Annotated in this window: 42 protein-coding genes and 1 pseudogene (1 of these 43 running past the window's edge); 32 read left to right on the top strand and 11 right to left on the bottom strand. The window is 60.9% G+C overall.

Annotated elements, in window-relative coordinates; translation table 11 throughout:
• The 9 genes in view from VJ698_RS03275 to VJ698_RS03235 are tightly spaced (at most 25 nt apart) and all read left to right on the top strand, a layout consistent with a single transcriptional unit that may run on beyond the window.
• Positions 1 to 769, top strand: partial view of a formyltransferase family protein gene (locus VJ698_RS03275; protein WP_324101244.1) — the 3' portion only. 95 nt of this gene lie to the left of the window's left edge; only the last 769 of its 864 coding nucleotides appear in the window; its start codon lies beyond the left edge, outside the window; it ends in the stop codon at positions 767 to 769.
• 5 nt (positions 770 to 774) lie between these two features.
• A complete protein-coding gene (locus VJ698_RS03270) occupies positions 775 to 1,941 on the top strand; it encodes a DegT/DnrJ/EryC1/StrS family aminotransferase (RefSeq protein ID WP_324101243.1) in 1,167 nt (388 codons plus the stop codon).
• Positions 1,942 to 1,965: 24 nt separating this feature from the next.
• Positions 1,966 to 3,120: a GNAT family N-acetyltransferase gene (locus VJ698_RS03265; protein ID WP_324101242.1), complete on the top strand. Its 1,155-nt coding sequence runs from the start codon at positions 1,966 to 1,968 to the stop codon at positions 3,118 to 3,120.
• Between the two features lie 23 nt (positions 3,121 to 3,143).
• Positions 3,144 to 3,716 (top strand): sugar transferase, encoded by a 573-nt coding sequence (locus VJ698_RS03260; RefSeq protein ID WP_324101241.1) that lies wholly within the window; start codon positions 3,144 to 3,146, stop codon positions 3,714 to 3,716.
• The gene (locus VJ698_RS03255) at positions 3,713 to 4,687 is read left to right on the top strand and encodes a methionyl-tRNA formyltransferase (RefSeq protein WP_324101239.1); all 975 of its coding nucleotides are present in this window, start codon (positions 3,713 to 3,715) and stop codon (positions 4,685 to 4,687) included. Before VJ698_RS03260 ends, VJ698_RS03255 begins: the two co-directional genes overlap by 4 nt.
• Positions 4,684 to 5,400, top strand: a complete 717-nt coding sequence (locus VJ698_RS03250) for a PIG-L deacetylase family protein (RefSeq protein WP_324101238.1) — start codon at positions 4,684 to 4,686, stop codon at positions 5,398 to 5,400. Before VJ698_RS03255 ends, VJ698_RS03250 begins: the two co-directional genes overlap by 4 nt.
• Positions 5,401 to 5,425: 25 nt before the next feature.
• Positions 5,426 to 6,124, top strand: a complete 699-nt coding sequence (locus tag VJ698_RS03245; protein ID WP_324101237.1) for an acetyltransferase — start codon at positions 5,426 to 5,428, stop codon at positions 6,122 to 6,124.
• Positions 6,081 to 7,277, top strand: coding sequence for a DegT/DnrJ/EryC1/StrS aminotransferase family protein (locus tag VJ698_RS03240; protein ID WP_324101236.1), 1,197 nt, complete (start codon positions 6,081 to 6,083; stop codon positions 7,275 to 7,277). Before VJ698_RS03245 ends, VJ698_RS03240 begins: the two co-directional genes overlap by 44 nt.
• Positions 7,278 to 7,287: 10 nt before the next feature.
• A complete protein-coding gene (locus tag VJ698_RS03235; protein ID WP_324101235.1) occupies positions 7,288 to 7,911 on the top strand; it encodes a membrane-associated phospholipid phosphatase in 624 nt (207 codons plus the stop codon).
• 70 nt (positions 7,912 to 7,981) lie between these two features.
• On the opposite strand, the gene VJ698_RS03230 is transcribed toward VJ698_RS03235, so the two are convergent.
• The 5 genes from VJ698_RS03230 to VJ698_RS03210 form a co-directional block, all read right to left on the bottom strand.
• Complete coding sequence (locus VJ698_RS03230; protein WP_324101234.1) at positions 7,982 to 9,664, bottom strand: hypothetical protein; 1,683 nt, start codon at positions 9,662 to 9,664, stop codon at positions 7,982 to 7,984.
• A gap of 234 nt (positions 9,665 to 9,898) precedes the next feature.
• The gene (locus VJ698_RS03225; protein WP_324101233.1) at positions 9,899 to 11,023 is read right to left on the bottom strand and encodes a DegT/DnrJ/EryC1/StrS family aminotransferase; all 1,125 of its coding nucleotides are present in this window, start codon (positions 11,021 to 11,023) and stop codon (positions 9,899 to 9,901) included.
• Positions 11,024 to 11,064: 41 nt separating this feature from the next.
• Positions 11,065 to 12,495, bottom strand: a complete 1,431-nt coding sequence (locus VJ698_RS03220) for a UDP-glucose/GDP-mannose dehydrogenase family protein (RefSeq protein WP_324101232.1) — start codon at positions 12,493 to 12,495, stop codon at positions 11,065 to 11,067.
• Positions 12,492 to 13,790 (bottom strand): glycosyltransferase family 4 protein, encoded by a 1,299-nt coding sequence (locus tag VJ698_RS03215; protein WP_324101230.1) that lies wholly within the window; start codon positions 13,788 to 13,790, stop codon positions 12,492 to 12,494. Before VJ698_RS03215 ends, VJ698_RS03220 begins: the two co-directional genes overlap by 4 nt.
• Positions 13,791 to 13,827: 37 nt before the next feature.
• Positions 13,828 to 15,237 (bottom strand): hypothetical protein, encoded by a 1,410-nt coding sequence (locus tag VJ698_RS03210; protein ID WP_324101229.1) that lies wholly within the window; start codon positions 15,235 to 15,237, stop codon positions 13,828 to 13,830.
• Positions 15,238 to 15,660: 423 nt separating this feature from the next.
• Between VJ698_RS03210 and VJ698_RS03205 the strand changes: the two genes are divergently transcribed.
• The 12 genes and pseudogenes from VJ698_RS03205 to VJ698_RS03150 all read left to right on the top strand — a co-directional run bounded on the left by VJ698_RS03205 (position 15,661) and on the right by VJ698_RS03150 (position 32,372).
• Positions 15,661 to 16,902 carry an O-antigen ligase family protein gene (locus VJ698_RS03205; RefSeq protein WP_324101228.1) on the top strand — a complete coding sequence of 414 codons (1,242 nt, stop codon included), beginning with the start codon at positions 15,661 to 15,663 and terminating at the stop codon, positions 16,900 to 16,902.
• Between the two features lie 294 nt (positions 16,903 to 17,196).
• Positions 17,197 to 19,179 (top strand): nucleoside-diphosphate sugar epimerase/dehydratase, encoded by a 1,983-nt coding sequence (locus tag VJ698_RS03200; RefSeq protein WP_324101227.1) that lies wholly within the window; start codon positions 17,197 to 17,199, stop codon positions 19,177 to 19,179.
• A 75-nt stretch (positions 19,180 to 19,254) separates the two neighbouring features.
• Positions 19,255 to 20,565, top strand: coding sequence for a nucleotide sugar dehydrogenase (locus VJ698_RS03195; RefSeq protein WP_324101226.1), 1,311 nt, complete (start codon positions 19,255 to 19,257; stop codon positions 20,563 to 20,565).
• Positions 20,566 to 20,582: 17 nt separating this feature from the next.
• Positions 20,583 to 21,656 carry a Gfo/Idh/MocA family oxidoreductase gene (locus VJ698_RS03190; RefSeq protein WP_324101225.1) on the top strand — a complete coding sequence of 358 codons (1,074 nt, stop codon included), beginning with the start codon at positions 20,583 to 20,585 and terminating at the stop codon, positions 21,654 to 21,656.
• Position 21,657: 1 nt separating this feature from the next.
• Positions 21,658 to 22,230: pseudogene (locus VJ698_RS03185) on the top strand (acyltransferase); the annotation flags it as partial.
• Positions 22,231 to 22,266: 36 nt separating this feature from the next.
• Positions 22,267 to 23,358 (top strand): DegT/DnrJ/EryC1/StrS family aminotransferase, encoded by a 1,092-nt coding sequence (locus tag VJ698_RS03180; protein WP_324101271.1) that lies wholly within the window; start codon positions 22,267 to 22,269, stop codon positions 23,356 to 23,358.
• Positions 23,359 to 23,394: 36 nt separating this feature from the next.
• Positions 23,395 to 25,296 (top strand): asparagine synthase (glutamine-hydrolyzing), encoded by a 1,902-nt coding sequence (gene asnB / locus VJ698_RS03175; protein WP_324101224.1) that lies wholly within the window; start codon positions 23,395 to 23,397, stop codon positions 25,294 to 25,296.
• Positions 25,262 to 26,437 carry a glycosyltransferase gene (locus VJ698_RS03170; protein WP_324101223.1) on the top strand — a complete coding sequence of 392 codons (1,176 nt, stop codon included), beginning with the start codon at positions 25,262 to 25,264 and terminating at the stop codon, positions 26,435 to 26,437. Before asnB (VJ698_RS03175) ends, VJ698_RS03170 begins: the two co-directional genes overlap by 35 nt.
• A 36-nt stretch (positions 26,438 to 26,473) precedes the next feature.
• Positions 26,474 to 27,733, top strand: a complete 1,260-nt coding sequence (locus VJ698_RS03165) for a lipopolysaccharide biosynthesis protein (RefSeq protein WP_324101222.1) — start codon at positions 26,474 to 26,476, stop codon at positions 27,731 to 27,733.
• Positions 27,721 to 29,733 (top strand): asparagine synthase (glutamine-hydrolyzing), encoded by a 2,013-nt coding sequence (gene asnB / locus VJ698_RS03160; protein ID WP_324101221.1) that lies wholly within the window; start codon positions 27,721 to 27,723, stop codon positions 29,731 to 29,733. Before VJ698_RS03165 ends, asnB (VJ698_RS03160) begins: the two co-directional genes overlap by 13 nt.
• 115 nt (positions 29,734 to 29,848) lie before the next feature.
• Complete coding sequence (locus tag VJ698_RS03155; RefSeq protein WP_324101219.1) at positions 29,849 to 30,955, top strand: acyltransferase family protein; 1,107 nt, start codon at positions 29,849 to 29,851, stop codon at positions 30,953 to 30,955.
• Positions 30,956 to 31,328: 373 nt separating this feature from the next.
• Positions 31,329 to 32,372 carry a site-specific integrase gene (locus VJ698_RS03150; RefSeq protein ID WP_324101218.1) on the top strand — a complete coding sequence of 348 codons (1,044 nt, stop codon included), beginning with the start codon at positions 31,329 to 31,331 and terminating at the stop codon, positions 32,370 to 32,372.
• Between the two features lie 240 nt (positions 32,373 to 32,612).
• Here the strand turns inward: VJ698_RS03150 and VJ698_RS03145 are convergent, their stop codons facing one another.
• Positions 32,613 to 32,756 (bottom strand): hypothetical protein, encoded by a 144-nt coding sequence (locus VJ698_RS03145; RefSeq protein ID WP_324101217.1) that lies wholly within the window; start codon positions 32,754 to 32,756, stop codon positions 32,613 to 32,615.
• A 277-nt stretch (positions 32,757 to 33,033) separates the two neighbouring features.
• Positions 33,034 to 33,459 carry a cupin domain-containing protein gene (locus tag VJ698_RS03140; protein ID WP_324101216.1) on the bottom strand — a complete coding sequence of 142 codons (426 nt, stop codon included), beginning with the start codon at positions 33,457 to 33,459 and terminating at the stop codon, positions 33,034 to 33,036.
• Between the two features lie 193 nt (positions 33,460 to 33,652).
• On the opposite strand from VJ698_RS03140, the gene VJ698_RS03135 reads away from it, so the two are divergent.
• A complete protein-coding gene (locus VJ698_RS03135) occupies positions 33,653 to 34,498 on the top strand; it encodes a universal stress protein (protein ID WP_324101215.1) in 846 nt (281 codons plus the stop codon).
• Positions 34,499 to 34,525: 27 nt separating this feature from the next.
• Here the strand turns inward: VJ698_RS03135 and VJ698_RS03130 are convergent, their stop codons facing one another.
• The 3 genes from VJ698_RS03130 to VJ698_RS03120 form a co-directional block, all read right to left on the bottom strand.
• Complete coding sequence (locus VJ698_RS03130) at positions 34,526 to 34,873, bottom strand: CzcE family metal-binding protein (RefSeq protein ID WP_324101214.1); 348 nt, start codon at positions 34,871 to 34,873, stop codon at positions 34,526 to 34,528.
• A 643-nt stretch (positions 34,874 to 35,516) separates the two neighbouring features.
• A complete protein-coding gene (chrA, locus tag VJ698_RS03125; protein ID WP_324101213.1) occupies positions 35,517 to 36,731 on the bottom strand; it encodes a chromate efflux transporter in 1,215 nt (404 codons plus the stop codon).
• 121 nt (positions 36,732 to 36,852) lie between these two features.
• Positions 36,853 to 37,071, bottom strand: coding sequence for a hypothetical protein (locus tag VJ698_RS03120; protein WP_324101212.1), 219 nt, complete (start codon positions 37,069 to 37,071; stop codon positions 36,853 to 36,855).
• Between the two features lie 579 nt (positions 37,072 to 37,650).
• Here VJ698_RS03120 and VJ698_RS03115 point away from each other — a divergent pair.
• Positions 37,651 to 38,958 (top strand): solute carrier family 23 protein, encoded by a 1,308-nt coding sequence (locus VJ698_RS03115; protein WP_324101211.1) that lies wholly within the window; start codon positions 37,651 to 37,653, stop codon positions 38,956 to 38,958.
• Between the two features lie 54 nt (positions 38,959 to 39,012).
• Here the strand turns inward: VJ698_RS03115 and VJ698_RS03110 are convergent, their stop codons facing one another.
• Positions 39,013 to 42,390: an EAL domain-containing protein gene (locus VJ698_RS03110; RefSeq protein WP_324101210.1), complete on the bottom strand. Its 3,378-nt coding sequence runs from the start codon at positions 42,388 to 42,390 to the stop codon at positions 39,013 to 39,015.
• A 362-nt stretch (positions 42,391 to 42,752) separates the two neighbouring features.
• On the opposite strand from VJ698_RS03110, the gene VJ698_RS03105 reads away from it, so the two are divergent.
• The 9 genes from VJ698_RS03105 to VJ698_RS03065 all read left to right on the top strand — a co-directional run bounded on the left by VJ698_RS03105 (position 42,753) and on the right by VJ698_RS03065 (position 57,229).
• Positions 42,753 to 45,035 (top strand): EAL domain-containing protein, encoded by a 2,283-nt coding sequence (locus VJ698_RS03105; RefSeq protein ID WP_324101209.1) that lies wholly within the window; start codon positions 42,753 to 42,755, stop codon positions 45,033 to 45,035.
• A 182-nt stretch (positions 45,036 to 45,217) separates the two neighbouring features.
• The gene (locus tag VJ698_RS03100) at positions 45,218 to 47,215 is read left to right on the top strand and encodes an SDR family oxidoreductase (protein ID WP_324101208.1); all 1,998 of its coding nucleotides are present in this window, start codon (positions 45,218 to 45,220) and stop codon (positions 47,213 to 47,215) included.
• Between the two features lie 9 nt (positions 47,216 to 47,224).
• Entirely contained in the window at positions 47,225 to 48,775 is a 1,551-nt protein-coding gene (locus VJ698_RS03095; protein ID WP_324101207.1) for a wax ester/triacylglycerol synthase family O-acyltransferase, read from the top strand.
• Positions 48,776 to 48,994: 219 nt separating this feature from the next.
• The gene (locus VJ698_RS03090) at positions 48,995 to 50,695 is read left to right on the top strand and encodes an AMP-binding protein (RefSeq protein WP_324101269.1); all 1,701 of its coding nucleotides are present in this window, start codon (positions 48,995 to 48,997) and stop codon (positions 50,693 to 50,695) included.
• A gap of 51 nt (positions 50,696 to 50,746) precedes the next feature.
• Positions 50,747 to 51,310, top strand: a complete 564-nt coding sequence (locus VJ698_RS03085; RefSeq protein WP_324101206.1) for a phasin family protein — start codon at positions 50,747 to 50,749, stop codon at positions 51,308 to 51,310.
• A gap of 114 nt (positions 51,311 to 51,424) precedes the next feature.
• Positions 51,425 to 52,123, top strand: coding sequence for an FFLEELY motif protein (locus VJ698_RS03080; protein WP_324101205.1), 699 nt, complete (start codon positions 51,425 to 51,427; stop codon positions 52,121 to 52,123).
• A gap of 184 nt (positions 52,124 to 52,307) precedes the next feature.
• A complete protein-coding gene (glgP, locus tag VJ698_RS03075; RefSeq protein WP_324101204.1) occupies positions 52,308 to 54,017 on the top strand; it encodes an alpha-glucan family phosphorylase in 1,710 nt (569 codons plus the stop codon).
• A 162-nt stretch (positions 54,018 to 54,179) separates the two neighbouring features.
• On the top strand, positions 54,180 to 56,231 hold the full coding sequence (locus VJ698_RS03070) for an NAD(+) synthase (protein ID WP_324101203.1): 2,052 nt from the start codon (positions 54,180 to 54,182) through the stop codon (positions 56,229 to 56,231).
• A 452-nt stretch (positions 56,232 to 56,683) separates the two neighbouring features.
• Entirely contained in the window at positions 56,684 to 57,229 is a 546-nt protein-coding gene (locus tag VJ698_RS03065) for a bacteriohemerythrin (RefSeq protein ID WP_324101202.1), read from the top strand.
• The last annotated feature ends 442 nt before the right edge of the window (positions 57,230 to 57,671 follow it).

The following is a 57,671-nucleotide window of genomic DNA, read 5'->3' as shown; positions in this document are numbered from 1 at the left end:
GCCGCTGCAGGAAAGGCTCGCGCGCAGCGGCGTGGCGTTCACCACCTTGCGCAGCAGGCCGCAATTGATCGACGCCGTGCGGAATACGGATTTCGATTTGCTGATATCGAATGGCTGCCCTTACATCCTTCCGGTCTCGCTGCTCAGAAAAACCGGCCAGCAGTTCGTCAATGTCCATCCTTCGCTACTGCCCAACCTGAAAGGCAAGCATCCAGTGAACGGCGCGCTTCTGTTCGGCCAACCGCTCGGCGCAAGCTGCCATGAAATGGATGACGGCATCGATACCGGCGCCGTGATTGCGCGCGTGCATGTGGATGTGGAGGAGGGCGCCGATCTCGGCCTGCTGTACCGGCTTGCCTTCATGGCGGAAGGTGATGTCTTCAGAAAGGCCCACGCGCGGCACTTTTTGCCGGGCCATGACGAGTTGCGCCATTTGAGCGGCGGCGGGCTGTACTTCAGCCGCAGCGACGATGCGATGCGCATCGATTTCAACGATCCGGTCGCACTGACGCTTCGCCGCATCGCGGCCTTCTCTGTTCCAGGACAAATGGCGCGCTTCCGCTTTCGCGACAATGTCTACCTCGTGCCACGCGCTTCGCGCGTCGTCGGCAACTACATGGACGAAAAGTTTTCGTCGGCGTGGCACGGGACGGTGATCTTCAACTACGACGACACGCTCGTCGTGAAGCTCAGGGATGGCTACCTTCGCATGTCCGGGATCGATCGGGGACGCGAACTGCGCGAGGGAACGGTCTTGACCAACGGATAAGGAAGATGCAATTGCCGCTTACAACAATACGCAGTGAGGAAAGATGGGAGCAGGGTTCGGATTTCCACCTGATGCAATATGCCGCCGCCGAGCGGCCGTTCAATCCATGGAAGGGCGATTCAAGGCCTTATGCCTCGGGGCGCGACGCCTTCCGCGCGCTTTTGCTGCACGGGATGGAGATGCGCGGATGGAAGCGGCTGCTGGTGCCATCGTATTACTGCCAGTTTGTGGTGGCCAGCCTCAAGGAGGCCGGGATGGACATGGCCTTGTATCCGGATGCGCCTGGGCCTGCGCAAAGGACGCAAAGGGCGGCATCCCTCCGCGAGTTTGCGACACGGAAGGGCGATGTCCTCCTGAAAGTGAACTTCTTCGGGCTCGGCAGCAGGCCGGACTACGGCGACGTGGCGCGTGGGCAGGTCGAGATCATCGAGGATCACACGCACGACCCGTGGTCGGGGTGGGCCATGTCGAGCCGCGCGGACTGGTGTGTCGCGTCGCTGCGCAAGACGCTGCCTGTTCCTGATGGTGCGATGCTATGGTCGCCGGCCGGTCACGCGCTGCCGCCGCCGGCGGCACCGACACGCGAACGACAGGAAGCGTCGTCGAAAAAGATCGCCGCGATGCTCCTCAAGAACTTGTATCTGCACGGACATCCGGTCAGCAAGGATGATTTCCGCCGGCTCTATATCGAGGCAGAGGAGAGCCTGCGCAGCGGGGATGCATCCGCTATGACGGTATGGAGCGTCAATCTGCTGCGCAGTTTCCCCCTGCAGCAGATGCGTTCGACGCGACGGCAAAACCACGCATGCCTAAGCCGGGCGCTGCAAGACATTCCCGGCCTGGACGTATTGCAGGTGACTGGCGCACAAGGAACCTGTCCGTTTTCCTGCGTGATGGTGCTCGATACGGCGGCACGACGGGATCATCTGCTGGAAAACCTGATCAGCCGCCGCGTATATCCCGCCGTCCTGTGGCCGCTGGAGTCGCCGGTGTGCGCGGGCGTGCCGCTGGAACACAGGGAGCTGAGCCGCAGGATGCTGTCCCTGCATTGCGACGCCCGCTATTCGGAGCAGGACATGATCCGTGTGGCCGGCATGGTCCGCGAAATTTCCCTTGCATACGGTCAACCGCAACGTGGCGGGATGGGCGTGGCCGGCTCGCGGCGCTCCTGACCGCGAGGCATGACGATCAGAGACATGGGCAAGCATACATCGATCACCTGGCTGAATCTGGATGATGGCGCAGAGCGCGCTGTCTACGAGAAATACTGGGAGGAAAGCGAACACCAGCGTCCGCATGATCATCCCGGCTTCCTGGAACTGGTGCGGCCCGAACATTATCAGCCGGCGGCCGTGGTCTGCCAGCATGAAGAAGGCGCGAGGATCATCTATCCCTTCTTTCACTGCAGCGTCAACAGCTTCCTTCCGTTCCGGGAGGTCGGGCAATCCTGGCGGCATCTCGTCTCTCCCTACGGATACGGCGGCGCGCTCTTTGAAGGCAAGGCGGAGCACATGCCGGCCGCGTCGCAGGCTTTCGAGTTCCTGTTCAGCCAAGAGCTGAAGGAGCGGCATTTCGTCAGTGAATTTGTGCGCGAGGATATTTTCCCTGAGAGGCTTGCTTGCCGTACGCAAGGGGAAGTGGAGCAGCAGCCCAATGTGCTGGTCAGGCTGGACCGTGCGCCGGACGACATCTGGAGCAATTACAAGCACGCCGTGCGGAGCAACGTGAATCGCGCCAGGAAATCCGGCTTGCGCGTGGAGTTCGACCAGTCCGGTGTGCACCTCGCCAGCTTCCTCGAAATCTACTACCAGACGATGACGCGACGCAGTGCCGCGAGCAGCTATTACTTTTCCGCCGAGCGCTTCCGGCAGTTGGCGTTCAGCTTGGGAAAGCGCAAGGCGACGATGTATGTGCATGTCTATGATCAGGATCAGATTGTGTCCTCGGAACTGTTGCTGCTTTCGCACGACACGATTTATTCCTTCCTCGGCGGGTCGCTGGCGTCCGCGTTTGCAAAACGGCCCAACAATCTGCTCAAGCATGAAGTGATCCTGTGGGGAGGGCGGAACGGTTACAAATGGCTGGTGCTCGGTGGCGGAGTGGCGCCGGGTGATGAATTGTTCCGCTTCAAACAGTCATTCGATCCGGGCCACGTCGCGCCATTCACGGTGCGCAGGATCGTCCACGATCCGGATGCCTTTGGTTTTCTCGAGGAAGTGCGGCGCCGGCATGAACACCGCAACGGAAGATGCTGGCAGCCCGCTCCCGGCTTTTTCCCGCAGTACCTGGCGCCCGCGGAAAACCTGAAGGACGAGGGAAACGAAGAGCTGCGGCGCAGCGGGCCGCAATGATGAGGGCGGGGCGGGAGCAGGCAATGTACAAGGCTTTCCTGAAGCGACCTTTCGACATGCTGGCGGCTTTCGTTCTGCTGCTGCTGGTCTCGCCGGTCCTGCTCCTGACCGCGCTGCTGCTGAAGCTGGACAGTCCGGGACCGATCCTGTTCACGCAAAGGCGGCTGGGACTGAACGGACGGATATTCGACCTGTACAAGTTCCGGTCCATGGTGCATGTGCCGCGAACGCCGAGCCGGCAGGTGTACGGCAGCGATCCGGAAGTCACGCGCATCGGGAAGTTCATCCGACGCTTCAAGATCGATGAGTTGCCGCAGCTGTTGAATGTATTGAAAGGGGACATGAGCATCGTTGGTCCACGGCCATGCCTGCCCGACCTGCAGGCGGAATTTGATGAGAACGGCAGGTCGCGCACTGCGGTGCGCCCGGGACTGACAGGCCTGGCTCAGGTCAATGGAAATATTTTCCTGAGCTGGCCGGAGCGCTGGCGCCTGGACCGGGTGTACGTCGACAACCTGAGCTTCGTCACCGATTGCAGGATCCTCTGGAAAACGGTCTTTGTCGTGCTGTTGGGTGAAAAGAGAACGATGCCATGAAGCTTGCCTTGATCGGAGCCGTCCATTCCACGCTGCTGACCCTGCAGAAGCTGATTCAGCATGGCATGACGCCGCACCGCGTTTACGGCTATGAGCCGGACGACACATCCCAGGTGAGCGGCTATGCGTCGCTGCGCGCGCCCTGCATCGAGCACGGCGTCGCCTACACGCCGTTTCGCAAGATCAATGCGCATGCCGAGGAAATCGCGGCGGCAGGCTACGACCTCATCTTCGTGATCGGCCTGTCGCAACTGGTCTCGGAAGCGATCATCGCCAGCGCGCGCATGGGATGCATCGGCTTTCATCCGACCTGCCTGCCAAAGGGACGGGGCAGGGCGCCGATTGCATGGCTCGTGCTGGAGGAAAACGTCGGTGCATCCACGCTGTTTCTCATTGACCGCGAAGCGGACGCCGGCCCGGTCTTTCGGCAGGTGCCGTTTGCCATCCTGCCGGAGGATGATGCCGGCACGATCGAAGCCAAAGCGCTGCAGGCGCTGGCGAGCGCGCTCGACGACTGGCTACCCGCGCTCAAGCGCGGCGAATGGGACCCGCTGCCGCAGGACGAACGGCTCGTCACCGAGTACGGCCGGCGCGCGCCGGAAGACGGCTGGATCGACTGGCATCGCGACGCACGAGAAATCGATCGGCTGATCAAGGCCAGCACTCGGCCGCATCCCGGTGCGTTCACTTTTTCCGGCGCGCGCAGGCTGTTCATCTGGCAAAGCACGATAGAGACCGGCCTGGCTATCAAGGGCGTGCCCGGGCGGATCCTGAAGATGACGAGCGACGGCCGCGCGCTGGTGCAAGCGAGGAATGGCCTGCTTTGGATCAACGACTATTCCTTCGGACACGATGCGGCATGGCAGGAAGACGGATTGCGCGTAGGCATGCGTCTGGGCTATTGCCCGGAAAATGAAATCCATGCGCTCAGGCGCGAGCTTGATCTGATCAAGGGGAGGCTCGGATTATGACTATCCTGGTGGTGGCGCCGCATGCGGACGATGAAGTGCTGGGCTGCGGCGCCAGCATCGCGCGGCACGTGGCGGCCGGCGACAAAGTGGTCGTCGCCATCATGACCAACGCGTCTGTCGGCGCACCGGAAATCTTCCCGGCCGACGCCGTGGAAACGGCACGCAGGGAGGCGCAATGCGCCCACGCATTGCTCGGCGTGCAACAGACGGTCTTCTTCGATTTCCCCGCGCCCCGCCTCGACCAGTATCCCCGCTACCGAATATCGCAGGCACTCGGTGAAGCGATTGCCGAATTCAGGCCCGACACCGTCTACCTGCCGCACCGCGGCGACCTGCATCATGACCATGCGGTCGTGTTTGGCGCGGCCCTGGTGGCATGCCGGCCGCTGGCGCAGTCGAGCGTCTGCCATATCTATGCGTATGAAACGCTGTCCGAAACGGAATGGGGCCATCCCTTCGGCGACGATGCCTTCATCCCGGATCACTTCGTCGAAGTCAGCAGCGTGTTTTCGAAAAAGCTCGAAGCGATGCGCTGTTTCGCGTCGCAGCTCAAGGAAGCACCTCATCCGCGTTCGCTCGACGCCATCGATGCCCTGGCGCGCTTTCGCGGAGCGACTATCTCGGTGAAACATGCGGAGGCCTTCATGACCGTCCGCACGGTGCTTCGGGAGCAGGAGAAAAGCGCGACAGACGCAGTGAGGGCCGGGACATGAACGAACAACAGAGGTGCGGCGCAACGTGAGACGGCTTGCCATCCTCGGCGGTGGTGGCCACGGCAAGGTCGTGGCCGATGCGGCGGAAGCATGCCGTCGCTGGGACGATATCGTCTTCTACGACGACGCCTGGCCGCAGCGCATGGAGAACGGGCCCTGGCCTTATGTCGGTTCGATCCACGCCTTCATGCAACTGCCCCGAGACAGCTGCGACGTGGTCGTTGCCATTGGCGACAACGCGCTGCGCGCACGTATTGCGCTGCAGTTGCGGGATGAGGGCTTCTCGCTCGTGAGCGTGATTCATCCCGCAAGCACCGTCAGCAGGCACGCCAGCGTCGGCGCCGGTAGCGTGGTGTTTGCCGGGGCGGTCATCAATATCGGCGCCGTGCTCGGGCCTGCCTGCATCATCAATACCGGCGCGATCGTGGAGCACGACTGCCTGCTAGGAACCGCCGTGCATGTCAGCCCGGGTGCCGACCTAGCCGGCGAGGTTGGTATCGGCGATGCGAGCTGGGTCGGCATCGGGGCGTGCATCCGCCAGCAGATCAACGTCGGAAGCAAGGCCATGATCGGTGCCGGCGCGGTGGTGGTGTCGGATGTGCCGGATGGCGTGACCGTGGTGGGCAATCCGGCCAGGATCATGCAAAGGAAAGAAACAGACCATCGAGAGGAAAACAACCATGCTGAATACGCCGTTCCCCCCATGGCCAAGCTTCACAAGTGAAGAGGCAAACGCGGCCAGGAATGTGCTGCTTTCCAACAAGGTGAATTACTGGACCGGTACCGAGTGCCGCGAGTTCGAGCGGGAATTCGCGGAATGGGCCGGCACCCGGCATGCCGTTGCGCTTGCCAACGGCACGGCCGCGCTGGAGGTGGCGCTCCATGCGCTGCGCATCGGGCCAGGTGATGAGGTGGTGGTGACGCCGCGTACCTTCATGGCTTCCGTAAGCTGCATCGTCCACTGCGGTGCAAGGCCGGTGTTTGCCGACGTCGACCGGGACAGTCAGAACATCAGCGCCGAGACCATCCGGGCTGTGCTGACGCCACGCACTCGCGCGGTCATCTGCGTCCACCTGGCAGGCATGCCCTGCGACATGGATCCGATCATGGCGCTGGCGAACGAACAGGGGCTGCACGTGATCGAGGACTGCGCGCAGGCGCATGGTGCGCGCTACAAGGGTCGCAGCGTGGGTAGTCTGGGGCATATCGCTGCCTGGTCCTTCTGCCAGGACAAGATCATGACGACCGGCGGCGAGGGCGGCATGGTGACCACCAATCAGCGTGAATGGTGGTCTTCCATGTGGTCGTACAAGGACCATGGCAAGTCGTGGGAGGCGATGCATGAACACGCTCCCGCGCCGGGTTTCCGATGGGTGCATGAATCCTTCGGCACCAACATGCGGATGATGGAAATGCAGGCGGCGATCGGCCGCATCCAGTTGCGCCGCATGCCGGAATGGAGCGAGCGGCGGCGCATGCACGCCCAGCGGGTCGCCGCAACGTGCCGACGCTTTCCCGCTGTCCGGGTGCCGGATGTCCCCGGACATGTGCGGCATGCCTATTACAAGTTCTATGCCTTTGTCGAGCCGGACAGGCTGGCTGCGGGCTGGTCCCGCGACCGTATCCTCGCCGAGATCGTGGCACGTGGCGTGCCCTGCTATCACGGCACCTGTCCCGAGGTCTATCTGGAGAAGGCCTTCGATGGCTGTGGCTGCCGGCCCGCGGAACGCCTGCCGGTCGCCAGGGAGCTGGGAGAAACCAGTTTGATGTTCCTGGTGCATCCGACGCTGTCCGAAGCCGATATCGACAAGACCTGCGCGGTGCTGGAGGAGGTGCTGGCGCAGGCGTCCCGCAACGACGGGCGATCATGGCAATGAGGAGGAGTGCGTGTTGATTCCATGGATGAAACTGGTCTACGTCGGCGGCACAACGTTCATGCTTCCCGCAGCAGCGGCCATCGGTGCCTGGCTTGTCGTGTCGCGCGGATGGCGCGTCGCCTGGTGGTGGTCACTGCTGTTCCTGTCCGGGCTCGGCCTGATCATTGCGTCAAAGATGGCCTTCATGGGTTGGGGTGTTGGAGTGCCGTCGATCGAGTTCAAGGCCATGAGCGGCCATGCATACCTCACGACATCCGTCGCGCCGACCGGAATGTATTTGCTGTTGCAGGGGCATTCCGCGAAAGCGCGGGCCATGGGCGTGCTGTTCGGTTTTGTCTTCAGCCTGGCGATGGGCGCATGCCTGGCGTTTTACGATTTCCATTCGATTCCGGAAATCATCGGTGGCACCCTGATCGGCGGCGCGGTAAGCCTTGGGTTCATCCGCAAGTCGGCCCGTCTTCCGACCGTGCCCGTCAATCCGGCATTGCTCGCGAGCAGTGCGCTCGTCTTCCTTGTGGTCTGGCAGCTCAAGCCAGGCTCGCTGGAGCGCTGGATGGTGTCGGCCGCGCTGCACTTGTCCGGGAGCGAACGGCCCTACATCAGCCATGACATCAACCGTGATTCGCGCTGTTGACAGCGTGCCGAAAAAAAAGCCGGCATGATGACATGCCGGCTTTCTCCTGGTCGTGCTCAGCAAGCAGTGCTTACCATCCTACGACGTTCGGCACGTCCACCAGGCTCGGAATAAACATGAACTGCGAAATCGCCTTGTCCTCCGGGTCACCCGAGGCGCTCAGACGCTGGTAGTACTTGGTCATGAATGGTGACGCCGAATCGGTCGGAGAATTCATCATGTCGTACAAGCGCACGCCAAGCTCGGCGATGAGCGGGAAGTGGCGCGCCCAGGTGATGTAGCCGCCGGTCGCGAAGGAGTCGGTGATCCCGTAGGGGACATATCCTTCCACGCAGGTCGAGCTGTCGTACTGGGCGAGATAGTAACCGTTGGCGCCGCTCCAGTAGTTGGAGAACAGCGGCGAGGTCTTGTCGCCATTCCAGATCGTATTCACCAGCGTGGCCGCAAACGCGCGCGGCAATGCGGTGGACGGAAGTTGCGTGTCTGTCATGCCGAAGACGCTCTTGAGCGTGTCGCGGCTGCGCTCCAGCGCGTCCATGCCGTGTACGAGACGACGGGCGTGGTTGAAGTCCCAGCCAATATCCGGGCTGCGGGTCGAGCTGCTGGACGCCACGTTAAGCTGCTTGGTCGGCGAACATTGCACCGGTTTGGTGCTTCCGTCATAGCCGGACCAACCATTATGCGCGGCGAGCCTCCAGTAACCACGGTCCAGGTCGGCCATGTCGGCCGTCGACATCTCGGTGCCAAGGCGGCCGGTCGAGGTGCGCAGCAGCGAAACGCGTGCGTTGAAGAGATGCAGCAGCGCGCTCAGATGATCGTGCATGCGGGTGGCATTGTTCAGCACGGTGGCGCTCTCGGCGAAGCCTTGGTCGCGCTGCCATTGGCGCAGGCCGGACAATTCCGAATAGACGATGATCTGCCAGAGGTATTTGTCGGAGAAGAAATACGCGTCCGAGCTGTCGGTGATATCCGCAGCGGTCTTGGTGGAGATCTGGTTCAGGTTGTTGATCGTCCAGTCACTGCCCCAGCGCGCCATGTGTTCAACGGTGATCTGGATCGTGTCGTTGATGAACTGCTTGTCCGCGTCGGTCAGGGTGGCACCGGAATGCGCGAGCGCATTGGCGACCTGCGTGGCGAGGCCGAGGAACTGCACGCTGGCGAGCATCACTTCCTTGCCGAGGTATCCGTTATCCGTGCAGATGGAACCGCCGCGGCAGATCCACTGGCGTCCTGTCGAGGTCTGCTCCAGGGCGCTGTAGGCCGTGCGGATGTGCTGGGCGACCTCGCGCAAACGGGCGGGTTCGCCGCAGCGCTGCGCCATGAACCAGGTGTTGTTGGAAATGATCTGGAATTCGTACAAGGCATACACATCATGCTGCGTGAGCAGACGGTCTTGCAGCAGGTTCTGCACCAGGTAGTTGTGCATGTAGGTACTGCCATCCCACAGCTTCCATACTGCGGCTTCGGCGCTGCCGCCGCAGGCAAAGCGGTTCACCGTTGTCGGAGCGGGAGCTGGCGCAGGTGCGGGTGCGGGAGCAGGTGCCGGGGCAGTGGTGGTCGTAGTTGTGGTCGTGGTTTGCTTTTTCCAGCGCATGGAGCCGGCTGTGATGACGGTACCGGCGCCGTCGGAGCTGGCTTGGGTGGATTGCGCCGGATCTTCGCTGCTGCCGCCGCCACAGGCGGCGAGTAAAACACTGGCGCAGGTGCAGGATACTGCGGCCTTGAAAAACTGCTGCTTCAAAACGGATGACACGTAGGCTCCCCTCTAATCGATGAAACAAAAAGCCCACGTCAGAGCTTTCCCAGCGGAAAATAGTTCCCATGGGAATTTGTTTCATTGCGTTACAAGGGGAGCGGCGTGATGAAAGAATCACGCAGTCGCGGCGTGGGTTCACTCGCGACACGTGCCGGCGCGGCACGAGGTTTCAGGAAGTGGGAAGTGCTGCATCATTCGCATGATGCAGCGGCCTTGCATTGCGTCGTTGTGTCAGGAAGCGTTCTTCCGGCAAAAGCGTGACACTTCTGCCACGACACGTCCATGCTGTTCGTTCGTCATCTCGGGAAAGAGCGGTAGCGAGAGGATCGTTTGCTGATGTGCGAACGCGTTCGGAAAGTCCTCGTGGCGATGCCCGAGGTGCCGGTAGGCCGGGAGGAAGGGCAGCGCCACCGGATAGTTAACGACGGTCTGAATGCCGGCGTCGCGCAGATGTGCCGCCAGCGCGTCGCGCAGACGATGGCGCACGACATACAGATGGAACACGTGGTCACGACCGGCGGCCGCATGCGGAACAATCAGCCCAGGCGTGCCGGACAGCGCCTTGCGATAGGCTGCGGCCCATTCACGCCGCGCGTCCGTCCATGCGGCGAGATACCGCAGCTTGACCGACAGGATCGCCGCCTGCATGGCATCGAGCCGGCTGTTGATGCCTTCGATCTGGTGGTCGCCCTTGAACAGGCCGCCGTGCCGGGCGAACATCGCCATCTGCCGCGCCAGTGCGCTATCGGCTGTCACGATCGCGCCAGCGTCGCCCATCGCGCCGAGGTTCTTGCCGGGATAGAAAGAGAAGGTGGCGGCATTGCCGAAGGTGCCGACCATGCGCCCCTGGTAGCGGGCAAAATGGGCCTGCGCGCAATCTTCGATCACCCAAAGCTTGTGCTTGCGCGCAATGGCCATGATTGGCTCCATGTCGGCAGGCTGGCCATAGAGATGCACTGGAATGATGCCGACTGTGCGCGGCGTGATGCGAGCCTCGATCTGCGCCGGATCGATCGTGAAGGTGTCGTCATCCGTGTCGCAGAACACCACCTTGCCACCCGCCTGCGTGATCGTCTCGGACGTCGCGATCCATGAATGGGCGGAGGTGATGACCTCGTCGCCCGGAGCGACGCCCAGCGCATGCATGGCAATGTAGAGCGCATCCGTGCCGTTGCCGCAGGAAATGCAATGCCGGATTCCCAGCGCCGTGGCGAATTCCTGCTCGAACTTCTCGACGTCCGGGCCGCGGATGAAGGCCGATTCGCGGATCACTCTTGCGATGGCGCCATCGATGTCAGGTTTGATGGAGAGATATTGTGCGTACAGGTCCGCAAACGGGACGGCATTTTTTTCCATGGTGTGGGCATTGATGGTTGTTGGGAGATTTACAGGCCGTCCTACCAGCCCGAGTGTTGCCAGGATGTCTGGCGCGCGCCGGCAACCGGCTCGGGCGGCGGCGGTATTCTTGAGCTTCGGCCGATCGCGCGATAGTCGATCCCGGCTTCGCGCATTAGCGCCGGTTCATACAGGTTGCGTCCGTCGAAGATCAGCGGCTGTTTGAGGCGGGCCCTGATCGCCGCGAAGTCGGGACTGCGAAACGCCTTCCACTCCGTCACGATCAACAGCGCATCGGCGTCGCTCAGCGCATCCATGGCGCGTTCGACATAGGTAATGTGTTCCAGCAGCCGTGGCGCGTTGGTGAAATCGCGCGCGAGCACGCGCTGTGCTTCCTTGATCGCAACGGGATCATGGGCGCGGACGCGCGCGCCGCGCGTGAGCAGCTCGCGGATCAGGACGCGGCTCGGCGCCTCGCGCATGTCATCGGTGTTCGGCTTGAACGCGAGGCCCCACAGCGCGAAGGTCCGGCCGGAAAGATCATCGCCGAAGCGATCGACGACCTTGTCGGCCAGCACCCGCTTCTGGCTGTCATTGACCGCGTCCACCGCGTCCAGCACGTTCAGCTTGTGGCCGAAGCGGGATGCGACGCGCGACAGCGCCTGCACATCCTTCGGAAAGCAGGAGCCGCCGTAGCCGGTGCCGGCATACAGGAAGCTGTAGCCAATACGCGGGTCGGACCCGATTCCCTGGCGCACCAGTTCAATATCCGCGCCCACCTTGTCCGCGAGGTTGGCCAGTTCGTTCATGAAGCTGATGCGCGTGGCGAGCATGGCGTTGGCGGCGTATTTGGTCAGTTCAGCCGAAATGACATCCATGTAAAAGGTGCGCTCATGGTTGCGCGTGAACGGCGCGTACACGGCGCGCATCAGGCCTTGCGCACGTGCCCCCGTGGCATCGTCTTCAACGCCGATCACGATGCGGTCCGGGTGCATGAAGTCTTCCACCGCCGAACCTTCCTTCAGGAACTCGGGATTGGATACCACGGCAAACTCAAGTCGGGGCAGGTCGCGCTGCGCCAGTTCCTCCGTGACCGCTTGCCGCACTCGCTGCGCCGTGCCGACCGGCACCGTTGACTTGTTCACAATGACCTTGAAGCGATCCATGTGCTTGCCGATATTGCGCGCCGCCGCCAGCACATGCTTCAGATCGGCAGAACCGTCTTCGTCAGGCGGCGTGCCGACCGCGATGAACTGGACGTCGCCGTGGGCCACGCTCGCCTTGACGTCGGTGGAAAAGATCAGCCGCCCCGCTGCGCTGTTGCGTTCGATGATGTCCTTGAGTCCCGGTTCGTAGATGGGCACCTCGCCGGCGTTGAGCGTGTCGATCTTGCGTGCGTCCACATCCAGGCAGAAGACGGTGTTGCCCAGTTCGGCGAGGCAGGCACCCGTGACAAGGCCGACATAGCCGGATCCGATAATCGTGATGTTCATTCCTGGTTCCCCGTAGGTAGTTTGAATGTCAAAATTGCCTCACGCCGTGCGGCATCCGGCAGGCAGCCGTCGAGCGTCGCTGCCAGCCGCGCGGCAAGGCGGTCAAAGCTGTAATGCATCTCCACATGGCGGCGTCCCGCTGCGCCCATGCGCTGACGTTCCTGCGGCGACATGCGATAGAGCGACAGAATGGCTTGCGCCAGCGCTTCCGGATCATCCGGCGGAACGGTGAGCCCGGCATCGGCATCGCGCACCGGGTTGTTGGCGGCGCTGGAGGCGATGATCACCGGCCGCGCCGCTGCCAGATAATCGAACAGCTTGTTCATGCTGATGCCGAAACGGTACAGGCGCGGCAGGCCGACCACCGTAATCACGAAGGCATCGGCCTGTGCAGCGAGCGCGGGGATGGCGTGCTTGGGCACGGCTGCTTCAAAGGAAATGTTGTCAAGGCCGAGCGCTTGCGCCAGCTGCATCAGCTGCGGTTTCAAGGGGCCGTCGCCGATCATGCGCAAGCGCACGTCCCCCGCGGGCACACGTTCGGCCACCAGCTTCATGGCACGCACCAGGGGTTCGAGCCCATTGGCTTGTCCATGTGAACCGAAGTACATCAGCTCGAACGGCGCCGCCTGATCCGGGCGTGAAATGCACGCCGGATCAGCCGCCGAGTCGGCGAAGGAGGACATCTCGACCCCATTCGGAATCCAGGCGACCTTCTTTTTGGCAATGCCCATCGACGCGATGTAGTCGCCGGCGTATGGCAACAATACGACAATGCGCGCCGCGCGCCGGTACAACCATCCCTCGAGCCGGCGCAGCATCCATGCAGCGATGCTGTGCTCGCGCAGCTTGCCGAAATCGATGAGCGTCTGCGGCCACAGGTCGCGCACCTCGAAGATGAACGGGACACCATGGCGCCGCGCCAGCACCAGTCCGGCCAGCGCCGCCAGCGGATGCACGCTGGAGCCGATCACGACGTCGGGCGGCGCAAGATCGCGCACAGAGGCGGGCAGGAGCACGCGCCAGGTATAGGCGAACATGTTCAGGATGCGGGACATCCCGTTGCCTTTGTATTCCGGCGTGCGTAGCCACAGAAAGGGAATGCCGGAGAGATGTTCGTGACGTCGCCGTTCACCCGGCGCGAGGCGTTGCCGCCCGGTCGGATGCTCGACGCTGGCCGCGATGATCGTGGCCCGCCAGCCGTGCTCGAGCAGGTTCGCCGCGAGGTCGAAGTGGCGCGTGCCGCCCGCGCTGTTCGGCTCGAGCGCATAGTGATTGAGGATCCATACCTGCTTCATGCAGCACTCTCTCTGAATGGCCGGTTTCTGGAAGTCTTCATTCGCCCACGCTTCCCGCCAGCGACGACACGAACATGAAGCGCGACAGCATGCGTCCCTGCGCGCCGGACACCGGCCCCAGCGGGCGGTAATATCGATCGATGAAGTCCCTGGCCTGCGCGTCGGAACGGTTTGCCAGTGCGTACAGATTTTTTCCGAGGAGTCCAATGACCGGGTTGTAGCGTGCCCAAGTCACATAACCGCCGGTGGGAAAGGCGTTGCTCAGTCCATACGGCGGCGTTCCTTCCACGCACTGGCCGGTGCCGTTGTCGTAGGCGACGCGATACCAGCCGTTCGCACCGGACCAGTAATTCGAGAACAGCGGGCGTTCGGTGTCACCGTTCCAGATGTCGGCGACCAAGGCGTTGGCAAAGGCGGCGGCAAGGCCGGTTGGCGGCAGTTGCGTGTCGTCGAGCGCATACACTGCTTTCATCGCCGCGCGATTGAGTTCGAGCGCGTCGAGCGCATGCACCAGGCGGCGCGCATGGCTGATATCCCAGCCGGTATCCTTGCGACGCGGCACTGATTCAGCGGGCACGCGTACGTCCAGCCTGAAATCCTTCCCCCCATCATCCGCGGCGGAACACACAACTGGTTTCTGCGCGCCTTCATAAGCCGCATACCGGCCATCGGCGTAGTGACGCCAGTAGCCGCGGTCCAGGTCCGCCGCTTTCCCATGCGCGGCCTTCGCGTGCACGGGCTTTCCCTTGCCTGGCGTGTGATAGGAGACGCGCGCCGAGAAAAATCGCAGCAATGTCCTGACATGCCGGCGCATGCGCGCGTCCTCGGTTCGCTCGACCGTATTGTCCATTGTGGCGAGGGAAGGGTCCTTGCGATACCAGATCCCGGCCACCTCCGCGTAGATCGTGATCTGCCACAGGGGCTTGTCGGTGAAGAACAGTTCGGAGCCGCCATCCTTGACCTGTTCCGGACCTGTCCCGGTATTGACCTCGATGCGTTTGATCGCTTCGTCGTTTCCCCACCGCAGCAGATGCTCTGCAGCGATGCGGGCCGTGTCGCGCACGAACACGCGGTCCCGCCTGCTCAGCGGACGGGCGGAGACTGCCAGCGCATTGGCAAGGGAGGATGCAAGGCCGAGGAACTGCACGCTGGTGAGCATCACTTCCGCATTGAGCAGATGGTTCTTTTCCGTACAGATGCTGCCGCCGCGACATATCCATTTCCTGCCCGGCGAGCGTGTCGTTCCCGGTTCCATGGCTTGATAAGCTTCATCGACGAGCATGGCAATTTCCGACAGGCGATCCACACGGCCGCAGCGCCGCGCCATCGACACCGCGTTGTGCGTGAAGGTCTGGAAATCGTAGAGCGCGTACACATCGCCTTGCTGCAGCAGGCGATCATGCAGCAGTTGCCGTTGGAGGTAGTTCCGCACATCCGCGTCCCACATGGACCATGCCTCCGCTTCGACGCTTGCGCCGCAACCAAAGCCAGAATCCGGCGACGCAATATCCTGGCCGCTTGCGCCTGTCCAGCCAGTAGCAAGCAAACAAAAAACGTAAGTTCGAAAGATTCTCAATTTTCAGCCGGCATATGCCTGGATGCGAAGGCGATGCAGAAAAAAGCGCTTCCCATGCGGATGCATGCTGAAGCGCAGCCCCAGCCCAGTCTAGCGAAGGCGAGAAAAAATAAAAAATACAAGATCCCGATGCATCGGCGTGAAAGGTCGCGGATTCGCGCAGTTTTTTCGATGCGTTGCAGGCGATGCAGCAATGTTTGAAATAACTCAAGCCATCAAGGTGATCTTTTGCACAGACTGCGCACTTGGACCGCCGCGGTCACTTGCTCACTTGCGATCGATACGACACCAGTGATGTTCAGTTCCGTCAGCCGGAGCATGGCGCACCTTGCCTTCCTCGCCTTGTTTCCCGGCTTCTTCTTTTACCATTCGGCCCTGGGCACCGGAATGATCGGCCCCGTGCTGGGCGGATATTTTTCCTGGATTGCGCTGGCGTTCGCGCCGTTCCTCATCGGTGGCTATCTGTTTGAAGTGACGAGGGGTCTGCGATACCTGCCGCGCTTCGATATCTTCTTCTTCCTCTTTCTCCTGTATTTTCTTTTCATTGTGGCATTCAACATGGCGGCCGGCGCCGACCAGGATGTCGTCAAGGACCATCTCCTTGCGATCCTTCAGTTCGCTGTCGTATTCATCGTCTTCAAGATGGCCGACTTTCGATCCGGCATCGTGAGGTGGGCTGCCTTCGGATCCCTGGTGGCGATGACCGTGCTCGTGTTCTATCTGTCCGTCGACGGGATGTTCTATCTCAAGCAGGACAGTGCGCTGAGCAATACTGAAAGCCTCGCCTCCTATCAGGGATTCGCACGGTCCTACTTCCTGACGGCGCTCGCCGTGGCGGCGTTCACGAACAGTATTCCGCTGCGCATGCTGATCTATGCGCTCTGCATTCCGGCGCTCTTCATGAACGGTGCCCGCAGCGAACTGATCGCCCTGACGGTCACGGTGTTCCTGATCGAAGTCTTCTACGCGAGGTACCGATGGGTGATTCTTGTTTTCGCGGGCGTCGCGATCGCGCTATGCGTGGTCTACTTTGACAACCTGATCGCCATCCTGCCAAACAACAGGACGCTGGAAATGCTGGACCTGTCCGCAGATGCCTCGTGGCAAGCGCGCAATTCCCTGCTTCTGAACGGCCTGAGGACGATCGCCGACCATCCCCTGCTCGGTGACTACGGAAGCTATGCGGTGCTAGGCGGATCCGGCGACTATATCCACAATATTTTTTCCGCCTGGGTCGATCTTGGTCTACCAGGCTTTCTCTATCTGGCCTGCCTGATGCTGCTGCCGATGTATCTTGTGTGCACCGACCTCGCAATACAGAACAGGCAAGGCAGATCGAATGAATTCGTGCTGACATTCGCGCTGCTGTTCGTCACGATACTTCTGCTGCTGACGGCAAAGAATTTCACTGACGTCCTCATTGCGGCCGCGCTCGGCAGATACTCGCATTACTGCTGCAGCCGCTCGGGCTCACAGGTCATGACATCGCGCGAGCGTCCGCACGAGCAGCGGGCCATCGTCCCGCTATCCGCCTGATAAACGGGTTCACTCGCAGTCCATTCGCAGCCCACTCTCAGTCCCTTCGCATCCCGCTCGACACCCTGGTGGTGCCTGCATGGCGCGTGTTCCGCCGCGCGCCATGCCATTGCTTCTCCTGCATACAGAGAAGGTAGGTGAACCAGATCGAAAAATTGGATCAGCGGGGCCACGTTGCCACTGCATCGATCGAAATTAAATACTTAATTTTTTGCGGCCACCACGATACAGTGAAGGCGTCGTTTCGGCGGCAGGGAAAGCGCAGTTTTGTTCATCAATACGAGGGAGATTCGGTTGGAGACAAGCCAGACGTTTGCCTATCGCTTCGGATTTGCACTGGTGTCCATGTCGAGGCGCAGCAAGGTCCTGCTGATGGTGGCCGCCGACCTGGCTTCCCTTCCAGTCTGCTTCCTGGTCGCGATGCTGCTGCGCGTCGGACAGGCAGGCGCGATCGCCGATTATGGTTTTGCACCGTATGTCCTGATCCCCCTGATCACGATCAGCGTATTCGCGATGACTGGCCTGTATGGCGCGGTCGTGCGCTTCATCGATCAGCGCCTGCTGTCTGCGACGGGATTCGGCCTGGCACTTGCCATCCTGTTCACCTACGCGCTGCTGCATCTGCTGGATTACCGCGGCCTGCCACACAACGCGCTGATGATTTACTGGTTCACCGCCTTCTCCTATGTCGTCACATCGCGGCTGGTGGCGCGTGCCTTCCTGCGCAACAGTAACCCGGCCGCTCGCACGAAGCCGGAATGCCTGGTCGCGATTTACGGCGCGGGTGAAGCAGGGGCCAAGCTGGTGCATGCCATGCGCGCCAACGGCCGCTACCTTCCGATCTGCTTTTTCGATGACAAGCAATCGCTCGACCAGCGCAACGTTGCCGGCCTGAAGGTATTCCACGCGGAACGCCTGCTGGAGATCGTGAACCAGAGGCGCATCGGCCTGATCATCATCGCGATTCCCTCGGCGACACCCGAACAGCGCAGGGAGATCATGTACCGCGCCAGCCGCTCGAACGCCCGCGTGAAGATCCTGTGCAGTCTGATGGAGCTGGCCGACAACGCTATTTCAACACGATCCATCCGCGACCTGAAGGTCGACGACCTGCTCGGCCGCGAGCCGATCCGGCCCGACCCCGAACTGTTCGCGCGCTGCGTGCGGAACAAGAACGTGCTGGTGACAGGCGGCGGCGGCTCCATTGGCAGCGAGCTGTGCCGTCAGATCATCACCCTCGCGCCGCGTGAGCTGCATGTTCTGGATCACTCCGAATATGCGCTGTACTGCATCGAGGCCGAGCTCAGGGCGCGCTTTCCAGATCGTTCCGTCGTCAGCCACCTGGGCTCGGCATGCGACGCGGGGCTGGTGGAACGCATTATCGATGACTACGATATCAATACGATCTACCATGCCGCCGCCTACAAGCATGTGCCGTTGGTGGAAAGCAACATGGCCGAGGGGGTACGCAACAATGTATTGAGCGCCCAGGTCGTCGCCAGCGCGGCCCACAAGTCCCACGTCCAGACCTGCGTGCTGATATCGAGCGACAAGGCGGTGCGCCCCACCAGCGTGATGGGCGCCAGCAAACGTGTCGCTGAGCTGATCTTTCAGTCCGCCGCACTCAAGGCTGTCACCGGGACGAAGTTCTGCATGGTGCGCTTCGGTAATGTGCTGGGCTCCTCGGGATCGGTCGTCCCCTTGTTCCGCAGACAGATCGAATGCGGCGGCCCGATCACCATTACCCATCCCGATATCGTTCGCTACTTCATGTCGATCCCGGAAGCGGCGCAGCTCGTGATGCAGGCGGGCGCCATGGCAACCGGCGGCGACGTGTTTGCGATGGACATGGGCGAACCGGTCCGGATCGTTGACCTGGCGCGCACGATGATTGCCATGAGCGGGCTGAGTGAAAGAAATGAAAAGAACAGCCATGGCGATATCGAGATCCGGTTCGTCGGCCTGCGCCCGGGAGAGAAACTGTACGAAGAACTGTTCACCGCGCCGAATGCGGTGCGCAGCAGGCACCCGCGGATCATGACCACGACGGAATACGTGATCGACCCGGAAGAGCTTAACCAGCAGCTCATCTACCTGATGGTGGCGTGCACGACCAATGACAGGAACATGATCCGCTTCCTCCTGCAGAAACTGGTCCGGGAGTACACGCCACGGATGAATGACGAGGGCCGGCCGGAAGACATCGGGACCTTGACCGGCGCGCTGGCTGCCACATCACGACTGCGGTCCCTTTCGCTCGTCGAGAACTTCAGGTAGGCCGGACTCGAACCGTGGATCGACGCTTGTATTGATTCATCTCCCAGCCAATCAACTTTTGTTTGCGCCAATGCCATGAGACTCCTAGACCAGATCGTATCCAGATTCGAACACCGGACAGCCGTGATCGGCATCGTCGGCCTCGGTTATGTCGGATTGCCGCTTGCACTGCGCTACGCCTACGCCGGCTTCAAAGTGATCGGTTTTGATGTCGACCATGACAAGGTCCGGCAGTTGAACGACGGGGAAAGCTATATCGAACACATCTCGGCAAGATCGATCAGGGAAGCGGCAGAGCGAGGATTCGAAGCATCGGGCGATTTTTTGCGCGCCGGCGAGCCCGATGCCCTCATCATCTGCGTGCCGACGCCGCTCAATGCCTACCGCGAGCCCGACCTGAGCTTCATCCTGAACACGGCCGACACGCTGGTGCCGCACATGCGCATCGGCCAGGTCCTGTCACTGGAAAGCACCACCTATCCCGGCACTACGGAAGAAGAACTCAAGCCGCGCATCGAAGCGCGCGGCTTCAAGGTGGGGGAAGAAATATTCCTGGTGTTCTCCCCGGAGCGTGAGGACCCGGGCAATCCGAAATTCAATACCCGCTCGATTCCCAAGGTGTGCGGCGGTGTCACTCCGGCCTGCCGGCAGGCCGGCGTCGCGCTCTACAGCGCTGCCGTGGACAAGGTGGTGCCGGTCAGCTCCACGCGTGCGGCCGAACTGACCAAGCTGCTGGAGAACATTCACCGTTCGGTCAACATCGGCCTAGTCAATGAAATGAAAATCATCGCCGACCGCATGGGAATCGATATCTACGAAGTGATTCATGCGGCAGCGTCCAAGCCGTTCGGCTTCACTGCCTATTACCCCAGTGCCGGTGTCGGCGGGCACTGCATTCCTATCGACCCCTTCTACCTCACCTGGAAGGCGCGCCAGTATGGTTTGCATACCCGGTTCATCGAGCTGGCTGGCGAAATCAACAATGACATGCCGCATTGGGTCGTCAACAAGGTGACCAGCGCATTGAATGAACATGGACGCTCCGTGAAGGGCAGCAAAATCCTGGTGCTGGGCGTGGCGTACAAGAAAAACGTGGACGACACGCGCGAATCACCATCGGTGAAGCTGATGGAACTGCTGCGCGCAAAGGGCGCGCACATCGACTACTCCGATCCGCATGTGCCCGTGTTCCCGAAAATGCGCGAGCATCATTTCGATCTCGCAAGCGTTCGCCTGACGCCGGAAGCGATCGCGTCCTACGACCTCGTGCTGCTTGCCACCGACCACAGCGCTTTTGATTACGAGCTCATCCAGAAGCGCGCAAAGCTGATTGTCGACACGCGCGGCGTGTATCTCGAGCAGCTGCCGAATGTGATCAAGTCATGATGATGGAAGGATAAGTGATGAACCAGTTTTCCCCTGCATACAGCAACAGGAACCAGGATCGGAAGATCCGCTTCGGGCTGGTCGGTTGCGGACGCATCTCGAAGAACCACATCGGCGCGATGCAGCAGCATGAAGACAGCTGCGAGCTGGTTGGCGTGTGCGACGTGGACCCGCGCGCACTGGAAAGTGCTGCCGGTGCGACGGGGGCGAAAGCCTACCGCAGCCTGGAGGCCATGCTGGCCGACTGCAAGGCCGATGCTTTCGTGCTGGCGACTCCCTCCGGCCTGCATTCCTCGCAGGCGATCCAGGTGGCCCAGGCGGGACGCCATGTCGTCACCGAAAAACCGATGGCCACGCGCTGGGAGGACGGCAAGCGCATGGTCGCCGCCTGCGACGAGGCGCGCGTGCGCCTGTTCGTCGTCAAGCAGAACAGGCTCAACACGACCTTGCAATTGCTGAAGAAGGCGATCGAGGACAAGCGCTTCGGCAAGATCAATATGGTCAACCTCAACGTCTTCTGGACGCGGCCGCAGGAATATTACGACAGCGCGAAATGGCGCGGCACCTGGGAATACGACGGCGGCGCCTTCATGAACCAGGCCAGCCATTATGTCGATCTCGTGGAATGGCTGATCGGGCCGGTGGAGAGCCTGCATGCCTACACCGCGACCCTGCAACGCAATATCGAGGTGGAGGATACCGGCGTATTGAGCCTGCGCTGGCGCAATGGCGCGCTGGGCTCGGTGAACGTCACCATGCTGACCTGGCCGAAGAACCTGGAAGGGAGCATCACGGTGCTCGGCGAGCGCGGCACGGTGCGCATCGGCGGCGTTGCGCTCAATGAAGTGCAGCACTGGGAATTTGCCGACCGCAGCGAAGATGACGACAAGGTGAAGACGGCAAGTTATGAAACCGGCTCGGTGTACGGATTCGGCCATGCCAGGTACTACGACAATGTGATCAAGGTGCTGCGCGGCGAGGCGGAGCCGGAAACCGACGGCCGCGAGGGGCTGAAGACCCTGGAAGTGCTGATCGCCACCTACCTTTCCGCACGCGACGGCAAGCGCATCGCCTTGCCCATGGAATACTGACATGCAGCAGGCCATCCACCCCAGCGCCATCGTGGACGAGGGCGCAGTCCTTGGCGAAGGAACACACGTCTGGCATTTCGCGCACGTCTGCGCCGGCGCGCGCATCGGCAACGGCTGTTCCCTCGGGCAGAACGTGTTTGTCGGCAACGAGGTGGTGATCGGCAATAACGTCCGGATCCAGAACAACGTCTCTGTCTATGACGCCGTCACGATCGAGGACGACGCCTTCTGCGGACCGAGCATGGTCTTCACCAATGTCTATAACCCGCGCTCGACCATACCGCGCAAGGACCAGTACCGTCCGACGCTGGTCCGGCGCGGTGCCACGCTCGGTGCCAATTCGACCATCGTCTGCGGCACGACCGTCGGGCAATATGCATTCGTTGCGGCGGGCGCCGTCGTGAATCGTGACGTGCCCGATTTTGCTCTCATGGCTGGCGTTCCTGCACGGCAGATCGGCTGGATGAGCCGTTTCGGCGAGCGCCTTGACCTGCCCTTGCACGGCGATGGAGAAACGATCTGCCCGCATACCGGGGAACGCTATCTGCTGAGGAACGGTGTATGCGCGCTAGCGACGCAGGACGCTGCGCCGGCACCGCGCGATACGAAGATGGAATTTATCGACCTCAAGAGTCAGTACCAGGCGCTGCGCACGCAAATCCACACGCGGATGCAAGCAGTGCTTGACCATGGCAACTACATCATGGGGCCGGAAGTACAGGAGCTGGAAGGGCGCCTGGCGTCATACACGGGAGCAAGCGATTGCATCACGGTCGCCTCGGGAACGGAAGCGCTGCTGATCGCATTGATGGCCATCGGCATTCAGCCTGGCGATGAAGTGATCACCACGCCGTTCTCTTTCATCGCCACGGCGGAAGTGATCGCCCTGCTGGGGGCGACGCCGGTGTTTGTCGATATCGAACCCGATACGTGCAATATCAATGCCACTCTGATCGAGGAAAAAGTCACGCCACGCACGCGCGCGATCATGCCGGTGTCGCTGTACGGCCAGCCGGCAGACATGGACCAGATCAATGCCGTCGCGCAGCGGCATGGCCTGAGCGTGATCGAGGACGGCGCGCAAAGTTTTGGCGCGACGTACAAGGGGCGGAAGAGCTGCAATCTGTCAGCCATTGGCTGCACCAGCTTCTTCCCGAGCAAGCCGCTCGGTTGCTACGGTGACGGCGGCGCGATTTTCACCAGCGACCGCAATTTGGCTGAGGCGATGCGCGAAATCCGGATTCACGGGCAATCTGCACGCTACGTGCACACGCGTGTCGGCGTTGGCGGACGCATGGATACGCTGCAATGCGCGGTCGTGCTGGCCAAGCTGGAGCGCTTCGACTGGGAACTGGCGCAGCGGCGCCGAATCGCCGCGCGCTACGACGATCTGTTCGCCGGACGCATTGATACCGTGCGCCAGCGGCCGGATTGCGAGGGTGTGTTCGCGCAGTACACCATCCGGGTTGCCAACCGTGCCGACGTTCAGGCGGAGCTCAGGGAACGCAAGATCCCGGTGGCGGTGCATTATCCGGCTCCGATTCCCGCTCAGGCCGCGTATGCGAAGTATGGTTACGACATGCATATTCCCGTGGCGGGCGAAATGACACGGCGGGTCATCAGCCTGCCGATGGGCCCCGACCTGGACGACGCTTCGGTGGAGCGTGTCGCGGCCGCCGTGCTGCGCGTGGCCGCACGCTGAATATCACAACGCCTGGCCAAACCGGAGTCATTCTTCATGTGTGGAATTGCAGGAACGATTCGCAAGGGAGCCGGGCGCGCCGACGAGATGCTGTCCGAACACCTGCCAGCCATCCTGCGGCGCGGCCCTGATGCCCACGGCGTCAAAACATTCGACTGCCGCGGGCACACCATCGGGCTGGCGCACACCCGCCTGTCCGTCATCGACCTGTCCGAGCTCGGCCATCAGCCCATGCACGATCCCGTCTCCGGCTGGTGGATTACGTATAACGGCGAAATCTACAACTACGTCGAGCTGCGCGAGGACTTGCAGCGTCTCGGCTGGAGCTTTCGGTCGGGCAGTGACAGCGAGGTCCTGCTCAAGGCGTGGGCGCAATGGGGGCTGGACGCGTTGTCGCGCTTTAACGGCATGTTCGCCTTCGCCGCGTTGCATTGCCCTTCCGGCCAGGTGTGGCTGGTGCGGGACCGTTTCGGCGTGAAGCCGCTGTGCTGGGGCAGGACCCAGGATGGCGCCGTTGCGTTTTCCTCCTCCGTGGCGGGAATCGCCTTCCAGGCGGGCGCAGAGGTGGATCTCGACTATTGCGCGCGCGGCGCGCGCTACAAGGTTTTCGAGACGGCACAATCCGGCTCGCCGTTCCAGAACGTCAAATCGGTCCCGGCGGGTGGATGGGTCAGGTTCCAACTATCTGATAACGTGATGGTGGCCGAGGAGGGAAGGTGGTACGACCTGAAAAGTGCCGTCGATGCGTGTGCACAGTCCATCCTGACCAGCGGAGATGATGAACTGGTCGCGCGCTGCCGGCACATGCTGGAAAGCGCGGTGCGCTTGCGCCTGCGCAGCGACGTTCCGGTGGCGGTTTCCCTCAGCGGCGGCCTGGATTCAACAGCCATTGCTGCACTCGCGGCCCGGAAGGTGAAAAAGCTCGCTGGATTCACCTATGGCTCACCGTCGGCAGCGGCATCGGAAGGGCCGCAGGTGCAGGAATTTGCCGGAACGCTGGACATCGACGTGAGTTACGTCTGGCCGGAATCAAGCCCCGCCGATCTGTGCGCCGCCCTCGATCGTACCCTGGCCTTCCAGGAGGCGCCGTTTGCCGGCCTGAGTCCGATTGCCCAGAACGAGGTTTTCCGCGCGGTGCGCACAGCCGGCTACAAGGTGCTGCTCGGCGGACAGGGAGCGGACGAAGTATTCGCCGGCTACCGAAAATTCTTCATCGTCGCTCTGCGCGAAGCGCTGCATGCCCGCGAACCAGCGAGCACGGTGCGCCTGCTCTATTCCTTCGGGCTGATGCTGCTGCACGAAGGACGCCAGGCCCGTCTCTACTGGGAAAACCGGCATCGCTACTGGGGCAAGGCGGAAGCATCCTTCCGCCTCCTCGACTGGAAGCCGCCCAGCGAAAACCTGCTGGGCAGCCCGCGCCTGACTGTGCGCCAGATCGACGATGTGCAGCAATGGAGTCTGCCCACCCTGCTGCGCTACGAGGATCGCAATTCGATGGGATATGGCGTCGAGAGCCGCCTTCCCTTCATGGACTATCGCCTCGTCGAACTGGCGCTCGCATTGCCTGCGCGCCTGAAGCTGCGCCATGGATTCGGCAAGTGGGCGCTGCGCGAAGCAAGTGCGCGGGTCGTGCCGGATTCCATTCGCTTGAACCGCCTGAAGCGCGGCTTCGACGTGACGCAATCGTGGCTGTCCGAGGGCATGGGAGCGGGCCTGCGCGCGCGCATCTTCGATCAGCGCACCGCACTCGCCGGCCATCTTCGCCCCGGCGCCGACCTCGACCACCTGCTGTCCGATGCATCACTCGCCGCGGACAGCAACCTGCTATGCGAAGCATTGATGCTTGCATGGCTTGCCAGGCCTGTGAGGCCACCCGTCGCCGATCACATTGGGAAAACGCATCGTGAAAAAGATCTGTCATTTTTCGTCGGTCCATAGAGGGCTGGACATCCGGATTTTCCGCAAGGAGTGCATCTCGCTTGCGAATGCCGGCTACGACACGCACCTCGTGATCGATGCTACCGCCGCCGACATGGCCGAAGCCGCCAGCCATGGAGTGACGGTCCACCCGGTCGCGCCCGACGCGCAGGGAGGCAGGCTGTCGCGCATGGTTTCGCATGCACGGCATTGCTACCACGCGGCGCGGGAGCTCAATGCGGACTTGTACCATTTCCATGACCCGGAGCTGATTCCTTACGGCGTCATGCTTGCGCGCAGCGGGAAAAAGGTAGTCTTCGATGCGCATGAAGACCTCATCGGCGACATCCATGCCAAGGACTGGGTGCCCGTACGCGCACGCCACGCGGTTGCGGCCATTGCCGGCGCGGTGCAAGATTTTGGCGCACGCCGCTTCTCTGCGGTGGTGACGGCGACGCCATTCATCGGCTCGCTGTTCGAGAATCTCGCAAAACAGGTCGTGGTGGTGAACAACTTTCCGCTTCTGCATGAATTGCCTCCGGCACAGGATGTCGACGTCAGCCAGCGCAAGAGCGTCTGCTATGTCGGCAATATCCACAAGCATCGCGGCATACAGGAGATGGTGAAAGCGATCGGCATGAGCGGTGAGCAACTGCTGCTTGCGGGCGATTTCCGCCCCGGCCTGCTGCGCGACGAGGTGACCGGCTATGACGGCTGGCAGCATGTGCGGGAATGCGGCGTGGTGGATCGCAAGGGCGTGGCCGACATCATGGCGCAAAGCTTTGCTGGCATGGTCATCTTTCATCCGGTGCCGAATTTCATCAATGCACAGCCAATCAAGATGTTCGAATACATGTCGGCCGGCGTGCCGGTCATCGCCTCCGATTTTCCGCTGTGGCGCGACTTCATCGAAGGCAACCAGTGCGGCATATGCGTCGACCACACCAGGCCGGATGCGATCGCGGACGCCATCCGGCACCTGCGCACGCATCCCGAAGACGTGGTCCGCATGGGCGCCAACGGGCGCCGCGCCACAGCAGAGAAATATCGCTGGGACCGGGAGGAAACAAAACTGCTTTCGCTGTACCGCGCCCTGCTGGAGGATCGCGAGCGGAGCCGGTCTATGCGCGATACCGAAGACCACCGGTTGTCCGAAGCATGACGGACCGCTCCATTGCTTTGTTGCCGGGGCTGTTGCATGTCCGATAAAGTCCATTCACGCAGATCCTTTCTGAACCATACGCTGGTCAACGCCGGCGGCATCGCTGCCGGGCAATTGATCGTGCTGCTTGCCACGCCCGTACTCGCGCGCTTGTACACGCCCGCCGAGTTTGGCGTCTATGCCAGCCTGGTCGCCGTCTGCGGCGTGATCGCCACCGCTACTGCGCTGCGCTTCGACAAGGCGCTGCCGGCAACGCAGGATGACGAAATTCCATCGATGTATCGCCTGGGACTGCTGGCATGCCTGGCGAGCCTTGTGCTCGGCGGGTTCGCGGTCTGGCTTGGCGTGCAGCACCTTCTGCCCTGGCCACAACCGCTCGCACCGATGGCGCTTGCCACGCTTTGTGTCGCGGCCGGTGGATTGCAAGCGCTGATGGCCGTGTCCGGCGCAGTCCTGGTGCGGCGCGGCGCCTTTCTCCAGCTTGCGCTCCAGCGCATGGTCCAGCCCGCCTGCTTCGTCGCCGCAGCGCTGCTCTACGTGGGCGGGGGCTTGCCCGCAGCGTTCATGGTCGGCCTGCTCGCTGCCGCCCTGGCCGGCTTCGCCTTTTCCTGGCCCGAACTGCTTGCACCGGCACGCATGCGCGCGAAAGCAGTTGCCCGCAAATACTGGGAATACCCAGTGGTATCGCTGCCGATGGCCGTGCTCGACACCCTGACCCTGTCGCTGCCGCTCCTGTTCATTGTGCAGCATTACGGCGACGCGGCTGGTGGAAACTACTCGCAGGTGCAGCGGCTCGCTGCTGCGCCACTGCTGTTGCTGTCCAACGCCATTTCCCAGGTGTTTTACAAACATGCTGGCGATGCAGCGCGCGCCGGGCAATCGCCGCGCGCGCTGATGTGGAGAACGGTACGCGATTTGGCACTGGCCGGCGCTGCGATCATTGCACTGGTTGCGCTGGCCGGCGAGCCGGTGCTGTCGCTGTTTCTCGGCAAGGGATGGCGCACCGATTCGCATTACCTGCTGCTGGTGCTGCTGCCCGCCGTCTTCCGCGTGTGCGTCTCGCCGATCACCTCGATCTTTCTCGTCATGGAACAGGTGAGGTTTGGCGCGCTATGGCAGATGATTTACTCAGCCGCGACATGGAGTGTGCTGGGCTTCGCCAGTGGACGTATCCCGCTGGATGAGCTGCTGCTCGCGGTGCTGCTCAACGAACTGGCCCTGTATGGACTATATTTGTGGATGGCCGATATCGCCGTCCGCCGAGGTGAAAGGAAAGCGATTCAATGTGCGGCATAAGCGGATTTGTATCGACCCATGCCATCCCCGCCGAATTCGTGGTGCGGATGAACGACCTGGTCCGGCATCGCGGCCCGGATGACGAAGGTTTTGTCTTGTTTCCGTCGCCGGTGTCGGCACCGATCGTTTGTGGTGGGATCGACACGCCGCACGACGGGTACGCGGCGGCGCTGGCATGGTCACCGGATCGGCCGGCTGACGAATGCAGGAAAACGCCCGTCACGCTCGCGCTGGGGCACCGTCGCCTGGCCATTCTCGACCTCAGCTCCGCAGGCCATCAGCCGATGTGTTCGTCTGATCGCCGCTACTGGATTGTCTACAACGGCGAAATCTATAACCATATTGAACTGCGCGCGGAACTGGAAACGCTCGGCTTCCGCTTTCAGTCGCATTCGGACACCGAAGTGGTGCTTGCCGCCTATGCTGCGTGGGGCGCGGAGTGCCTGCATCGTTTCAACGGCATGTGGGCCTTTGCGCTCTATGATGCAAAGAAGCAGGCCCTGTTTCTGGCCCGCGACCGCTTCGGTATCAAGCCCTTGTACTACTGGGTCGCGCCGGACGGCAGTTTCTGCTTCGCTTCGGAGATCAAGCAGTTCACTGCCTTTCCCGGCTGGTCGGCATCGATGAATCCGCGCGCTGCTTACGACTATCTCGTATGGGGACTGATTGACCACACGCATGAAACCTTGTTCTCGCGCGTGCATCAACTCCGGCCCGGGCATTACATGCATCTCGACGTATCAGGGATCGCCACGGACGCCGAGGGCAGGATTGCCTCGACCCAGTGGTACGAGCTGCAGGCCGCTTCCTTTGACGGCACCTTCGCCGGTGCGGCGCAGATGTTCCGGGAACGCTTTACGGATGCGGTGCGCCTGCACCTGCGTGCCGATGTCCCTGTCGGATCCTGCCTGTCGGGCGGACTGGATTCGTCGTCCATCGTCTGCGTCATGAATCGCTTGCTGCACGAGCAGGGCGCGACGCAGATGCAGATGAGTTTTTCCGCGTGCGCCGAAGACAAGCGTGTCGACGAGAGCGCGTGGATAGACGAAGTGGTGCGCGCAACCGGCGTGCAGGCACATTACGTGTGCCCCGCAATCGACAAGCTGTTTCATGAACTGCCAGTCATTACCTGGCACCAGGACGAGCCGTTCAGCTCGACCAGCATCTACGCGCAATGGAACGTATTCCGGCTCGCAGCCAGTCATGACGTGAAGGTGATGCTGGACGGGCAGGGTGCCGATGAGCAATTGGCCGGCTACCACATGTATTTCGGCCCGCGCTTTGCCGCACTATTGCGCGCCGGCCGCTTGCTGCACCTCTGGCGGGAAATCCAGCTCACCAAGCGCGCGCACGGCTATTCCGAACTGCGTGCGATGATGTACATGGCCAACGTGCTGCTGCCGGACCTCATCAAGCAGCCGCTACGCGCCCTTGCAGGACGCGCCTGGAGCAAGCCGTCCTGGCTCAATATGGATGCACTTGATGTGCAACCGAGTGATCCCCTGACGCGGTCAGGAATCGACATGGACAGCATCAACAGCATGTCGCGCGCGCAGCTCACGGCCACCAACCTGCAGATGCTGCTGCACTGGGAAGACCGGGATTCCATGGCGCACTCGGTGGAATCGCGCGTTCCCTTCCTGGATTACCGCCTGGTTGAATTCGTGCTCGGCCTGCCCGACGAATTCAAGTTGTCCGGTGGCATGACCAAGCGCGTGCAGCGCGCGGGCATGAGCGGAATACTGCCGCAGCGGATTCGCGACCGAGTGGACAAGATCGGGTTTGCGACGCCGGAAGAAACCTGGTTGCGCGAACGGGTTCCGGATCTTTTCAGGCAGCGCATGCAACATGCCGTCGAGGCGTCAGATGGACTGTTTTCTCCGGCATGTTTCGACGTACTCGAAGACATCATCGATGGAAAGAGACCCTTCAGCCACATGCCATGGCGGGTGATCAATTTCGGCGAATGGCTGGAGACATTTTCAGTTGCAACAAGATGATGCAAGTGCCACGGGAAAAGCGTGAGGTTTTCCGGCCTAGCTTTTCTCCCGGCGGTGCATGCCCTGGCAAGGGCTTGAGAAGCAGGATCGACACACGCAAGCACATGGAGGCGTCATGTCACCCGTCATGCAGAGGGAAGCAAAACCGGATCCGCAGCGTCCGCGCACCTATGACTTCAATCGCGTTGAATGGGTCGATTATGCCAAGGGCGTCTGTATCATCCTGGTGGTGACGCTCTATGCGACGCATCATGTGCACCAATTGACGCACGCCACAGGCTGGATGCAGCACGTGGTCGATTTCGCCCAGCCGTTCCGCATGCCCGACTTCTTCCTGATTTCAGGCCTGTTCGTCTCGCGCGTCGTTGACCGTCCGTTGCGGGCCTACATCGACACGAAGATCCTGCATTTCGTCTACTTCTATGCCCTCTGGGTCACGTTCCGCTTTACGTATACGGACCTGCGCCATGTGCTCGACGCGGACAAATTTGCTGTCCTGACCAGTTACCTCCACCTGTATGTACAACCGCCGGACGGGCCGCTTTGGTTCATTTACATCCTGTCGCTTTTTTTCATCGCAGTCAGGCTCGTGCGTCGCGTTCCCGTGCTGCTGATACTGGCGGGTGCAGTCGCTCTGCAGATTGCGAATTTCAATACCGGCCTGCTGCTGTTCGACAAGTTCACCCACTACTTCGTCTTCTTCTTTTCGGGACACATCTTTGCGCGGCATGTGCTTGGCTTCGCCGCATGGGCACGCTCGCATGCTGCAGTAACGGCATTGATTCTCGCCGGATGGTTTGCCGGCAACTGGACGCTGGTCGAAGAGGGTTTTGCCGCGCGGCCGGGAGTGTCGCTGCTGATGGGCTTCTCCGGCGCATTCGCCGTGCTGTTGTTCGCTACCTTGCTGTCGCGGGTGCAATGGATGCACTGGCTGCGATATCTCGGGCAGCATTCCATCGTGGTCTATCTCGGATTCGTCCTTCCTCTCGCATTGATGCGCGGACTGATCAGCGAACGTCTCGTCATCAACGATATCGGTAACCTCGCGTTGGCCGTCACCATCGTCTCGGTCGCGGGCGCCATGCTGATGTACTGGTCGGTGCGCAACACACCGCTCCGCTTCCTCTTCGCGCGGCCAGCGTGGACATCAATCCAGGTCAGGCCCGTCGCGGCGCCACGTGCGGCCGGTGAACGGATGACATTGAATCAGGCGGGGGAGTAAACCCGTTTCGAGCAAACGCTGGCGCCACTTGGCGGCCATGCAATCTTCACCAATCGCGCCGATGCGATAACGGCGCTTGGTTCTTCACGGATCGTCACGGCGAGCTCCGATCGGAGCATCGGGAAAAGTATCCTCCGGTTGAGTTGATTAAGCACTGTCACGACATGCCGCGACAGTGGCGTCCGCATTTACCTGTCCTGGCATCATTTCAAATCCGAACTAACGGCACGGCCGTTGCTTGTCAGCACTTGCCGGAAAAGCGTAGAGCGGTGCGGGCAGAGTGTGAAGCCAGATGAATGCCGTTAGTTCGGATTGATTGAGCTTCGCCCAAAATCCGGGGACAATACCCGTATCCAAACGATCATCTCCTAACATGACCCTGCCGCTGTTTGATGATGAGACGACACTTGAAGAACGCCTGCGTATGACGTTCAAGTCCTGGGTTGAGCATCGTGCTCAATCGGTGTCTGGCGTGCGGAGCGAACGCCCGCTGCGCGAGGAATCTGCGACGGTCTACCAGGAGATGTGGCATGCTTTCGCCGCGTATTGCAGTGAGCGGAAACTTGACTTGGCACGGCTCGAACCACAGGACATCGAAACCTTTCTCGCCATTCGCGGCGCGGGTGATCCAAGGGGGAAGGTCCGGATCACGACCAAGGCCGCCGATCTATCCCCGCGTTATGCCTGGCGACTGCTCACATTGATCGATCGGGTATGTCGCTTTCACGCGCATCGGGAGGGGACTGTGCCCAACACTGCGGCACACGACCTTCTCCAGCGGCCGGAATATCGTTTTGCCAACGCGTCGCATCACGACCCGCTGCCGGAGTACTACGGGGAAGCTCAGGCCAAACGCTTAATTGCCTATCTGACGCAAGTCCGTGACAAGAATGGATCGGACAGCCCCATGTCATGGAAGGAAGTGCGCGATCGCACCGCTGTTGCGACGATGCTGGGTGGCGGCCTGACCCCGGGAGATGTGCGCGCCCTCACGCTGGACGGCGTCTGTTCGGCTGGCGGACGCAAGATGAATCTTCCGTGGAAGCTGTCGTTGCCGGGTAATGGGAATTCGCCAGCCCGGGAAACTCCCTTGGCGGAATGGGCAGGGAGACAGCTTGCGTTCTGGCTTGGGATTCGGGTGGATCTCGGCATCGAAGGAGATGTTGTTTTTCCGGCGACCTTGAGCGGCAAGGGTTGGTCGCATACGGCCTGTCACGATGCCTGCAAAGCTGTACTCGCCGGCGCCGGGATGGGGCAGGAAGCGGGAGGCATGTACAAATTGCGGCATACCTTCGCAGTGCGGCAGCTGGCCAAGGGCCAATCCGAAAGCGATGTGGCAAGATGGCTCGGGTTGGTCGACCTGAACGGGATGGCGCGCTACCGCAGAATAGTCCCGCACCACGTGGATGTTGTCTGAAGCGTCCTGGGGAAACGGCGCGGTGCCGTCGTCAATCACATTCCTGGTGCAGCCAGACGCCAATGACCGCAACAACAATGAGCCTGGAACCCGTTCCTGTCGAAAGGACGCCGGCCGGAGGAGAATCCATGATCAGTGCGAGCAGTCCAATAAAGGCGATAACGCCGCCGATTTGTGCCATCCCGCTAGGCGGCGACGGGCAATTACCGTAATGACCGCGATGCTCACCGCCCTGTCAAGCTATTCGTCGTTCCACCATGCGCCGACGAGGGCAGAGAGGGCGGCGATCAGCCCTACTCCAATCGCGATGCTTCCGGCCAGGACCGCATTCATGATCAGTCCCACCAATCCGGCGCATGCCACCACCACGCCGATAGAAGCCATCCACTTGTATTCCATTGATTGAATCTCGGGGGTCACTGTTGATATGCGGCAATTAAACCTGAAAGGCGTCGTGTCTGCCTCCCATGTTCATGGGGGAGGTGAGGCTTTTTCTGTCGGTCAAAGACCGCAATTGCAACTTCCATGAAACTACGGCGCGCAGAACCTGCTCGACTCGACTCCGAAGCGCTTCGATATTGAAATTCTGGCATCGCTCCGGGGTTCAACTAAATCGGTACCGTCGGGAAGGCCAGGAAAACCTCAAGGAGATGATGCGGGTTTATCGCGCTTGCCCCACCGGAGCAGCAGCGGCGGTGACGACATACGGTTCAACCTTGTCCTGCTCTGCCGGGTCATTTCGGGCGACCACAGCACGAGCCGACTCGGTCTCGCTCAGATTGATGGCTTCGTGCGGCACACCGGGCGGCACAAACAGGAAGTCGCCGGCCTCGCTCACCACCTCGTTTTCCAGCCTCTCTCCCCAGCGTGTGCACACCCGGCCAGCCAATACATAAATTCCGGTTTCGTAGCCAATGTGCTGATGTGGCGCCGCACGCGCGCCAGGCGGGATGACCACGATATGCATCGACAGGCCCTGTGCACCGACTGTCTGTCCGGAGATTCCGATGAAGTAGGGAAGACGTTGCTGCGTCATTACCTCGTGTTCGGGCCGTATTGCCTGTACTTTTCGTTCCGAAATAGTCATTGCAGTTCCTTTTGTCGGCCTGCGGAGCGTACCTTTGAAGAAGGTAGCACACGGCGCCGCCCACGCCATGCCAATTTCATTCTTCCAGGCACGCCAATCATCGATGCTTTGAGCTGGCTCACATGGAATTTCCGCATGGAGTCATAGCATGTAGGCAGCTAATAAACATCCCCATCACTCAGCGGAGATTGCCATGGACCGCCCGACGTTCGCCGTCCACATCAATTCGTCGCGTCACATGCCGGAACGCGTCCGCCTTGCCGCGGAGCTGGCCGTCGCATGTGGCGCCCATCTGGTCGGCATGGCGTCGACCATGCTGCCGGATTCGCCCTACATGAGCTCGATCGGCAGCGAGGCGACATCGCTACTCGCTGACTACCTTGGGCGCGTGCGCAGTAAGGTGAACGCCGACCTTGACGTGTTTGAGCGCATTGCAATGGGCGCTGACGTGTGTTCCTGCGAGAAGCGCGTGCTCGATGACGAAGCTGGCATGGCGTTCTGCCTTCAGGGCCTCTATAGCGATTTGCTAATCGTCGGCCAGGTTGACGCCGATGATCCGCTCGACGTTCCCGACAACCTGCCGGAATATGTTCTTATGAATTCCGGCCGGCCCGTACTGGTCTGCCCGCTCGCCAGCCGTACCACCAGCATCGGGAAGCGCTGTGTCATCGCTTGGGACGGCAGCCTGGAGGCATCACGCGCCATCACGGGCGCCTTGCCGATACTCCGGCGCGCAGCCAGCGTGCTGCTCTGCGTAGTCGATCCGGAAATCGGGCGCGGGGCACACGGGCAGGAACCCGGTGCGGACATTGCCCTTTACCTGGCGCGCCATGACATCCGGACGGAAGTGACCTGCACAAGTGCCGGCTCATCCCGCGCGGACATTGGCACGGTGCTGCTGGCAGAGGCAGCGCGATTCGATACCGATCTGCTGGTAATGGGCGGATATGGTCATTCGCGCCTGCGGGAAGTCGTCCTGGGCGGTGTTACTGCAACCGTGCTGCGGACGATGAACCTGCCAGTTCTGATGGCGCATTGATCTCGACGCTGGTAACGCGCTGTTTGCCTATTTTCCGCCGTCGAAACCGTCCGCGCCGATATACTTCGGATCCGGCGCGACGTAGGCTTCGACATGGTGGTCAAGTACGCCGGGCGGCGCCACGCGACTCAGGTCAAATGAATTGACTGTGCGCGCCACATTGAATGTCCACGCGAAGGCCTTCTCGCCGACCACGAACTTGACCGTATCGCCGCCCGTGACATTGACCCACCGGGTCTCGGGTGGGATCACGATGCTCTGGGTTGCCGCATCCGTCGGAGCCGGGTCGCCGAACAGGGCCAGCATCTGTTCGGGAGTGCGCTGCGCGCACCCGGATATCAGCACAAGCAGCACTGCAATGAAAAAACGCTTCATGACAAGTCTCTGCGCAAGGTTAGCGTTGCCAGCGGCGCAAGGACAATGCCCGGCACGCGCAAGGCCGTTACCTAAGAATAGGCGAAACGTGGGAAACATGCAGTGCAGCTTGCTTTGCAAGGCTCCTGGCTCATGCCGTCACAGTGAGCACGCAGGCGACAGTATGGTTCCATAGCAAGACAGTCAGGGTGCAGTTTCTCTATAATCAGGACACCACAGATTAACCAGCCTGGCGCGCGGCCACCCGCGAAAATCCAGGTTCACCGAATGCAATTTGAACTTGAACTTGTCCTTCACCGACTCAGCGCCTACGCCAGGATATGGGGTGTTCTGGTGGCATTGATGCTAGTGGACGATGCTGCCATGCTGTCGATGATATTTTGCTGATCCATCGAAAGGATATGGGGAGACAGCAATGCATTGCCTGCAGGTCATGTAATTCAAACGTATCCCTGTGTATCGCAATGTGTCGTCGGTAAATGGTTGTAAAGGCAGATGGATTTCCTTCGGGACCAGCGTAAAGTACGTCCATCAGTTCCCCTCCCGACTGATGAAAGTCTCGCCCGCAAGCGCAAGCTTGCGGGTTTTTTTTATGTCGATCCGCGCGCATTCGCGTTGGCACCCAGCCCTTAGCCCTTAGCTCTTATCCGATCCCCAGCCCCGCGGCAATCGCCGCAAGCAGCACTACCAGCCATGGCGGCAGCTTCCAGAATACCAGCGCAAGAAGGGCAGTAGCCGCGAGGCAAAAATCTGCGGGGCTCTTGATGGCACTGGTCCAGACCGGGTTGTAAAACGCCGCCAGCAGCAGTCCGACCACGGCGGCATTAATTCCCAGCATTGCGCGCTTGATGCCTGTGTAACGACGCAGTTGTTCCCAGAACGGAAGCGTCCCGGTAATCAGGAGAAAGCCCGGCAGAAAGATCGCGACAAGAGTGATCGCCGCGCCAGCCCATCCGGACGGCGACTGGCTTGAGACTGCGCCGAGGTAAGCCGCGAAGGTAAACAAGGGGCCGGGGACGGCCTGTGCAGCACCATACCCCGCGAGAAAAGCTTCGTTGGAAACCCAGCCCGCAGGAACTACCTGGGATTGCAGCAACGGCAGAACAACGTGTCCGCCGCCAAATACAAGTGAACCAGCGCGATAGAAGCTGTCGAACAATTCCATGCCATGGCTCTTTGTTGCTCCCGCAACGACAGGCAGGAGAAGCAGGAGCAGGAAGAAAGCGGCCAGGAGCAAGGCGCCGGCGCGCCGCGCAAGGGGAACTCGCAGCAAGGTATGCGGCAAGGCTGTATCACTGCGAAGCAAAGCCCAGCCAACAAGACCGCTCGCAACGATCACCCCAACTTGCCCCAATGCGGAAGGCACCAGGGAAACGATGATTGCCGCCGCGACCGCAATCGTCGCGCGCCTGGAGTCCGGCGCCAATGTTTTTCCCATGCCCCACAAGGCTTGCGCGACGACCGCCACGGCCACCACCTTGAGACCGTGCAGCCAGCCGCTGTCGAGCTGACCGCCGAAATGGGATATTCCCAGTCCAAACAGTACCAGCGCAATTGCGGAAGGAAGCGTGAATCCCAGAAAGGCGGCGACCGCACCGAGGATGCCGCCACGCGACAAGCCAAGCGCCATTCCGACCTGACTGCTGGCCGGACCCGGCAGGAACTGGCAAAGTGCAACGAGGTCCGCATAGGCATGCTCGTCGAGCCATTTGCGCCGTACGACGAATTCCTCACGGTAGTAGCCCAGGTGTGCAATCGGCCCGCCAAACGAGGTGAGGCCGAGCCGCAGGAAAATCAGGAAGATGTCGACAACGCTAGACCGGTCTTTGAATTCTATGTCGCTTCTGGAATGATTCATCTGCTCCCCTGAGCTGCCGCAAAAGCCGAAGTATATCGACTACTGCAGGACCCCATCGAGCAGACCGCATGTTGCCCCGGAGCGAAGCGCGCGGAGGTGGCCCGTGTCCTTTCGCTGGCACTCAGCGCGGAGGCACCGGACCCATGCCGCCCGGGCCAACCGGATTGGGATTGCCCGAGCCTACGCCCATGCCTGCGCCGGGCACGGACAGCGGGTTTCCCTGCGCGTCGTTCGAACCCTGGATGGCCGGTGGCGGCGGGCTGACGCGCGCGCCCTCCGCATTGATCATGCATCCGGCGAACAGCGGTGAAACCAGCAGGAAAAGGCAAAGATTTCGCATACGGCCTCCATGCGGACTATCACGCTTTGATGCGCATCCACTTGCCTTGGTTCGCCGGCAGGCATGCGCTTTCTCCCGGCACTTTCGCGGGCAAAGCGGGCCAAAGTGCGACCGGTTGCGAAATGTCACACGCGCGTCATCGGTTTTCGATAGCATCGCTGCATTCATGCTTTTCGGAGTGAGCACGTCTCAGAAGAATAAGCTGTTTGTACCGGAGCCGGCGGTATGCAAAAATTCCGGCACCAATTTCCGGTCTCTCCCAGGTGAGGGATCATCACTATCGCCAGGGAATCACGAGGTAATGCGCTGCGGTTGCCTCGCCTGCTGCACACTCCACTCTCCCCCAGCAGTCGGGAACCCGGCGGACAGCGAGCGTGCCACGCCTTGTGTTCCCTCGCGCCATGATTCTCCAGCCCATGCAAGCCATCACCATCAGGCACTTTTCCTGCGAGTGAGCGCGTTTTTTAGTTGTCGGTTTGCGCTGCTCTCAATACACTTCCCCCTTGGAAATATTTCAATGAATTCCCGATGGCGCAGGCAGGCTTTCCGGCCGGCTGTCGGATCCTCTGGAGAATCCTGATGGCAAACACCTACTTTCCCCGCTGGCGGCTGCGCGAGAGCACCAATGACGGCCAGCGCCCCGTCATCGCCACGGACGAGCGACTGCCCTGGCCGCAAACAATCGCGATGGGGCTGCAGCATATTGTCGCCATGTTCGGCGCGACCGTGCTGGCGCCGCTCCTGATGGGCTTTGATCCGAATCTGGCCATTTTCATGTCCGGCATCGGCACGCTGCTCTTTTTCCTCTTTGTCGGCGGGCGGGTGCCAAGCTACCTGGGTTCAAGCTTCGCCTTCATTGGCCTGGTGATCCTCGTTTCCGGATATGGCGGCAGCGGCCCGAATCCGAACATGGGCGTTGCCCTCGGCGGCATCATCGCCTGCGGTGTCGTCTATGCACTGATTGGCCTGCTGGTGATGGGAATCGGCACGGCCTGGATCGAGAAACTGATGCCGCCGGTCGTTACCGGCGCGGTCGTGGCGGTCATTGGCCTGAATCTCGCGCCGATCGCGGTCAAGGGCGTGTCCGGCAACAGTTTTGATGCGTGGATGGCCCTGGTCACCGTTTTCTGCGTCGGCACCGTGGCCGTGTTCACTCGCGGCATGGCACAACGCTTGCTGATTCTCATCGGCCTGCTGCTGGCTTATGCCATCTACTTCCTGCTTGCAAACGGTGCCGGGCTGGGCAAGCCGATCGATTTCGCCATCGTGGCCAATGCCGCCTGGTTCGGCGTCCCGCACTTTGTCGCCCCGGTATTCCAGGCACATGCGATGACGCTGATGGCGCCAGTGGCGATCATCCTGGTGGCAGAGAATCTCGGGCATATCAAGGCGGTGAGCGCAATGACCGGGCAAAACCTTGACGCCTACATGGGCAGGGCCTTCGTCGGCGACGGCGTGGCCACCATCCTCTCGGGCAGCGTGGGCGGCACTGGCGTGACCACGTATGCGGAAAACATCGGCGTCATGGCGGCAACCAAAATCTATTCCACGCTGGTGTTCGTGGTGGCGGCCGTGATCGCGCTGGTGCTCGGTTTTTCGCCGAAGTTCGGCGCCATCATTCAGACCATCCCGGGCGCCGTGCTGGGTGGCGTATCGATCGTGGTCTTCGGCCTGATCACCGTCGCGGGGGCGCGCATCTGGGTGGAAAACAAGGTGGATTTTTCCGAAAACCGGAACCTGATCGTCGCCGCGGTCACGCTCGTGCTCGGCGCAGGCGATTTTACCCTCAAGCTCGGCCAGTTCGCGCTTGGCGGCATTGGCACCGCCACGTTCGGCGCCATCATCCTCTATGCGGTTCTGTCGCTGAGCAGCGGCAAAGAGGTCTGAACGGCGCGACATTCCCCGATCGCACCATCTGCCCGCCTCAAGGACGACGGAAACCTATGTGGATGTCGTCCGCGGCAGCGCGGCAACCGGGGGGCGGAACTGGTGCAGCCAGTCCCGGAATTCCTCGGCAGGCATCGGCCTGGCAATGAAATAGCCTTGGGCGATGTCCGCACCGAACTCGGCCAGCTGATCCCAGTGCGCCCGGGTTTCGACGCCCTCGGCGACGACCTTTCGCCCAAGGTCATGGGCCAGATCGATCGTGGAGCGGACAATCAGCGACGAATCCCGGGTCACCAGCATGTCGCTGACGAAGGACTGATCGATCTTGATGTATTCGACCGGCAGTTTCTGCAAATAGCTGAGGGATGAATATCCGGTACCAAAGTCGTCGATGTAGAGCCGGATACCCTCATCGCGCAAATCCTTCAGTACGTGCAGGGCATGTTCCGCATCGGCCATCACCATGCTCTCGGTAATTTCGACTTCGAGCGCGCCGGCGCCTACGCCAAGCCCGCTCCGGATATGGCGAATCTTTTGCAGCAGGTTATCGTCGTGCAGATTGCGCGCGGAGAAGTTGATGGCGATCGGCATATGCTCGCCGTCCCGGCTCCAGGCCCGGTTCAAGCTCAGCGCCGCTTCGACGAGCCATTCCGTCAACGGCCTGATGAGCCCGGTATGTTCCGCGAGGCCGATGAACTCTGCCGGTGGAATCAGGCCGCGCTCCGCATGCTTCCAGCGTACCAGGCCTTCAGCGCCGCACACACGCCCGGTGGCGATCTCCACTTTCGGCTGCAGGTAGAGATGCATGCTTCCGTTTTCAATGGCGCGCCGCAGCTCACCCGCCATGGTCAGGCGTCCTGCCTGGCCGTGGCTGTGCTGCGGCTCGTAGACCGCGTACCCTCGCCCGCGTCGTTTCGCCACGTTCACTGCAATGTCCATGTGGCGGAACAAATCATGGGGCGTCGTGCCATGGTCTGGGAACAAGGTAATACCGACTTTAGCCGAAATATCGAGCGCAATATCGGCAATCGCTATGGGATCCGACAGTACGCTCTCAACGCAGGCCGCCATAGCGATCGCCGCGGTGGCATCGCTATCGGGCAACAACACGGCAAACTCGTCGCCACGCAGACGCGCCACGGTGGCGCGGGCGGGAACTGCCATACGCAGCCTCGCGCCGAACTCGCGCAGGATTTCATCGCCGCGGTGAAATCCGAGCGCATCGTTGATCTCCGTGAGCCGTTCGATGTTTGTTTGCAGCACCGAGAAGCGTAGTCCGTCCATCTTGCTGGTCTCGATGGCGCGATTGAGCGCGTCCGAGAAGTGCGTCTGGTTCGGCAAGCCGGTGAGTGCATCATAGAAAGTCAGGCGATGCATCGCCTGCTGGTATCTCTGCTGTTCGACCCGCGTGCGCAGCACCGCAATACCGAACGCGAGGTCATCCGCCGATTCGGTCAGCAGCGCGACCTCGTCCGGGCTGAATCCATCAGCCGTGCCGGCATAGATCGCGAGGCTGCCGATGATCTCGCCGTCAATGCGCAGGGGGCTGGCCACGCAGCTGCCGTACCCGGCCAGTTGTGAGCGCCAGACCGAATAGGCAGGGTCTGATTGAATGTCGCGGACAAGGATGGTTTCTCCCGCGCGAATGGCCCGCGCCACGGCCCCGTTGCCATACTCGTTGTCCGCCCAGCTTGCCCTGATCCGATGCAAGGCATCGAGACCGGCCCGGTGGCCGCTCTGCGCCATGGGCTGCAGCGAATAGGGCGTGTCCTGATTCTTGTACCACACGCAGGCCATCCGATAGCCGCCAGTGTCGACGATTGCGTCGCACATATTGCCGAGCAGCTCCTGCTCATCCGTGGCGCGAAGCATCGTGCGATTACCGGCGCTGAGCGTTCTCAGTGCGCGACTGACATGCTCCAGGTCGCGCACATGCCGTCCCAGGTCCGTATTCAATGTCCGGATTTCCCGTTCGGCGTGCTTTCTCTCGGTGATATCGGTGCCAAGTACGTAATAGCCAAGCACCCGCTCCTCGGCATCCAACCGGGGCACGTAGCTGATGGCCTGCCACACGTCCGGGAAGGGCTGCCAGTCGTAACTTTGCGGCTGCCCCTGCAATACGGCCGCAATGCGCGGCGCGACGTTTGCGTAGCGTTCCTCGCCCAAAATCTCCCGCACCGACCGGCCCGCGATCTTGCTGTGCAGGGGCGCAAAAACATCGAGGTACTGTTTATTCACATACACGTAACGCTCATCCGCATCGACGAAGGCAATCAGCGCCGGTACATTGTTGATGATGCTGCGCAGGTGATCTTCGCTTTCACGCAGTTGTGCCGTTCGCTCCCGGACTCGATGCTCCAGCAACACGTTCTGTTCGCGAATGACGCGTTGCGCCTTCCGCGTTACCGTCTCGTCGCGAAAGACCAGCACCACGCCGCTGACGTTTCCGCTGGCATCACGAATGGGCGCGGCACTGTCCGCAATCGGACGCTCGCTGCCGTTGCGCGCGACCAGCGCGGTGTGATTGGCGAGATCCTGCACTTCTCCCGTGGCGAGCACTTTCGCAACCGGTACCTCCGCGGGTACGCGGGATTCTTCGTGGATGACGCAAAATACCGCTTCGATTGGCCGGCCGCGCGCATCATCAAAGCGCCAGCCAGTGAGCTCCTCCGCGACACGGTTCATGCGAGTGATGCGGCCGGCAGTATCCGTCGCCAGCACCGCGTCGCCAATGGAGTGCAAGGTCGTGGAGAGGCTCTCCTCATTTTCCGCCAGCGCACGTTGGCTGGCCTCGGTTTCCCTCAACTGCCGGCGGATCACGACATACGTTGCGGTCAGAAGCGCGATGAGCAGCAGTGCAACCGTGGCGTCGACGGCCAAGAACAGCTGGTGCGCCCGCGAGCGTTCGCGCGTGCGATCGGCAAGCAAACGGTTCTCCTCGTGCTCCATGTCGTTGACCAGTTGATGCATGCGGTTGCGCGTTTCCTGCAGCGGAGCCTTGGCGGCGTAGGCGCTTGCCGCCGCAAGGCCATCGGACCGGCGCAGTTGTTCCACGCGGCGTGAAATCGCGAGTCGTTCGTTCACGACCTGCCGCAGGCGCATCCAGCGCTCCTGCTGGCCGGGATTGTCGCTGGTGAGTTCCTTGATGCGACCCAAGGTCGCTTCGCGCGACGCAATAGTTGCATTGCGTTCGGTGATTTGTGCAGGATCGCCATACAACCTGAAGTTCTGCGTATTCAGTTCGATCTGCAACGTGTCCGCCCTGACGTGTGCCAGGTTATTCAACACCTCCTGCGTATGCGCCACCCAATGCGAGGCTTCCGACGCATCCTTCGCGACGATCCAGGTGCTTGTGGCAAGTCCGCATACCACCAGCACGGCAGCAAAAAATGCCCCAACGACCTTCGTTTCGAAACTGGTTTGTGTCCGCATGTTGACTATGAGGTCTTTTGGCTATTGTATGCATCAAGCGGTTTTCTTGCTGCCGGGTGCATCCCGTTGCTGATGATGTGCATGCCGATCAGGGACATTGTGCGTCAATATATTTGATAAGTCACTCATGCTTGTCGTCAGACCGGCAATAGCCGAATGATGATTCCGCGATGGGCGCTGTGCCGCCAGTCCGCATGTCTCGGAAGTCTCAGGTTATTTACAAATAGTTGGTAAATGACGGTAACTCATAATCGCTATGGGCGCATCTGGAAGGTGTGCGTCATCATGCCCGACAAATATGTCCGGCCCATCAGGGCACCGGTTGTAGCCATGACGTCCTTGTAGTGCGATTGCTTTCTCGTTTGGCTGGCTCGCAGGCGCTAAACCAAGACGAACTTGAGGCTGCCGTAACCGTATGTCGATATCCGATAACTGCAAGTCAAGGAAACCAGATGGTAAACCCCGAAGACATAGAAGGTATCCGGTTCGAACGACTTTCCATAAGGATGGTCGAATTTCTCTCCACTCACGAGCGGACGGGCACGATGCGCAAGACATTAGAGGTGTATCGAAGTATCGCAGAGCATGCGCCTGACGCGATATTGGTGACAGACAACAATGGGCGGGTCATTTACCAGAATCCGGCCGCCAGAAAAGCCTTCGGCTTTGAGGACAGCGAGGTCTTCAAACAACAGGTGCATGACAAGATCCACCACCATGCCCCCGACGGCCGTCCACTCTCGCTGGAGCAGTGTGAAGTCTATCGTGCGGCGGTATTTGGCGAGGCCAGCCATGACTTTCTCTGGACTGTTTTCCGCAAGGACGGTTCCACGTTCCCGGTCTCCTGCCATGCAACACCACTGCACTTCGATAAAGAACGGATCGGCGCGCTCTTCATTGCGACGGATATTACGGCCCGAAAGCAGGTGGAAGACGCATTGTTCAAAAGTAACGAGCAATTGCACCTGGCAACGGAAGCCGCCGATCTCGGCCTGTTCGACCATGACCTGCAGAACAACAAGCTGCATTGGTCGGCCAGAACCAAGGAACACTTCGGCTTGCCGCCGGATGCCGAAGTGTCGTCATTGGAACTCCCGCTTGCGAATGTGCACGCAGATGATCGGGAAGCCGTAAAGCAGGTACTGCGCGCTGCCTCGGCCCCCGGTTCCGATGGCCGGTATGAGTTCGAATGTCGTACGATCGATCCGCGCAGCGGCCGGCAGCGCTGGATCGTCTCTCGTGGACGATGGCTGTTCGACGAGGGCGGACATCCGGTGCGCCGGATCGGCACGACACTCGACATCACCGAGCGAAAGCGCGCCGAACGGCAACTGCTTGAAGAATCGCAACACGACAGCCTGACCGGCTTGCCGAATCGCACGCTCCTGTTCGAATACTGCAGCCATCTCGTTGCCATGGCAAAACGTACCGCTGCGGGCGGCGGAGCCGTGCTATTCATCGATCTCGACCGCTTCAAGCCGATCAACGATATGCACGGCCACGAAGTGGGTGACAAAGTGCTGCAGGAGATTGCGCGCCGCCTCAAGAACTGTACGCGGCAGGAGGATATCGTCAGCCGTCATGGCGGGGATGAGTTTGTCGTCGTGCTTCCACTCGCCAATACCTTGCATGGCGCGCCAATCGTCGCCCAGCACATCCTTGATGTGATTGGCCGGCCTGTCCATGTTGGCGACTTGGAATTGTCTGTGACGCCATCCATCGGCATCAGTTACTTCCCGAAGGATGCATGTGATCTGGAAACTTTGATTCACTATGCCGATCTCGCGATGTATGCGTCAAAAGAGGCCGGGAAGGACCGGTTCACGATTTACCGACCAGACCTGGCCGATCATGCGGCGGAAGCGACGGATCTCGAACTACGCTTGCGCGCCGCCATTGCATCGGGCCGTATGGCGCTCGTCTACCAGCCCGTGATGGACATTCGCAGCGGACAAATCATCGGCGTGGAAGCGCTTGCCCGGATCCGTGATGACAATGGCAAGCTGCTTCCGGCGGCGCAATTCATTCCGGTCGCCGAGTCCGCCGGACTGATCGACAAGATCGGTGAATGGGTCATCGCGGAGGCGTGCAATCAGCACAGGAAGTGGTGCAATGCAGGCCTGCCACCGTTCCGGGTTGCGATAAACATCTCGCCACGCCAGTTCCGCCAGCATGCTTTTGCCGCGCGCCTTGCGAAAATCGTGGCGCAGTCCGGCATCGATCCGCACCATCTGCAAATCGAGATTCCGGAGAGTGCAGTCACCGACAGCATGGACACGGCTGCGTCGGTGCTGGGTGAAATCAGGGCTGCAGGGATCGGTATTGCCCTCGACGACTTTGGCGCCGGATGCTCAAACCTGATCGATTTGGGCAAGCTTCCGCTCGACAAGCTCAAGATCGATATGTCCTTCACCCACCGCGTCTACAGCGATCCTCTCAGCAGGCCCATCATGGAAGGCGTCATCGCGCTGGGGCGCAGCCTGAATCTGCAGATCGTGGGGGAGGGCGTCGAATCAGAGGGCCTGATGGACGACTTGCGGCGCTACGGCTGTGACCAGGCGCAGGGATTCCTGATCAGCCGGCCCCTGCCGCCCGCTGCCTTCGAGTCGTGGTACCGCGGATATCTTGACCATCCCCTCCACTGATCGCCCTCCTGGCTCTTCACCGCCTGCAGCCCGGCCTTTAATCCAGCCATCCAGGCATCCGGAAGCATTACGCCCTTCGACAGAGAGAGTCTTGATCTCCTTCAAATGAACGCCAGCACTTCTGCCGATAATGGAAACGGGCTGCGCAGAACGGTTCTGATCCATGCGGAAGGTGAGCGAAGATGCGATATTTTGTCACGGGAGCTACCGGCTTCATCGGCAAACGCCTGGTGCGCAAGCTGCTGGAAAGGGAGGACGCGCAAGTCTATTTTCTCCTGCGCGAGGAAAGCCGGGACAAGCTGCCGCACCTGCGCGACTTCTGGAACGATGCCGGCCAGCGTGCGGTCCCGGTCTATGGTGACGTCCGCAAGCCGGGCATGGGGATCGATGCCCGCACTGCCAGCGAGTTGACCGGACAGGTCGATCACTTCTTCCATCTCGCCGCCATTTACGACCTGAAAGCAGAAGCGCCGCCGCAGGTCGCCACCAATATCGACGGCACCCGCAATGCCGTCGCCGTCGCCAATGCGTGGAAGGCCGGCAGCTTCCATCACATGAGTTCGATCGCTGCCGCCGGACTGTATGAAGGCATGTTCCGGGAGGATATGTTCGCCGAAGCCGAGCATCTTGAGCATCCCTACTTTCGCACCAAGCATGAGTCGGAAGGCATCGTGCGCAGCGAGGCCACCATACCGTGGCGCGTCTACCGGCCAGGCCTCGTGGTGGGCGATTCGCGCACCGGCGAAATGGACAAGATCGACGGACCGTATTACTTCTTCAAGCTGATCCAGAAGCTGCGGCACTTCCTGCCGGAGTGGATGCCGGCCATCGGCATCGAAGGAGGGCGCATCAACCTCGTGCCCGTCAATTACGTCGTCGATGCCCTGGTCCACATCGCCCATCTGCCGGACCTGGACCAGCAGTGCTTCCACCTGACCGATCCCAGGCCGATGCGCGTGGGCGACGTTCTCAACACTTTCGCCCATGCTGCGCATGCGCCGGACATGAGCCTGCGCATCAATGGCGCCCTGTTCGCCTTTGTCCCGCACATCGTGCGGAGCACCGTCATGGAAATCACGCCGGTACGGCGCCTGCGCGATGCCTTCATGTCCGAGCTAGGCCTGCCCGACGACATCATGCAGTTCGTGAACTACCCGACGCGCTTCGATCGCCGCGCCGCCGACAAGGCACTCGAAGGCAGCGGCATCACCTGCCCGTCGCTCGATACCTATGCAGATCGCTTGTGGGATTACTGGGAGCGGCACCTCGATCCGGACCTGTTTCTCGACCGCAGCCTGAAAGGCCATGTAGCCGGCAAGACTGTGATCGTCACCGGAGGTTCATCCGGCATCGGCCTTGCCACCGTCCACAAGCTGGCCGAAGCAGGCGCCAAGACCATCATCTGCGGCCGCGACGAGCAGAAGCTCGCCGCTGCCAAGGCCGATGTCGAACAACGTGGCTATACGCTCATCACCTATCAGGCTGATCTCTCCGACATGGAGGAGTGCGACCGCTTTGTGAACCTGGTGCGCACCGAGCAGGGCGCAGTGGATATCCTCATCAATTGCGCTGGCCGGTCGATCCGGCGCGCCATCGAGGCCAGCTTCGATCGTTTCCACGATTTCCAGCGCACCATGCAGCTCAATTACTTCGGCGCGCTGCGCGTGACCATGGGATTGCTGCCCGACATGATCGCCCGCGGCACTGGTCATGTCATCAACATATCGTCCATCGGCGTGCTCACCAACGCGCCGCGCTTTTCCGCCTATGTTGCATCCAAGGCCGCGCTCGACGCATGGACCTTATGCGCCGCATCGGAGTTTGCCGATCTCGGCGTGACGTTTACGACGATTAACATGCCGCTGGTTCGCACGCCCATGATTGCACCGACCGCCGTCTACCGTGACGTCGACGCCTTGACACCGGAAGATGCAGCGGACCTCGTGGCGCAGGCCATCATCCGCCAGCCAGTGCGCATCGCCACCCGCGTCGGCATCGTCGGGCAGGCCATGCATGCGGTCGCGCCACGCGCGGCGCAGATCATCCTGAACACCATGTTCAGGATGTTTGCCGAGACCGAGCCAGCGCCTGGCTCTGGCGCGCCGCCGGAAAAAACCATTGCGCGTACCCATCCGGAGCGCATCGCCCTGCAGCAACTGCTGCGCGGCGTCCATTTCTAGCGCCCTGCCATGAACGCGACCGCTCACGGCGCTGCGGCGCCGACCCGCGAAACGCTCTCCGTGATCGATACCGCATGGCTGCGCATGGATCGTCCGGCGAATCTGATGATGATCTGCGGCATGTTGATGTTCAAGGACCGGGTCGAACTGCACGCACTCAGGGAAGTGGTTCGCACGCGCATGCTGTGCTTCCATCGTTTCCTCCAGCGTATCGTCAATCGCGAGAATCAACCGCGCTGGGAAACTGATCCGAACTTCGATCTCGACTGGCATGTCTGCCACATTGCCGTGCCGGACGGCGAAGGGCTGGAAGACCTGCTCAGCGAACTCGTCAGCACGCCGCTCGATCCTGCAAGGCCGATGTGGCAATACCATCTTGTCGACCTAGCCTACGGCGGGAGCGCGGTCATCCTGCGCGTGCACCATTGTTACGGGGACGGATTCGCACTGATGCACGTGCTGGCGTCGATGACCGATCCATCTCCCGACTACCAGCGTTCTCCCGCCGGTGACGTCAAGGGCAACGGCGCGTCGCGCGGCGCCTGGGAAAGAATGTTTGGCACGGTGACCGAGGTGATGGGCGACGCCATGCGGGTTGCCGGGCTTGCCGTCGAAATGGGAATGGATATTCTCTCGCACCCGAGCCTGGCACTTGAGTACTGGAAGTCCGGCTACGCGCTGGCCCGCGATACGGCCATCATCGCGACCATGACCCCCGACGCACCGACCCGTCTGAAGGGACCTCTCGGCATCATGAAACGTGTTGCCTGGGCCAGGCCGCTTTCCTTGCTCGAGGTAAAGGCCGTCGGCGAGGCCTTCGGATGCTCGGTGAACGACGTCTTGCTCGCATGCGTCGCAGGAGCGCTGCGCAACTATCTCATTGCGCAGGGAGATCAACTCGGCAAAGTCGAAATGCGCGCGCTTGTGCCAGTCAACTGCCGACCTCCCGGCCCGATCCGCGAGCTGGGCAACATGTTCGGGCTGGTATTTCTCGGCCTCCCGCTGGGCGAAGCCGATCCGTTTGATCGCCTGATGGAAGTGCACAGGCGCATGGACGAACTAAAGCAGTCACAGCAGCCTACCGTGGCGCTCGGCATTCTTGCGAGCATGGGTGTCCTTCCCGAGGCGATGAAGGAGAACGTGCTGGAAGCGCTTGCGGCCAATGCGAGCGCGGTGATCAGCAACGTGCGCGGGTCGGCCCAACCGCAATATTTTGCGGGCAAGCGCATCGATCGCCAGGTCTTCTGGGTTCCGCAATCGGGAGGAATCGGCATCGGGATCAGTATCCTGACCTATGCGGGCAACGTCGACTTCGCCGTCATTGCTGATGCGAAACGCGTCCCACATCCGGAGGCGCTCGTTGCAGGATTCATCGATGAATTCGAGATCCTGCTGATCTGCACCCTGCTCGCAGGCTTCGGGCAAGAGCGTCGCGTATCAACGCGCGCGCACATCGCACAATCTTCGCATCGAGGAGCGAAATCGCATGCGAGCGGCCTGACGCCCCCGCAACACGATACCTCGCCGCGTCGGGGCGCACATCGCGCACCGGGACGTTGAGGACGACACCCATGCGCTTCCTTCTTCCATGTCCGCTCGCCAACTGCACGACGCTGTCGGCGCGCTCCAGTGCAGAACTTGAGGCGGGCTGATATGGGTCAAGGATTTCCACCTATGCGCGGCGCATTGTATCAACCAGTTAAAACGACAGGCGGCACGGCTCTCGCCCGGTCCAGATGGGAGGACGCACATGGGGACACTCCACTGATGGGACGTGATATGGAAAAGAACTGGCTGGCGCAATATCCGAAGGATGTTCCCGGTGAAATTGCTCTGCATGACAGCGATTCTCTCCTCCTCATGATGGCCGCGACCTGCGTCCGGTTCGGACCGAGGGCCGCCTTCGTCAACCTCGATGCATCGCTCTCGTTCAGGGATGTCGAAAGATCGTCGCAGGCGTTCGCCGCCTTCCTGCAGTCCGGGCTGGGCCTGAAGAAGGGCGACCGGGTCGCCATCATGATGCCGAATCTCCTGCAGTATCCGGTGTCCTTGTTCGGCACCTTGCTGGCCGGATGCACCGTCGTCAACGTCAATCCGCTGTACACGGCGCGCGAGTTGAAACATCAGTTGATCGATTCGGGCGCGAAGGCGATCGTGGTCCTCGACAACTTCGCGAAAACGGTAGAAGAAGTGTTGCCCGAGACGAAAGTGGAACACGTCATTGTCAGCCGGATCGGCGACCTGTTCCACTTCCCGAAAGCACAGCTCACGAATTTCGTCGTCAAGCATGTCAAGCATCTCGTGCCTGAATGGCACATCGAGCGCGCCATCCCATTCGCACATGCCATCAAGGAAGGACTGGAGATGCCGCTGGAAAGCGTGCCGGTCAGGGCCGGCGACACGGCCTTCCTGCAGTACACCGGCGGCACGACCGGCGTGCCCAAGGGCGCCGTCCTCACGCATGGCAATCTCGTCGCCAATGTGCGACAAACCAGCGCGTGGGTGGCGGGTGTGCTGGAAGAGGGGCATGAAACGGCTGTCATTCCCTTGCCGCTGTATCACGTATTCGCGCTGACCGCCATGCTGACGTTTTTCTCCCTCGGCGCCACCGCGCTCCTGATCACTAATCCGCGCGACATTGACGCCTTTGTCAAGGAACTGAAGAACACACGGTATTCGGCGCTCATCGGCGTCAATACGCTGTTCAATGCCCTGCTGAATGCGCCCGGTGCGCCGGAGATCAATGCCCAGGGAGCAAAGGTGGTGATCGCCGGCGGGATGGCAGTACAGCGCGGCGTCGCCGAAAGATGGCAGCGCATGTTCAGCCATCCGATCATCGAGGGCTACGGGCTGACCGAGGCATCGCCTATCGTCTGCGCGAATCCGTTGAACAGCGATGACTATACCGGATGTATCGGGCTGCCGGTACCGTCAACCGAAGTTGCCATTCGCGATGACGACGGCAATGAATTGCCGCGTGGCGAAACCGGCGAGATCTGCGTGCGCGGGCCGCAGGTGATGGCGGGATACTGGAACCGGCCGGATGAGACGGCGCATGTGCTCGACGCAGACGGATGGCTGCGCACCGGCGACCTGGGCGCGATGGATGAGCGAGGCTACATCAGGCTGCTTGACCGCAAGAAGGATGTGATCGTGGTTTCGGGATTCAAGGTCTTTCCGAACGAGGTGGAAGATGTCGTGTCGATGCTCCCGGAGGTCGCGGAATGTGCGGCAATCGCTGAACTGGACGAATCCGGGAACGAGTCGGTCCGGGTCGTCGTGGTACGCAAATCCCCCGCGCTGACCGCCGAGAAGATCCTCGAGCATTGCAGGCAGAACCTGACTGCCTACAAGGTGCCCAGAAGTGTCGTGTTCAGGGACACGCCGATGCCGAAGTCGAACATCGGGAAAATCCTGCGCCGTGTCGTGCGCGACGAGGAGCACGCCGGACGGACGAAGCCCGCGGAACAGGCAGCATGAGCGCAGCCCTCGATACCGCGTCCGTTTTTCCATCAACCGAAAGGAACAATCATGACCGCCAAAGCAAACAGCCACGCGCACTCGGACGACAAGGATCTTGTTGAAGCCGCGCGGAAATCCGTCGACCAGATTTGGCAGGCCGGCCTCGGCGCCTTCGCACGCGCGCAGAAGGAAGGTGAGGACATGTTCTCTCGCCTGGTACAGGAAGGAATGGCAGTGCAGAAGAGAGCCCGCAAGGTCGCGGAGGGCCGGCTGGAAGGAATGAGCGATACGATCGCGAAGATGGCGGACAGTCTGGGCAAGCAGGCATCCGGCTCGCTGGACAAGCTGGAGAACGTTTTCGAAGAACGGGTAGCGCGCTCACTGCATAGCATCGGCGTTCCTACGCGCGACGATATCAAGGAGCTCAGCGCACAGATCAAGGAATTGCAGGACTCCGTCAACGCCGTTCTGGCGAAGAAACCCGCGACCCGGGCGACGACGAAGTCGGCAACGGCGAGTGCGACTGCGACGAAGAAACGCGCTGTCGCGAAGCCGGCAAAACCGGCAACGAGCCGTGCCACAGCGCGGACAGGCAGCAAGCGCACGAGTGGGACCACATCGGCTCGCATGTAGTCCGCGTCACGATAACAAATATTGCCAGGGCCTCCGTCCAGCACGGGGCAGGGTAGCTGTACGCCTGTGATCCGGGCCGGATAGGCAACCTGGACCAATAACAGGGTGGTAAGCATGGATAAGCAGCAAATCATCGCCGAACTGCATCGTGATCTTGAATCAGTTCTTGCCGAGCGACAGGCTGCCCGCGCGTTTCCGGAAGCATACGCAGCGCGCACGGCATTGCGTCAATTCCAGTCTGACCGCATGTCGCGTACACATGCCGATCTGCTGGAAGATTCCGAAACCCGGGCAGCGGCCAATTTCTTCCTCAGCGACCTGTACGGGCCGCACGATCTGTCGCAGCGCGATACTAATCTGCAGCGCGCCTTGCCCACCATTGAACGCATGCTGCCGGTGCCGGCTCTGGCCGGGGTCGCCGAAGCAATATCACTCGATGCCCTGTCGGAGCGGCTCGATGCTGGCATGGCCAATCTGCTCGGTGCTGAATTCAGCGAGACAGGGTACGTCGATGCATATCGAAAGGTCGGCACCCGCGCCGACCGCGCGCGCCAACTGGATCATGTCGATCGCCTCGGCGCGGCGCTGACCGACTTGGTCGGCTATCCACTGATCGGCAAGACCTTGTCACTCATGAAAATGCCTGCAAAGCTTGCCGGTGTAGCGCACCTGCATGACTTCCTCGAGCGGGGATTCAAGGCTTTCGAAGCAATGAGAAAGCCGCAGGATTTCGTCGACAAGGTGGTGACGCGTGAACGGCAGATCATGGACCAGATCTATAGCGGCAAGAAAAAGCCGTTCGTACTGGATTGACAGCTGGGAACAGAATTCCGTCCATACGTGCCCGCACGCATCCGCTGGGCGGAAAGCCCGCAGGAATACTTGAGCCGCGTCAAGGATCCATTGCCCGATATGCATAGATTGGAAGGCATGCGCAGCGGCCATGACTTGGTGCCGTCGTGCATCGCCCTTCGAAACGACGCCAAAGCGAGCCCAGATGAATCCCGCGGTCCTTGACGATTTCCTGCGCACTCCGCGCATCGCCTATTTTTCGATGGAAATTGCCCTCGAATCCGCGATTCCGACTTATAGCGGCGGCCTCGGCGTACTCGCCGGGGATACCATGCGTTCTGCAGCTGATCTCGAACTGCCACTCGTCGGTGTGACGCTTGCCAGCCGCGCTGGCTACTTCAGGCAGGAAATTGACAGTGAGGGACGCCAGACTGAGCATGCCGCGCGCTGGAATCCGGACGAACACGCGCTGCCGTTGCCGGCCAAGATTGCAGTCAACATCGACGGCCGCGACGTCTGGATTGCGAGCTGGCTCTACGTGATCGAGTCGCAGATCGACGGAAGCGTCCCGGTGCTTCTGCTTGACACCGACCTTCCCGAAAACAGCGCCGAGGACAGGCGCATTACTGACGCACTGTACGGCGGTGATGCGGAATACAGGCTGCAACAGGAAATCGTGCTTGGGATGGGTGGGGTACGCATGCTGCGCGCGCTCGGCTTTCGCGTCGAGCGCTATCACTTGAACGAAGGACACGCGGCATTGCTCTGCCTCGCCTTGCTGCGCCGGATCCGATGGACGGAGCGTCCAGGGCAGCATGCCCGGTCGCCACTTTATAACGTCGACGAAGTACGAGGGTTATGCGCATTTACCACACATACGCCCGTCGAGGCAGGCCACGACAAATTTCCCTATGAACTGGCTGAGCGCCTTCTGGGCGGCTGGACCGACATGGCGCTGCTACGCGAGCTCGGTGGCGAACAGCATCTGAACATGACGATGCTCGCGCTCAATCTGTGCGGCTACGTCAATGGCGTGGCGCGCAGCCACGCCGAACAGTCGCGACGCATGTTCCCCGGCTATCGCGTGCATGCCGTTAGTAATGGCGCGCATCCGCTCACCTGGACGTCACCTGGTTTCAGGGATATCTATGACCGCCATTTCCCGCACTGGTGCCATGAACCCGAAGCGCTAGGCCATATCGATACCGTCCCGGACGAAGCGGTCTGGGCGGCGCATGCCGCGGCGCGGCGCGCATTGTTCGACTTCGTGCACGAACGCTGCAAGGTGGCACTCTCCGACGACGTCTTCACTCTGTGCTTTGCGCGCCGGATGACCGGATACAAGCGCCCTGATCTGCTGTTCAGTGACCTGGAGCGCTTGCGCTGCATTGCGGCTGCTCATCCTCTGCAGATCATCATGGCCGGCAAGGCGCATCCTCATGACGTCGAGGGCAAGCGACTGATTGAAATCCTGCACCGGCACATCGCCGACCTGCAGCCGCATGTGCCGGCGGCGTATCTTCCCGGCTACGACATGGACATGGCGAAGCTGATGGTGGCGGGCGCCGACGCCTGGCTCAATACACCGCTTCCGCCCCTCGAGGCATCGGGCACCAGCGGCATGAAGGCGGCATTCAACGGCGTACCCAGCATTTCCGTGCTGGACGGCTGGTGGATTGAAGGTTGCATCGAAGGCGTGACTGGCTGGGGCATCGGTTCCATGCAGGACACCGCGCCATCCCATGGCGCCATCCTGTACGAGAAGCTGGAAAGACAGGTTCTGCCGCTTTTCTATAATGACCGCAGTGGATGGCTGAAGGTCATGAAGGGCGCGATCCGCCACAACGCCGTGATGTTCAATACCCATCGCATGATGCGGCGCTACGCCACCGATGCCTATCTTCGCCGCGCCTGACAGATAGCGGTCCGAAAATCCACCAGTTGCATTTTTTGCATCGCACCGCTCGTCATGATTGAACAGCCCTGGTGAATTCCCCTGCGCGCCGCAACATGGCGACCCGGGCAAGACATTGTTATCCTATGCCTTATCCATGGGATCCTGTCGACAAGGAAAGAAATGACAAAGGCGTTTTTCAATATTTACTCCCACGATTTCGCACGCGTAGCTGTAGGCGTTCCGCAGTGCCGTGTGGCTGATCCTGCAGCCAATGCGGCGGAAACGATCCGGCTCGCAGATCAGGCCGCGCAGAACGGCGCCGCATTGATCGCATTCCCGGAATTGGGCCTGTCGGCCTATACCTGTGATGACCTCTTCCATCAGCGGGCCTTGCTGGATGCAAGCACGACGGCGCTCGCGTCCATCGTCGTCGCATCCGAGCGCATCCCTGTCGTGATGATCGTCGGCCTCCCGTTGCGCGTCGAACACCTGCTGTTCAACTGTGCTGCAGTCGTTGCAGGAGGGAAGATCCTTGGCGTCGTTCCCAAGAGCTACCTCCCGAACTACGGAGAATTTTACGAAGCGCGGCAATTCAACCCGGCCGACAATGCGACGACGGATGAGGTCACGCTCTGCGGCCAGACTGTTCCGTTCGGCCCCAACCTGCTGTTCCAGGCAGCTGATTTCCCACTGCTCAAATTCCATGTTGAAATCTGCGAGGACGTGTGGGTTCCCATACCGCCGTCCTCCTTCGCTGCCCTCGCCGGTGCCACGGTTCTCATCAATCTGTCGGCGTCGAACATCGTGGTCGGCAAATCTGGCTACCGCCATCAACTGGTTTCGCAACAATCAGCCCGCTGCCTGTCTGCGTACCTGTACTCTTCAGCCGGGAAAGGTGAATCCTCCACGGACCTGGCCTGGGACGGGCAAGCGCTAATTTATGAAAACGGTGAAATGCTGGCTGAGTCCGAACGGTTTTCCGACGAGTCGCATCTCGTCTTCGCCGACATCGACCTCGAACGCCTGTCGCGGGAACGCATGCGAGCAACGACTTTCGGCGATTCGGTGCGCCGCCATCGCGAGGAAGTCGCGAAGTTTAGAGTTGTATCCTTCAACGTTGAGTTACCTGCGGGGCAAACCTTGCCGCTGCGGCGCAATGTAGAACGTTTTCCTTATGTGCCCGCGGATCCGCGACGCCGCGATGAACGTTGCGCGGAGGTCTACAACATCCAGGTCCAGGCTCTGGTGCAGCGCCTGTCCGCATCCGGGATCTCCAAGGTGGTCATCGGCATTTCCGGCGGACTGGATTCGACTCACGCACTACTGGTGTGCGCCAAGGCCATGGACCGGCTCGGACTGCCGCGGAAGAATATCCTGGGTGTCACCATGCCGGGTTTTGCCACCAGCGAACGCACCTTGCTCCAGGCGAGGCAATTGATGGAGGTAGTGGGCTGCTCGGCAAGTGAAATCGACATTCGCCCAAGTTGCTTGCAGATGCTGGAGGATCTCGGCCATCCCTATTCCTCGGGGGAAGAACATTACGACATCACCTTCGAGAACGTGCAGGCAGGTGAGAGAACCAGCCATCTGTTCCGGATCGCAAACTTCGAAAACGGTATTGTCATTGGAACGGGCGACCTGAGCGAGCTTGCGCTGGGCTGGTGTACCTACGGCGTTGGCGATCACATGTCCCATTACAGTGTGAACGCAAGTGTGCCGAAGACACTGATCACCCATTTGGTGCGCTGGGTTGCCGAAACCGGCCAGATCGGAAATTCGGGAACCGATGTTTTGTTGAGGATTCTGGCAACAGATATCAGTCCTGAACTGGTGCCAGGCAAGGCCGACAGTCACCCCGAGCAAAAGACCGAGAGTATTGTCGGCCCCTATGAACTGCAGGATTTCAACCTCTATTACACGCTTCGCTTCGGCTTCACCCCTTCCAAGGTTGCCTTTCTCGCCTACTCGGCATGGCGTGACCGGGAGAGCGGGCGCTGGCCGGAGGGGCCGCATGTGGTGCGCAACGAATATGACCTGAAAGCGATCAAGCGCAATCTCGGGATCTTCCTGCATCGGTTTTTCAAGACGAGCCAATTCAAGCGGTCCTGCATCCCGAATGCCCCGAAAGTCGGATCCGGTGGTTCTCTAACGCCGCGCGGAGACTGGCGCGCGCCAAGCGATTCGGAATCGACGGTCTGGGTGAACGATCTCGAGAACATACCGAACGAATGAGTCATCTGCGGCACATGCCGGATTTCGGCTTCAGGCGAGGCTAGGCGCGGTCTATCGTCCTAGGACTGATGGATCGCACCCGTCGGCTATCTTCCGTTGTCGCGGGAATCAATGGCCAGATGGCATTCTCCACTATCTCTTCATTAAGACCGTGTCTGCGACTCTGCATCATCGCCGCAATGCGGCGGTTGCAATAACAGTATTCCCCCACACAAGCCTTCCGCAATGGGCATAAACCACGTGCTGGATGTGGTTATTTGACTCAGATCAATGTTTCCGAAAAGACGGAAAACATACACTGGGCCTAATGGAAATACCCCTTGCGCCGTGAACGGCAAGCTCATGAAACATCTCACCAAGGCTCGCGCCTCCATCCAGCTTGTTTTGCCATGCCACCACGCAAACCGGCGCCGCTCTGAATTCGCAATCAATGTATTTATAGGAGAACGCTCGTGACGCAGAACGACCCGAAAAAACCGTTCGTCATCGAATGGCGACAGGGATTCAAGGTGAATATCGACCAGGTTGATGCCGAGCACCAGCATCTCTTCGCTCTGGTGAAGGCACTGAACCTGGAATCGGTGGAACAGACGGTCGAAGAATTGCTGGATTACGTGGTGGTCCATTTTTCCAACGAGCAGGCGCTCATGGAGAAAAGCGGTTATCCGGCATTTGAACAGCACTTAAAACTGCATGAAGACTTTGCCGGCCACGTGGCAGACTTTCTTGGCAACGGCGATGCCTGGACCGAAGCGCGTGTCCAGGAGCTGCGTCGCTTCCTGAACAAATGGCTGGTCGGCCACATCATGACGCATGACCTGCGTTTCGGGAAATGGTATGGGGAAAATGTGCCGGCCGAGAGCGGACGTGACCTTGGCCGTCCCTCGCTCGTCGAGAAGGCAGCGGCCCTCAAATCACAGGTGCAGCCCCATGGAAATCCCGCACCTGTCGAAAAGCATCGCGGCTTTTTCGCGACGCTATTTGGCTTGAGGCAATAACATTGGGATGGGGCTCGACAAGGCGTGTCTGCCCCGCTTGCGCCGCGCAGGCAGCGGATGATGAAAATGGGTTCAGCGATGTGAGTCCATTTTCTTCAAAATGCACCCGTGTCGAGAAAAACCTTGCGCGACTCCGATGCCTTTGCTATAGTTCGCATCCCGTCGCGCAACGCACGAACGAAAACGCTCCGAAATGAGTGTTGATGACGTCAAAGCGCGGGGCTCATCGAAGTCAATTTCGACATCAATCACAACGCATTGAGTCAACGAGCGCAGCTAAATGTGCTGCGAAGATGAGCAGGGTTCTTTAACAAATAACAGCCGATAAGTGTGGGCGCTTGGTGGAAGTGCGGCGGCGGCGAAAGTCGCCGGAGCTCAAATGATATCAAGTGCTCACAGAAATATAGGTAGGTTTCGCAAGGAAGCTACCTGTCAGTATTTT

The organism is Noviherbaspirillum sp. (assembly GCF_035254685.1).
Lineage (GTDB): Bacteria > Pseudomonadota > Gammaproteobacteria > Burkholderiales > Burkholderiaceae_D > Noviherbaspirillum.
Note: the sequence above shows the minus strand (reverse complement) of the source record. Positions and strands in the feature narration are given on the sequence as shown.

Bases quoted from the DNA above. Each gene is read 5' to 3' on its own strand.
- VJ698_RS03140 (WP_324101216.1), bottom strand. From the start codon at position 33,459: ATGACTATTTCGGAACGAAAAGTACAGGCAATACGGCCCGAACACGAG.
- VJ698_RS03080 (WP_324101205.1), top strand. From the start codon at position 51,425: ATGGATAAGCAGCAAATCATCGCCGAACTGCATCGTGATCTTGAATCA.
- VJ698_RS03220 (WP_324101232.1), bottom strand. From the start codon at position 12,495: ATGAACATCACGATTATCGGATCCGGCTATGTCGGCCTTGTCACGGGT.
- VJ698_RS03205 (WP_324101228.1), top strand. From the start codon at position 15,661: ATGTTCAGTTCCGTCAGCCGGAGCATGGCGCACCTTGCCTTCCTCGCC.
- glgP (WP_324101204.1), top strand. From the start codon at position 52,308: ATGAATCCCGCGGTCCTTGACGATTTCCTGCGCACTCCGCGCATCGCC.
- VJ698_RS03115 (WP_324101211.1), top strand. From the start codon at position 37,651: ATGGCAAACACCTACTTTCCCCGCTGGCGGCTGCGCGAGAGCACCAAT.
- VJ698_RS03130 (WP_324101214.1), bottom strand. From the start codon at position 34,873: ATGAAGCGTTTTTTCATTGCAGTGCTGCTTGTGCTGATATCCGGGTGC.
- VJ698_RS03155 (WP_324101219.1), top strand. From the start codon at position 29,849: ATGTCACCCGTCATGCAGAGGGAAGCAAAACCGGATCCGCAGCGTCCG.
- VJ698_RS03250 (WP_324101238.1), top strand. From the start codon at position 4,684: ATGACTATCCTGGTGGTGGCGCCGCATGCGGACGATGAAGTGCTGGGC.
- chrA (WP_324101213.1), bottom strand. From the start codon at position 36,731: ATGAATCATTCCAGAAGCGACATAGAATTCAAAGACCGGTCTAGCGTT.
- VJ698_RS03260 (WP_324101241.1), top strand. From the start codon at position 3,144: ATGTACAAGGCTTTCCTGAAGCGACCTTTCGACATGCTGGCGGCTTTC.
- VJ698_RS03270 (WP_324101243.1), top strand. From the start codon at position 775: ATGCAATTGCCGCTTACAACAATACGCAGTGAGGAAAGATGGGAGCAG.
- VJ698_RS03255 (WP_324101239.1), top strand. From the start codon at position 3,713: ATGAAGCTTGCCTTGATCGGAGCCGTCCATTCCACGCTGCTGACCCTG.
- VJ698_RS03145 (WP_324101217.1), bottom strand. From the start codon at position 32,756: ATGGCTTCTATCGGCGTGGTGGTGGCATGCGCCGGATTGGTGGGACTG.
- VJ698_RS03100 (WP_324101208.1), top strand. From the start codon at position 45,218: ATGCGATATTTTGTCACGGGAGCTACCGGCTTCATCGGCAAACGCCTG.
- VJ698_RS03240 (WP_324101236.1), top strand. From the start codon at position 6,081: ATGCTGAATACGCCGTTCCCCCCATGGCCAAGCTTCACAAGTGAAGAG.
- VJ698_RS03095 (WP_324101207.1), top strand. From the start codon at position 47,225: ATGAACGCGACCGCTCACGGCGCTGCGGCGCCGACCCGCGAAACGCTC.
- VJ698_RS03120 (WP_324101212.1), bottom strand. From the start codon at position 37,071: ATGCGAAATCTTTGCCTTTTCCTGCTGGTTTCACCGCTGTTCGCCGGA.
- VJ698_RS03265 (WP_324101242.1), top strand. From the start codon at position 1,966: ATGGGCAAGCATACATCGATCACCTGGCTGAATCTGGATGATGGCGCA.
- VJ698_RS03180 (WP_324101271.1), top strand. From the start codon at position 22,267: ATGGAATTTATCGACCTCAAGAGTCAGTACCAGGCGCTGCGCACGCAA.
- VJ698_RS03085 (WP_324101206.1), top strand. From the start codon at position 50,747: ATGACCGCCAAAGCAAACAGCCACGCGCACTCGGACGACAAGGATCTT.
- VJ698_RS03070 (WP_324101203.1), top strand. From the start codon at position 54,180: ATGACAAAGGCGTTTTTCAATATTTACTCCCACGATTTCGCACGCGTA.
- VJ698_RS03165 (WP_324101222.1), top strand. From the start codon at position 26,474: ATGTCCGATAAAGTCCATTCACGCAGATCCTTTCTGAACCATACGCTG.
- VJ698_RS03195 (WP_324101226.1), top strand. From the start codon at position 19,255: ATGAGACTCCTAGACCAGATCGTATCCAGATTCGAACACCGGACAGCC.
- VJ698_RS03090 (WP_324101269.1), top strand. From the start codon at position 48,995: ATGGAAAAGAACTGGCTGGCGCAATATCCGAAGGATGTTCCCGGTGAA.
- VJ698_RS03110 (WP_324101210.1), bottom strand. From the start codon at position 42,390: ATGCGGACACAAACCAGTTTCGAAACGAAGGTCGTTGGGGCATTTTTT.
- VJ698_RS03135 (WP_324101215.1), top strand. From the start codon at position 33,653: ATGGACCGCCCGACGTTCGCCGTCCACATCAATTCGTCGCGTCACATG.
- VJ698_RS03225 (WP_324101233.1), bottom strand. From the start codon at position 11,023: ATGGAAAAAAATGCCGTCCCGTTTGCGGACCTGTACGCACAATATCTC.
- VJ698_RS03190 (WP_324101225.1), top strand. From the start codon at position 20,583: ATGAACCAGTTTTCCCCTGCATACAGCAACAGGAACCAGGATCGGAAG.
- VJ698_RS03215 (WP_324101230.1), bottom strand. From the start codon at position 13,790: ATGAAGCAGGTATGGATCCTCAATCACTATGCGCTCGAGCCGAACAGC.
- VJ698_RS03150 (WP_324101218.1), top strand. From the start codon at position 31,329: ATGACCCTGCCGCTGTTTGATGATGAGACGACACTTGAAGAACGCCTG.
- asnB (WP_324101224.1), top strand. From the start codon at position 23,395: ATGTGTGGAATTGCAGGAACGATTCGCAAGGGAGCCGGGCGCGCCGAC.
- asnB (WP_324101221.1), top strand. From the start codon at position 27,721: ATGTGCGGCATAAGCGGATTTGTATCGACCCATGCCATCCCCGCCGAA.
- VJ698_RS03210 (WP_324101229.1), bottom strand. From the start codon at position 15,237: ATGTGGGACGCGGATGTGCGGAACTACCTCCAACGGCAACTGCTGCAT.